This is a genomic window from Amycolatopsis sp. NPDC049159 (assembly GCF_040648295.1).
GTDB classification, from domain to species: Bacteria; Actinomycetota; Actinomycetes; order Mycobacteriales; family Pseudonocardiaceae; genus Amycolatopsis; species Amycolatopsis pretoriensis_A.
In genome coordinates, this window is record NZ_JBEZDL010000043.1 from 1 (window position 1) to 55241 (window position 55241).

Below are 55241 nucleotides of genomic sequence, written 5' to 3' on the forward strand. Positions count from 1 at the left end.
TGGTCGTGGTGGCCAGTGTCCGGGCGGCGGCGCGGCCGAGGCTCAGTGGTGTCTGTTCGGATTCCACCGGGTCGGTGACAGTCACAGCGAAAACCACCCAATCAGTTCGGAGATTGTCAAGACTGGTAACGGGGATTCGTGGCGTGCCAGGTGAAGCCGCCACCCATCCAGGAGCGGACTCCCACGAGGAAGCGCTGCAGCTCCGGGGACGGCACGGCCATCAGCTCGCGGTGGCCGTCCTCGAACTCGTGCACGATCCGGTTGTGCAGCGCGACGGTGGCTTCGACCGCCTCCTCGACCGGGCACCCCCGGTCCGCCGCGATCTGCAGGACCATGTTGCAGACCGGTTTTTCGTCGGCCGCGTCCTTGGCCACCGAGAAGAGATCGTTGACCAGCACCGAAGCCGTCCCGGCCCGCATCATCGCCTCCCGCACGCGCGGGTCGTAGTAGAACGGCGCGGCCAGCTCGTAGCCGCCGACGGCGTCGACGAGGGTCATCGACGTGTAGAAGCTGTCGTGCTGGCGCGCCGCGAGGTACTCCCACGCCGGTGGGTAGCGGCCGGTGTGGCGCCACGCCGCGTAGGCGTCCCAGCTGACGAACATCGAGAAGGTCGCGTAGCAGACCCGCTGCACGAGCACCGGCGAGCCGTGCCGGCCCAGGTGCTCGATCGCCGAGTGCAACCCGACCAGGATCGGGTCCGCCTGCAGAGCTTCCTCCAGCGGCGGCGTGAACTCCCCGGCCGGCGCGACCGGGTCCATCGCCGCCATCACGAGCGCCAGGCGCGGCGGGAGCTCGGTGGGCGCCGCGCCCAGCTCGCTGTCGTCGGCGTAGTAGTCGTCCGCCGCCCACCACACCGCGTTCAGCTGCGCCGCGACGAGCAGCCGGTCCGGGTCGTCGCAGTCGCTGTGGGCCAGCATCGCCAGCCTGCCGAACCCTGCCCCCGCGATCTGCTCCAGGCCCTTGCCGGTGAACCCGCAGTCCCCGGCCCACGCGACCAGCCGCCGGTCGACCTCCGCGGCGAGGGTGTCGTCGACGCGGCCCACCACCGGGCAGTACAGCGGCGACGCGCTGCCGTCACCCCACGGCAGGTACGCGTACGCCGGGTCCTGCCCGGGCGCCGGCGCGAACTGGGTCGCGATCCGGGCCGCCGACGTCCCGAGGCCGAACGGTCCCGCCAGCGCCGAGCCGGGATCGCCGATCGTCCACTGTGGACATGCGGTCATGGTGGTCTCCCTGGGCACCGGTCCGGCTCAGACGCGGTCGGCGGCGATGAGCAGGTAGTGGAAGCTGCCTTCGCGGTAGGCCGTCAGGAACGGGTCCTCGATCCCGGTCGCGACCGACGACTGCGCCCGCAGCTCCCAGTACGGGATCGTCGCCGCGGTCAGATCGACGACGTTGATCGGCACGAACCCGTTGGCGGACAACGCCTTGAAGTAGTCGCCGCGGGCGTGGATGTTGCAGATGTAGTGCTGGTCGATCTGGCTCACCGCGCGCGACCGGCCGCCGGTGACGTCGTTGTAGCACCCGGTGATGGTCACGTACCGCCCGCCGGGCTTGAGCTGCCGCGCGTGCTCGGCGAACAGGTCGTGCAGGTCCACGTACATCGTGCTCTCGTTGTTCCAGATGCCCTGGAACGCGCCGGTTTCGAAGCCGGTGTCGAGCATGTTGCGCAGGTGGTACCGCACCGAGCCGTCGATCCCACGCTCGCGCACGTGCTCGTTCGCGAACCCGACCTGCTGCTCCGAAATGGAGATCCCGTCGACCTGGCAGCCGAAGCGCAGGTGCGCCATCACGCTCGTGCCGCCGCGCCCGCAGCCGGCGTCCAGCAGCCGGTCGGACGGCGCGATCGGGCCGAGGTGGTCGAGCAGCACCTCCGCCTGCGCGGTCTCGAGCCGGTGCATCTCCGCGATGATCGCTTCGTCGCGCGTCGCCTCGGGCGTCTCGAGGACGGCCGGGTCGTAGTCGCCGATCCCGTAGTGGTGGTGGTACAGACCGTCGACGTCGCCCAGCCGGAGGTTCACCGGGTCCTTTTCCGCGTTCCAGTAGTCGGCGACCGACTGCTGGTAAGCGGTGCGGGCCACGGGCTGGTCGATAGCGGTCATCGAGTAACTCCTCGGTCGGTTTCCTTGGGGGACAGGGAATCGGCCGTCGCCGAGCCGGGCGCGCCGGCTTCGTCCCCTCGGAATCGACGCTAGTGCCGGGAGTTTCACGAGGACAAGGAGCTTCACTCCGGTCACGCGGGCGTTGCCCGTCTGGCCCAGCGATCACCCTGCACGGGGTTGCGCCTGCGCGGCCCCGGACACTCGATCGGGACCCCGTGCACCCCGTCAGAGGGACGGCACGCCACCGTCGGTGTCAGACGATTTCGAGGTTGGCCATCATGCCCATGTCTTCGTGTTCGGCGTTGTGGCAGTGGAAGAGGTACCGCCCGCGGTAGCCGTCGAACCGGGTGACGATCTCGGCCGCCTCGCCCGGCCGCAGCGCGATGGTGTCCTTGAGCCCGCCGTCGTGCGGCAGCGGCGCCCGCCCGCCGCGGGAGCGTACGCGGAACGCGGCGAGGTGGAGGTGGACCGGGTGGTGGACGTCCGCGACGAGCCGCCACACCTCGACGTCGCCGAGCCGCACGGTCACGTCGGTCCGGGCCGGGTCGAACGGCCGCCCGCCGATCACCCAGCCGTGCCCGCCGGGCAGCTGCCCGGCGCTGAAGGAGAATTCGCGCACGCGCGCCGGGGAACCCCACGACGGTGAGTCGGTCGACAGCACCGGCGGGACCCGGCTGTCGTCGGCCGCGCGGCGCGCGATCCGGAACGCCATGACGTCGGTGGTGCGCCCGGTACCCAGCCGGTCGAGCAGCCGGACGCGACCGCCCACCGGCACGCCGGCGAAGTCGACGACCACGTCGTAGCGCTCGGCGGGCGCGATCGGCAGCGACAGGTGGGTGACGGGCGCCGCGAGCAGGCCCTGGTCCGCGCCGATCTGCACCAGCGGGAGCCGGCGCCCGTCGTCGGTGACGGCTTCGAGTTCGTAGTGCCGGGCGTTCGACGCGTTGAGCAGGCGCAGCCGGTACCGGGCCGCGTCGGCTTCGTGCACCGGCCACGGCGCGCCGTTGACCAGGACGACGTCGCCGAGCACGCCGCCCAGGAAGCTCTCCCGCACGCCCGGGGTGTCCCGCAGGGTCGCGTCGACCGACGGGTAGTCGAGCGTGCCGTCCGCGGCGAACGCGCGATCGGTGAGCACCAGCGGGAGTTCGCGCGCCCCGGCGGGCAGGCCGAGCGCTTCTTCGGCGTCGTCGCGGACGATGTGGAGCCCGGCGAGGCCGCGCCAGAGCGCCGGCGCGGTGAAGTCCATCCGGTGGTCGTGGTACCAGAGCAGCGCCGGGCGCTGGTCCAGCGGGAACGTGTAGTCGCGCGTTCCCTCGCTGCGCACCGCCCGCGGGTCGGGCATCGCGTGGTGGTCGCGCCAGCCCGGCGGCAGCACGAGGTCGGTCGGGTAGCCGTCGGACGCCGCCGGCGTGCGCCCGCCGTGCAGGTGCACGACGGTCGGCACCGGGAGCTCGTTGCGGTGGGTCACGGTGACCGGCCGGCCGCGGCGGGATTCGATCGTCGGGCCGGGGAACGTGCCGCCGTAGGTCCACATCGGCGTCCGGATCCCGGGCAGGATCTCGAGGTCGGCCACGCGCTGGGTGATCTCGTAGCGGCCCGGCGCGACCGGCTCGAGCACCTCCGGCACGGGCAACGGGACTTCGTACGGCGGCGGGAGCGGGACGGCGCTGCGGAGTTCGGCGCCGGTCACCGGCGGGCGCCGGGCGAAGCTGGCCGCGGTGGCCAGGCCGGTCGCGGCCAGCAGGCCGAACGCGCCGCCGAGGACCCCGCGCCGGGACAGCTCACGCATCGGCGGCCGCCCGCGTCAAGGGCCGCCGCCACACGGCGGCGACCAGCACGACGAGCCCCGCGACGGTCAGCACGCCCAGCGGGAGGTGCAGCCACAAAGCCCCGTCCAGCCCGGCGAAGTACTGGACCGTCTCCGCGGCGGCCACCGCCGTCGTGGCGAGGAACGGCCAGGCCCGCCGCAGCCGGAACCACACCACGACCGCGACGACCACCTGCAGGTAGGCGAGCGACGTCACGACGTCCGCGCCGGTCGCGTGCAGGCGCAAGCCGTCGTAGTCGCCGCTGAGGTACACCCCGGCGAAGACCGGCTGGCCGGCGATCGCGACGACGTGCACGCTCGCCGCGGTCCGCAGCGCCCAGCCGACCGGCCGCGTTTTCCCTGTGCTTTCCACGGTTCGAAGCTATGACGGTGTGGTTATCGTGTCTAAGATCAATATCGCTATGCCGTTATGACGGGGGAGGCATGACGTGGACCTGGGGACACTGCGGCAGTTCCTCGTGGTGGCCCGGCTGGAGCACCTCAGCCGCGCGGCGGAGGAGCTGCGCGTCGCCCAGCCGTCGCTGAGCCGCACGATCGCGCGCCTGGAGGCGGAGCTGGGCACGCCGCTGTTCGACCGGGCGGGCCGGCTCCGGCTGAACGACGCCGGGAAGCTCTTCCGCGGCTACGTCGAGCGCTCGCTGGGTGAGCTGGAGGCGGGCCGCCGCGCGGTCGCGGAGACGACCGGCGAGGGCTACGGGACGGTGCGGCTGGCGTCGGAGTCGTTCCTCACCCTGACCGGTTCGCTCGCGGCGTTCAAGCGGGCCCACCCGGCGGTCGAGGTCGTGCTGCACCAGCTGCCCGCCGACGAGATGGCGCGCGCGTTGCGGGCCAGGGAGATCGACCTTTGCGTTGCGTCGCAACCGATCCTGGCCGACGGGCTGGCCGGCGTCGAGCTGCTCGACGAGCCGGTGTGGGTGGCCACGCCGGTCGGGCACCGCTTGGCCGGGCGTGCGTCGGTCCGCGTCGAAGACCTCGCGGACGAGCAGTTCATCACCGCCCGCCGCGGCCACTGGCACCGCCGGCTCCTCGACCGGCTCTTCGCCGCGCGCGACCTCACCCCGAAGATCGTCTTCGAGGGCGACGAACCGGGCGCGATCCAGGAGCTCATCAGCGCGGGCCTGGGCATCGGCCTCAACCCGGCGATGGCCCGGCGCGTCGCACCGCAGGTGCCGGTCGTGTGGATCCCGGTGGACAGCCCCGACTGCCGCCGCACGATCACCCTGTGCTGGGCGGCGGGCACCCGCCTCCCGGCGGCGGCCCGCCTGATGCGGACCGCGCTCACCGAGTGGGAGTGGGACCCGCCCGTCACATGACCCAGGGATTGGGCCGGCAGACGGCGCCGTCCGAGCGGACGGCCGTGGCGTTTCCCGGCTCGGCGCGGTTGAGCTGCTCGAGGTAGGTGTTCGACAGCCCGAAGGTCTGCTGCATCATGACCGGCGCGGGTGCCCCGTCGACCGGGCAGCCGACGTGCCCGAGCCCCAGCGCGTGCCCCATTTCGTGGGTGATGGCGTAACGGCGGTACCCGGCGAGGTCGCCGTCGTAGGAGTGCGCGCCCCGCAGCCACCGGGCGAGGTTGACGACGATCCGGTGCCGGCGCCCCAGGTGGCACGAAGAGTCGTAGGGGATGGCGAACCCGCAGAGGCGCCGGGTGGTTTCGGGGCTGGTGAGGCTGATCCGGACGTCGGGCCGGGCCTCGGGGTCGGTGAGCCGCCGGAAGGAGACCTCACCGAGCCCGACCCAGCCGCGCCGATCGGTGAGGACGGTGTCGACGTCGGTGCCGAAGGTGGGGACGTCGACACCGCCTTCGGTTTCGACGGTGTAGGTCATGAGGCGGGCTCCGGTACCGGCGGCGGTGGCCGGGCCGGGGAGGACCTGCCAGTCGCCAGAGCCGGTGGGGGTGATCGGCACCCCCTCGGGCAGCGCGGCGGGTTCGGGCGCCGGCCGAGCGGTGGTGGCGGTCGTCTGCCGCGGCCAGGCAACGCCGGCGACACGACGGGGTTCGACGGCACGCGGGGTGAGGAGCAAGGCGGCGGAGAGCGCGATGGCGAACACGAGAACCGCGGGCGGCCACCACGCCACGGGGGTTTGCGGTTCTCGGGGTTCCGCCGGCGGGGTTTCGGTTGTGAGCCCGAGGAGTTGGGCCGTGGTCGGGGGAGCGGTGGCCGGCTGCGGAGTCCGTTGGGATTCGGGGAGGCCGGCCGGGGAAGGTTCGGCGAGATGCCAGCCCGCCGGGTGTGCGCCGGCACGTGTCGGTGCTGGGGAGTCAATCGTGCGGAGTTCGGCAGGCAGCCAACTGGCCGGGCGTGTGTCGGTCTGGGTGGGCAGCGCTGCTGGCTCGGTCGTGTGGAGTTGGGCGGGAGGCTGGCTAGTTGGGCGTGTGTCGCTGTGGGTGGGCGGTGTTGCTGGCTCGGTCGTGTGGAGTTGGGCGGGAGGCTGGCTAGTTGGGCGTGTGTCGCCGTGGGTGGGCAGCGCTACTGGCTCGGCCGTGGGGAGCCGGGCGGGAGACTGGTTGGTCGGGCACGTGTCGCTGAGGGCAGGCAGTACCGTCGGCCCGGGGAGGTCGGCCGTGCGGAGTTGGGCAGGCGGCTGGTTGGCCGGGCGTGTGTCGGTCTGGGTGGGTAGCGCTGCTGGCTCGGTCGTGTGGGGTTGGGCAGGCGGCTGGTCGGCCGGGCGTGTTTCGCTATGGGTGGGCAGTGTCGCCGTCCCGGGGAGGTCGGTCGTCTGGAGTTCTCCAGAAGTCCGGTCGGCCGGGTGTGTGCCGCCTCGGGCAAGTGCTGGCTCGGCGAAGTCGGCCGTGCGGAGTTCGGCGGGAGGTCGGTCGGTGGGGTGTGTGCCGCCGCGTTTGGGTGCCGGGTCGGCGAAGTCGGCCGGCCAGAGTTCCGCAGGAGGCAAGCCGGACGAGTGAGTGCCGCCTCGGGTGGGCGCCGGTGTCGGCTCGGGAAGGTCCGCTTGGTCGCGTTGAGGTGCCGGGCGGTGCCCGGCAGGCGGCTGGTTGGCCGGGCGTGTGCCGCTGCGGGTGGGCTCGGGCCGCTCACCTCGCCCGCGTTGAGGCGCCGATTGTCCAGTAACGTCGCCGAGCGGACCGGCCAAGTTCCGGCCGCCGCTGGGGGCTGCCGGAGTCGCCTTGGGAGCGTGCGTCGCGCGGATGGATTCCGTGGTCGGTGCCTCGGTGGTGCGCCGCCGGCGGGGCGGAACCTCCGCGGAGCGCCGAGGCCATCGCGCCCGCCGTTGACGCGGCAGCTCCTCCTCCACCCGTGGCGGCTCGGCAGCCGGCCGGGGACGGGGCTGCGGCAGCCAATCGACCCGGGCCTTCGGTTCAGTAGGCAAGGCCCACGCTCGCACAAGCCGGCGCCGGAGCACCTTCGGACCTTGGGTACGACACCGTCGCCGGGTCGCCATCGGAGGTGTAGCGGTGGCCCTCCGGTGCGGCGAGCTCGTCGAGCCAGTGCTTCGAGCCGTATTCCGCGTCGCGCCCCTCCGACTGCGAGCGGATCCGGGGGATCGAGCCGGGGACGAACCGCGGCGAACAAGGCGACGGTGCCGGCCCGGCCCCGACGAGCAGTGCCCCGCCGTACGAATAGCCGGGACCTTGCAATGCCAGTTCCTCGCGCCGCGGGTGGCTCCCGTACGGGAGCGCCAACGTCGTCGGCCGGTAGCCGGGGACCGCCTCGCGGATCGCCGCGTCCTCCGTCGAGATCGCCGCCGTCACCTCGTTTTCGGAGGCGGAGCGCAGGTTCGTGTGCTGCCGGGTGTGGTTGCCCAGCTCGAAGCCGTGGTCCGCCAGCCAGCGCAGGGCGCGCCCATCGGTGTCGCCGAACGGGTGCTCGTTGACGTACAAACTGGCGACCGGCCGGAACCTCGGGTGCGCCGCGGCGACGTCCAGCAGGATCCGGACCGCCGTGCCCGGCGCCGGTTGTCCCTGCGGGGTCAGGGTGAACGCGCTCGGGTCGCCGTCGTCGAAGGTCAAGACCACCGGGTGGGCGCCGGCCGGGAGGTCGATGCGGCGCGAAACCAGCTCAGCGGTCGTGATCGGGACGTAGTCCTCGGCCGCGAGCCGCTCGAGTTCCGCGGTGAAGTCGGCGGGCGTGCGGTCGTACACCGACCGCGGGTGCTCGGCGATCCGGTGGTACATGAGCACGGGGATCCGGCCGAGCTCGTCCGCACCCACCTGGCGCGCCGAGGCGGCGGTGACGCGGACGGGCGCGGCGGCGGGCGACGGCCGGGGTGGCGGGGCCGGTGCCGGTGCCGCGGGAGCACCGCAGGCCGCCGCGGCGAGCAGGACGGCGAACCCGGCACCGAACCGGAAAAGGCAACGCATGCCCGAAGTGTGCGGCCGGCCCCTGACGGGCGCGGGCCGGCCCACCGGGTCGGGTGAGCGCGACTTTCCGCCGCACAGTCCCGAAAACGACGTTTCCGCAGGCAGCGGACACAGTCCCGGAACCGGCCCCGGCACGATGCGGTGATCATCGGCGATCGGGTTTCCCGGAGATCGCGGGCGGGTATTTCCCCGCGATGGTCCCGAAAACGGCGTCCGCCGCCGAACGAACCTTCGACCGACGTCTGGTGCTCACCGCCGCTCTCGCGGGTTTGGTGACGAGCGCGTGCGGGGCACCGCGGCGGGAACAGGCACTCGCTGTTCCGGTCACGGCGAGTCCCGCGCCACCCCCGTCGCCGCCCCCGAGCCCGGTGGAGAACAGCCTTCTCGTCGGGTTCTGCGGCGCGCCGGGCGCCAAAGCGCTCGGCCGGATGACCGGCGACCTCACCGAGGCGAGCCGGCGGCTGCGGCAGCAGATCGAGGCGTTCCCGGCCGGGCGTCCGATCACCCCCGTCGTCGAGCTGATCGCGACCACCGTGCACCGCTCGCCCGGCGAAGACGGCATGTACCGCAGCCGCGGTGACGACGCGACCGTGCGGGACTACCTCGACGCCGCGCGGGCGCTGAACGGCTTGCTGCTGTTGAACATCCAGCCCGGGCGCGCCGACTTCCTCCCCGAAGTGCGGGCCTACGAACACTGGCTGACCGAGCCCGACGTCGGGGTCGCGCTCGATCCCGAGTGGGCCGTGGAACCGGGGGTGGTGCCGGGCCGGAAGTTCGGCCGCACGACCGGCGCCGAGCTCGACGAGGTCGCCCGGTACCTCGGGGAGCTGGCCGAAGCGCACCGCCTGCCCGCGAAGGTCATGGTGTACCACCAGGTCGCTTCCTCGGTGGTGCGTGAAGAGGAGCTTTTGCTGGCGCACAAGGGAGTTTCGCCGGTGAAGGTGGTCGACGGCATCGGCTCGGCCGCGGCCAAGAAGGCGACGTGGAAGACGCTGATGACGACGAAGCCCGACCACGTCCGGCCGGGCTTCAAGCTGTTCTTCGAGGAGGACACCCGCCGCGGCGCGGACCTGATGACGCCGGCGGAGGTGCTGGCGCTGACCCCGGCGCCCGCTTACGTCGTCTACGAATGATTCCGTAACCACGACGAAAGCCCGGTGCGGATTCCGCACCGGGCTTTCGCCGGCTTGTCCGTCCGGGGGTCCGGCCGGGTTAACCGACCGGGACGGGCAGCCCGCCGAGAAGGTCGTTCACCAGCGAGGACAAGCTGATCAGCAGCCGCTGCACCAGCGCGTTGAGCAGGGCCGACACGGGCGGCAGCGACTGGCGCGGCTCCGCGTTCCGCGCCAGCTCGCTGACCCCCTTGCGTGCTTCGGTGTTCTGCTGCTGCGCCGTGGCCGCGGTGTCGCGCGCCTCGGTCTGGATCGTGTACCGCTTGCCCTGGGCCAGATCCGTGAGCAGCGGGTCGAGGTCGCCGAGCGTGGCTTGCGTGCCGGGGACGTCCCCGCGGTCCGCGCGGGCCGAGAGCTGGTCGCGCAGCTGCTGGACCTCCGCCGCCGCGCTGGTCGTGCTCGAAGAGCCGCTTCCGCCGGGGCCGCCGGCGGTCGCGACGCCGACCCCGGTGAGGGTCACCGCCGCCGCGGTGGCGAAAACCGTGATCGCGCGGGCCAATGCACTTTTCATGTCCTACTCCTCCGGAATTCCGATGCCGACTCCGATCATGGTGATCGCCGATCCGCATTGACGCGAGCGCATCTCCGGGCCAGGTGTCGACTGTCGATTTCGGACGGTGCCCGCCGGGTCCGGGATTCGCGGAACAAACATCGAGTTCGCGTGAAGCCATTGTGAAGCGGTTCTCCCGATCAATTACCGTGGGTGATGGCGTCACTCGTTCGAGGTTCAAGATTACGATGGATGGTGGAATCGTGGGTGGTCGCCTCACGGAAGGTAGGAGAAGAGTGGTTCTCGGGGGGCACGCGACTTCCACCCGATGGTGAAGTTTAAGTGAGAAATCAATGGGTAATCATGCGCATTTGCCCGCTGGCCGGAATACCACTCTTAAGAAGGGTACGTCGCAAGACCACTTCTTGCGCGGCGAGTGCGTCGCTAATCTGGGTGCCGGTCGCGGTGCCGGGTTTCCCGGCGGGATCCGCGGCCGTCACGGTGCCGGGAACCTGACACGAAGGCGCCCGTTGGAGAAAACGCGGAACGTCCCGGCGTGACTGGCGCCGGGGCGTTCCGCGCGGGTGGAGGGGAAACGGGGTGCGGGGCATCGAGGGCAGACGGCCGCCTGCGCAATCGCCGAACGCTCGGCTTTCCGGGGATGAGCCGGCGGGGGTGGGGCCGTTCGACGCCTGGCAAACTTGGCCGCCAGGCGCTGACGCGGCTCGATCACCGGTGCTCACGGCAGTTTCGACGCGGGTTTCGATGGAGGATGCGGCTCGACCCCCGGTCGCCCGACAGAAACGAGACCGGCTCCCGTTGGGGGCGCGGGTTGTGGCGGCCACCGTCGCGGTCCGGCCGCCTGTGGCGGGTACGGGCTCGCGGGAGATGGGGGCACGGCTCACTGTGGAGGACCGGGCCGGAAGCAGCACCGCGCCCCGGCAATCCGCGATCGTGCCGGTCCCGCGGCAAGACCGACTTCGGTTGCCGGTGGGGGATGCGGCTCGGCGGATGTCGATGGTGCCGGTCCTGCGACGGAAGCAGGCCTGGTTGCCGGTGGGGAGTGTGGTTCTGCTACCTGCGATCGTTCCGGTTCCGCGACGGAAGCAAGTCCGGTTGCCGGTGGGGAGCGTGGCTCGGCCACCTGCGATCGTTCCGTCCCTTCGGCAGAAGCAAGTCCGGTTGCCGGTGGGGAGTGTGGTTCTGCTACCTGCGATCGTTCCGGTTCTTCGCCAGAAGCAAGTCCGGTTGCCGGTGGGGAGCGTGGCTCGGCCACCCGCGGTCGTTCCGTCTCTTCGGCAGAAGCAAGCCTGGTTGCGGCTGGGGAACACGGTTCGACCACTCGCCATCGTTCCGGTCCCGCGACGGAAACAAGTCCAGCTGCAGGTGAGAAACGTGGCTCGGCCACCTGCCATCGTCCCGGTCCCGCGACGGAAACAAGCCCGGCGGCCGGTGGGGAACGCGGCTCGGCCACCCGCCATCGTTTCGTCCGCCCGACAGAAACCGGCCCGATCCCCCGAGGGGAACCGGGCCGGGAATAGCGCAGCCAAGAGACGCGAACCAACGGCTCAAGCCCCCGGCGGATTCCGCCGCGGCTCCGCCGGCGGGTACGCGTTGGCCGGCGGAGCCGCCGGGTATCCCGCCATCGCGTCGGCCTTCGGCCCGCGCCTCACCAGCCCCGCCAGGCCGAGCAGCCCCACGAGTCCCAGCAGGCCCCACAACCCGTTGTCGCCGTTGTCGTCCTGCGTGGTCACGTGGTCGTCGGCCCGCGCGAGATCCGCCGACGCGGGCGAAGTCCCCGCCAGCGCGATCGCGCCCGCCGCCGCGAGGCCGCACAGCCACTTCCTGGCCATTCCGTTCATCGCCGGTCGTCCTTTCCGTCGTGAGGTCGTTCTCCGGCGGCGTACCCTCGCCGTTCCCGTTCACACCCGTCGTCACGGGAACGGGGGACGGTTTCGTTTCCCCGACCCCGTTTCGGGCCCCGGTCGCGCTTTTGTAAGATGGGGCCCGGTTCAAGCCGGAGCCGTGGAAGGACGTGCCGTGCGCGCGCGTCCACCGCCGGCGTCCTTCCCTTTTCCACGCAGCTGCGTATCCGCACTGGGAAACACCGTCCACTGTTGTGGGCTCGGGGGAGGAATGAACAGTAATCTCGTGGTCGCCCCGCTCGGCGCGACCTATACACCACGTCTCATCTGCACCACCGGCGACCGCCTGATCCATCCGGCGGACGGCCGCAACGACCTCGCCAGGATCGTCGTGCGGTGGGCTCGTGCCTGGGTTCCCGAAACCTGGCCCGCGCGCCAGTACTTCGCCGCGCTGGGCATCGGGGACGACGAAAACCCTTGCTACACCGATGAAGAAGTCACCGGCTGGCACCTCGTGCAGCCGCGGCCGGGCTCGCTCGCGTGGCGGGTGCGGTCCGGCGAAATCGACGTGACCACCGCGCTGACCGCCGAAGCCGAGGCCTGGCCCGGCTAGCGACCCTTCGCACCGAAGAGCCCTGCACCCACGGCGGTGCGGGGCTCTTCGGCGTGCCCGGAATCTCCTTGCCGCGCAAGCTTTCCGCCCGCACCATGGGAAAGGAAAGATGCGGGAAAATGAATCCCCGCTAACCCGATCGGACCACTCGTCGCGTGGTCAGGGACTTGCGACACCCACACGATGGTGGCGCGAAGTGGAAACGACGCCGGCGCGTCAGTACGTTTCCCTCACACGGGCCGGAGAACACACCTTCACTGCCGTCCCGTCCGACGCAATCGCTTATCGAGGAGCAAATCCATGCTGAAGAAGATCGGGTTCGTCACGGCAGCCGCGGCGGCCGGCGCGTTCCTGGCCGGCGGCATCGCCTCGGCCGACACCCCGGACGGCCACCACCACGGGCACCACCACGGCAGCTACGACCACACCGGCCAGGTCGGTCTGGTGAACCTGAACAACACCGACGTGCTGCACAACGTCAACGGCACCCTCGGCCTCTGCGGCAACGACGTCAACGTCCTCGGCGTCCAGGTGCCGATCCGCGACTCGCTCAACGGCATCGGCGTGCCGATCCTGTCGCCGGGCGAGTCCGAGGCCAGCGGCGAGTCGCCGTACAACTGCGCCTCGGGCGGCGTCGTCGACGGCGGCACGAGCCAGGGCAACTGAGTTTCCGCGCCGGAGCCGCTCGCTGTGTGTGCGAATGCCGGCTCCCAGCGCGGAAATCCGGCGGTTGCGTCGATGTCGCACCGCGTGCCCGGAACACGGAGCGAGCTGCACACTCCTGTTCCGCGTCCCGGGCACGCCGCGACGTCGGACGACGCCGGCACGGGTGGGACCGGCCATGACGCTGGAGACGTGCGCCGGTCCCACCCGGCGTGACCGCACCTTAACCGACAACCCCGGGCCCGGCGAACCGAAGCCGGCCCGGGGTGTCCCCCCGAGCTCCCACCGGACCGTCCGGTGGGTGGTGATAAGGAGTTCTCTTCCCGTGATCAAGCAACTCGGCTTCGTCGCCACCGCACTCGCCGCCGGGATGGCGGTGCTCGGCGGATCCGCGTCCGCGACCGGCATCACCGTCGCCGGCCACCCGGTCGACCACAGCGACCAGATCGGCCTCGGCAACGTGCAGAACCTCGACGCCGTGCACAACCTCAACGTCGTCGGCGGGGTCTGCGACGACAACGTGAACGTGCTCGGCGTCCAGGTGCCGGTCCGCGACGTCGCCGAAGGCATCGACGTCCCGGTGCTCTCCCCGGGCGAGCACGACGCCGAAGGCGCGACCCCGAACAACTGCTCGGCGGGCGAAATCGCCGACGGCGGGACCGCCCAGGGCAACTGACCGGTCCGGTCGGAGCCGCCGCGCGGAGTCTTCGCGCGGCGGCTTTTCACGTCCGGTCGAGCCGATGGACCGCCACTTCCCGCACGACCAGCAGGACGGCGGCCGCGACCGGGACCGCGACGAACGCGCCGACCACGCCGAGCAGTTCGAAGCCGAGCAGCACCGCGACGACGGTGACCAGCGCCGGCACCCGGACGGCGCGGCCGACGATCTTCGGCAGCAGCACGTAGTCCTCCAAAAGCCGGTAGCCGGCGAAGAAACCGGCAGTGGCCAGCCCGACCGGCGTGGACACCGTCAGCGCGACCAGGCTGGTCCCGGCCCCCGCCGCCACCGAGCCCGCCACCGGGACGAGGTCGAGCACGGCGACGAGCGCGGCCAGCACCAGCGGGTACGGCACGCCGAAGGCCCAGAGCCAGGCGAACGTCGCCACGCCCGCGATCAGCGACACGACGACGTTGCCGACGAGGTACGCGCCGACCTTCCGGAAGACCGCGTCGCCGATCAGGATCACCCGCGGCCGCCGGGTTCGCGGGGCCAGCCGGTACAGCGCCGTGCGGACCCGCGGGAAGTCGGCGGCGAAGTACGTCGCCAGCACCACGACGATCAGGGTGTCGCCGAGCACCGCAGCAAGTGGCTTCGCGACGTCCGCCACGTGGATCGACCGGATGGCGGCTTCGAGACCGAACGCCTCATTGGCTTGTGCCAGCAGCGATCCCGGCTCGCGCAGCAGGGCCAGGTCGCGCAGCCGGGTGGCTTGATCGGTGAGCGGGACGGCCGCCGCGGCGACGGCGCCACCGAGGACCGCCAGCCCGGTCACGACGACCACGGCGGCGGCGAGCGCCCGAGGCATGCGGCGCGTGAGCCGGGCGGTCAGCGGTTCGAGGCCGACCGCGAGGAAGAACGCGATCCCGATCAGCAGCAGCACATCCGAGGCGGCGAGGACGACCTCGACGACGGCGATCGTGACCGCCACCCCGGCCGCCGCCAGGAGACCGGTGAAGAACGGCGACCGCCGGTCCACCGGTTTTCCCGGTGCACCCCAGGGTTCCCGCTGCCGGGACGCGGCGCCTTCGGCCTCTCCGACGGCGTGCCCGGCGCGGTGCGCACCCCGTCCGTTCCTCGCGTGCATGAGAGGGCGGCTACCCCGCGGCGGCCGGTCGAATCCACTCGATCCGGGCGCGCGGGCAAGTCCACGCTTCCCGGTGACGACCTCCGTCTGCCGTTGCCGAAACCGTTGCGCTCTCAAGAGAATCGTTCATGGGCTTCAAGAACTTCCTGCTCGCTCCCGTAGCCGTGCTCCTGGCCGCGTTCACGGTCGCCCCACCGGCGGCGGCGGCCTCCGCGCCGCGGCTGCTGATCAACCAGGACTTCCCCGACCCGGACGTCGTCAAGACCGCCGGGGGCTACTTCGCGTTCTCGACGAGCACAGGTTCCGGGCGCGTCCCGTTCGCGACCGCCGCGGCGCCGGAAGGGCCGTGGCGGGTGGTCGGCGACGCGCTCGGCGCGGTGCCCAAGTGGGCCAAACCGGACGGCGGGTTCTGGGCTCCGGACGTCACGCAGCTGGCGGACGGCACGTTCGTCCTCTATTTCTCGGCCGCGCAGACGGCGGGCGGCGAGATGTGCCTCGGCGTCGCGACGGCGGCGAAGGCGGACGGCCCGTACACCCCGGCCGGCGACCGGCCGCTGGTGTGCGTGCCCGAGGACCACGGCGACATCGACCCGCAGACGTTCGTCGACGCGGACGGAACCCGCTACCTCCTCTACAAGAGCGACGGCGCGGCGACCGGCGCCCCGGCGGCGATCTGGGCGCAGCGGCTGCAGGCCGACGGGCGCTCGCTGACCGGTCCGCGGACCGAGTTGCTGAGGGCCGACCTGACGGCCGAGAAGGCGGTCGTCGAGGCGCCTTCGGTGGTGAAGACGGCGAGCCGGTACCTGCTGTTCTACTCGGCGGACACGTTCCAGAGTTCGGGCTACCACACGTGTTACGCGTCGGCGCCGACCCTGGCCGGCCCGTTCGTGAAGGCCGACGCCCAGTTCCTGTCGGCCGAGCTCCTCGGCGGCAAAGTGGACGCCCCGGGCGGCGCCGACGTGGTGGACGGCCACATCTACTTCCACGGCTGGCTCGGCGGCGGCCGCACGGCGAGGGGGCTGTACGAGCTGCCGGTGACGTTCCCGGGCGACGTGCCGCAACTGGGCTGAGTGTCACCCACAGGGGTAGCGCCGGGGTTGGGGAGGCGGGGGCCGGATACCCGTCGCCGGGAGGAAGGGAGACCGTCATGACGGTGTGGTGGGGTCTGCTGGGCCTGCTCGGCTTGCTGGGGTGTTGCGGACTGCTGCGCGGCCACCGCGCCCGCGAAGCCGACCCGCTGGCCCGCTACCCGGTGGCCCGCGAGCCTGCGCGGCCGAACGCGGATGCCGCGCACACGCCGCTCATGACGCCGATGGTGACGCCGGAGATGCTCGCGCCGACGCCGCGAAACGAGCCGGCGGGGGTGCTGGAGCGGGAGCGGGTGGCGGATCCGCGGGGAGTTGGCGAAGTTTCGCCGGAGTGGGAGCGCGTGGCGGACCCGCGGGGAGTTGGCGAGGGGACAGCAAGGCGGCCGACCGTGATGGCGCAGGGGGCGGTGGATCCGCGGGGAGTTGGCGCGGTTTCGCCGGAGCGTCGGGATGCTGAGGTGGCTGAGCGGCAGGGGGCGTTGGATCCGCAGGTGGTCGGCGAGGGGACAGGGCGGCCGACCGCGGTGGCGCAGGAGCGGCCGGGGCCGGTGGATCCGCGAGGTGTGGTGCCAGCGCGGCAAGGTGCGGCGGAGTCGGGGCAACGGTCCACGACGGTGGATGAGCAGCGAGGTCCGGCGGATCTGTGGGGAGTTGGTGGAGTGGCACCGGAGTGGCGGGATGCGGCGGCGGGTGAGCAGCAGGGGACGGCTGACCCGCGGGTGGATCCGCCAGGTGTGGGGGCAGTGGTGCCCGCGCAGCAAGGGCCGGTGGAGTCGGGGCAATGGTCCGCGGTGGTGGATGAGCAGCGAGGTCCGGCGGTGGATGAGCGGCAGGGGGAGGCGGACCCGCCAGGTGTGGTGGCAGTGGTGCCCGCGCAGCAAGGGCCGGTGGAGCCGGGGCAACGGTCCACAGCGGTGGCTGAGCAGCGAGGTCCGGCGGATCTGCGGGGAGTAAGCGCAGTTGGGCCGGAGCGGCGGGATACGGCGGCTGGTGAGCGGCAGGCAGCGGTGGATCCGCGAGATGTGGCAGCAGCGGTGCCGGCGCAGCAAAGGCCGGCGGAGCCGGGGCAATGGTCCGCCGGGGCGGATGAGCAGCGAGGTCCGGCGGATCTGCGGGGAGTAAGCGGGGCTGCGCCCGAGTGGCAGGATGCTGCGGCGGGTGAGCGGCAGGGGGCGGTGGATCCGCGGGTTGGTGAGGGGACAGGGCGGCCGACCGCGGTGGCGCAAGAGCGGCGGGCGGCCGACACCGAAGCGCCAGAGCGGCAGTACGCGGGCGAACCGCAGCGACAGGCCGTGGCCGAGCGGCCCGAGGTGATGGTTCCGGATTCCGGAACCATCACCGGCGAGATCCCCTCGCCGCGCGCCGAAGCGGAAGCGGAGCCGCAGGCCCACCCCGAGCCGAAGCCGGAAATCCCCGCGCGGCCGGCCACCCACCGTCGCAAGGGTTCTGTCCTCAACGGACTCAACGGACTCATCGGACGGGCCCAGCGCCTCCTTCGCCGCTAAGGCAACGGCGCTCGCGCACCGATCAGCCCGGCGAGGAGATCACCCGCATCGGTGATGCGGTCGAGGACGTCCTCCGCGGTGAACGTCAGGTGGGTGACGTGCCGGCACGCGCGGACCTCCTCCCACGTCACCGGGGTCGAGGCCGTCGGGTGGTCGCGGCCGCGCAGGGAATACGGGGCCACCGTTGTCTTGGCCGGGTTGTTCTGGCTCCAGTCGATGAACACCCGGCCGCTGCGTTGCGCCTTCGCCATCACCGCGGTCACCGTCTCCGGCGTCTCCTTCGCGAGGCGCTGGGCAAGCCGCTTCGCGTAGGCGGACGGGGCTGCCGCGTCGGCGGTTTCGATGCCGCAGTAGAGCTGCATCCCCTTCGAGCCCGACGTCTTCGCGTACGGCGTGAGCCCGTCGGCCACCAGGACGTCGTGCAGGCGCTCGGCCACCCGGCAGCAGTCCACGATGGACGTGCCGGGGCCGGGATCCAGGTCGAACACCAGGCGGTCCGGCAGGCCTCGCGCGCCGTCGGTCACCGTCCACTGAGGAACGTGGAGTTCGAGCGCGGCCATGTTCGCCGCCCACACCAGGCCCGGGAGGTCGTCCAGGAGCGGGTAGTCGATGCTGTCGCCGCTGCCGCGTGAACCGGTGCTCGGCAGGCGCGCCGTGCGCAGCCAGGACGGGGCGCCGTTCGGGGCGTTCTTCTCGAACCACTTCTCGCCGTCGACGCCGTTCGGGTAGCGGATGAACGTCACCGGGCGGCCGGCCAGGTGCGGCAGCAGCACTGGCGCGACGCGGGAGTAGTAGTTGATCACCTCGCCCTTGGTGAAGCCGTCCGCGGGGTACAGCACCTTGTCCAAATTGGACAGTGTGAGCCGTCGATCTCCCGCCTGGACGGTGATCCGGTTCTCGGGTGGCGGGGGCGGTGGCTCGTGCGGCACCGCGCGCGGGGCGATGACGTCGGCCGGGTCCTTGTCGGCGCGCAGGCCGCGCCAGGCGGTGTGGCGGACGCGCCCCGCGCGGGTGAACTGCCGGTAGACGACCTCGCCGACCAGCCGCGGTTCGACCCAGCGGGCGCGCACCGTGTCTTCGCGCGGCGGCGCCGACACGAACGGGTGCGTGCGGCGCTCCAGACGCTCCAATTGAGCCTTCAGATCGGCGCGGGCGGCCTGGCTGAAGCCGGTGCCGACGTCGCCGATGTAGACGAGGGCGCCGGTCGCCGGGTCGTGCGCGCCGAGCAGCAGGCCGCCGAGCGTGCCCGTGAAGCTGCGCTGGCCCGGCCGCCAGCCGCAGACGACGACTTCCTGGGTCCGGATCAGCGGGTGCTTGAGCCAGGAGTCCGGCCGCTGCCCGGGCACGTAAGCGGAACTGCGCAGCTTCGCGACGACGCCTTCGTACCCGGCCGACGCGGCGTGGGCGAGGAAGTCGGCCGGCGTGCGGCGGTCGGCGGCGAGCTCGTCGAAGGTGACCGCGCGCACCACCGAGACGCGGTACGGGTCGGGCATCGGCAGGCTCGCCAGCAGGGCGCGGCGCTCGTCGTACGGCGTGGTGAGGAGGCTGCGGTCACCGAGCCGGAGCAGGTCGAAGGCCAGGAACCGGACGGGCACGTCCTCGAACGCGCGGCCCGGTGGCCCGCTCTGGTGCCGGACGTAGCGGCCGCGGCGTTCCTGCATCAGCTCGAAGTCGATCCGGCCGTCCTCGCCGTAGACGACGATTTCGCCGTCCAGGTAGGCGGCCCGGCCGTCGAGCGCCGGGGCGAGGACGCCGTCGAGATCGGCGAATTCGGCGGTGAAGTCGATGTTGTTGCGGCTGGTGAGGACGGTGGTGCCGTCGGGGGCGATGCGCATGGCCGCGCGGTAGCCGTCCAGCTTGTACTCGTACGCCCATTCGGGGCCGCTGCGCAACCGTCCGCCGTCGGCCTTGGCGAGCATCGGCTCGACCCAGGCCGGGGCGCGGGACGCGTCTTCTGCCGCCATGCCGGACCTCCGTCACCTTTCGCGTTCAAGGTAACCCGTTCGGCCTAGTTTTGCCGGGTTTACGCAGGTGACCGGAACGCCGGTGCCCAGCGTTCGCGGTCGACGTCCCCGGCCCAGCACGCCGCGAGGAGGTCGTAGCCGAGGTGGACGAGCGCGGCGTGGGCCGGCCAGTGCTCCCGGGTCCAGCGGACGTCGTTGTGCGCGGAGTCGACCGCGGCGCGGGTGGCGCCTTCGAGCTCGAACTGCAGGTCGCGCCGCGCCGCCCGGCCGGTGGTCTCGAGCACGGCCCGGGCCCCGGCGCGGATGCGGGCTTCGGTCCAGCGGAACGTCGTGCGGTGCGCGTTCGGGGCGAGCAGGTACTGCGCGAGGACGGCGAGCGCGACGCCGAGCACGGTCTCGACGAGGCGGTCGCGCAGCACCGGCCCGATCGGACCGCTCGCCGCGGCGCCCCCGGCGAGCAGCGCGACCGGCGTGATGAAGACGACGGCGACCGCGTAGTTGCGCGGCACGAACAGCTCGATGCAGAACTGCAGCACGGCGATCGTCGCGACCAGCGCGAGCCCGGCGGGCGAAACCGCGGACACGGCGGCGAACAACCCGAGGCCGACCGCGGTGCCGGCGAACCGCTGCAGTCCGCGGACGTTGGCGCGCATGCGGTCGGTGCCCTGCTGCAGGACGACGAGCGCGCTGAGGATCGCCCAGTGCGGGCGTGCGAGACCGAGGCTCGCGCTCAGGCTCCCGGCGGCGGCGCAGGTGACGCCGACGCGCAGCGCCGTCACCATGGCGTGCGAGCGGAGGGTCGCCGACCGGCGCAGCCGGTAGCCCACGCTGGGGCGGGGGAGCGGGAGGGTGGTTTCCTCCTGGCCGCCGGTGGCGTCGGCGAACCGGCGGTGGGCGGCGATCAGCGTGGCGGCGAGTTCGGAGCCGGGTCCGTGACCGGCGTCGTGGACGGCGTTCCAGGCCGCGGAAATCGCCGAGCCGGCGCTGTGGCGGGCTTCGGCGCCGGGGTTCTCGGCCGCCGCGTCGACGGCGGCGACGGCTCGTCGGACGGCGGCGCGCTCGGGTTTGGTCCTGTCGGTGAGCCTTCCGGCCATGGAGACGATCGCCGAGGCGAGGCCGCCCAGCGCGGTGCAGACGACGATGGCGACCGGGCCGGCGCCCGATTCCGCGGCGACGGTCGCGCCGCCGCAGACGAGGGCGAAGAAGAGGGCGCCGGGCGGCCCGAGCCGGAGCGCGTCCACGGCGTAGACGGCGAGCACGGCGACGGCGATGACCACGACGATGACGGCGGCTTCGTGGCCGCCGGAGCTCCCGACGACGGCACCGAGGGCGGCGGCGAGCACCAGCATCGCGGCGGCGGCGAGGACGACTCGGGCGCGTACGCGGTAGGGGCGGCCTTCGCCGTAGAGGACGGCGAAGGCGCCGAAGGTGACGAAGAGCGCTACGTCCGCGTGTCCGGTGAGGACGGTGAGCCCGCCGGGGACGGCCACCGCGGCGGCGGCCCGAAGCCCGGCGCCCCATCTCCGCCCGGCCGCCGGAAGGGCGAACAGCAGCGTGCGGGGACGCGCGATCCGGGGGAGGGGTTCGGGCGGCACATCCCATTCCACCACGCGACAGCGGCGGTGGTCGGGTGGGAAAGACCACGTGGCCGCCGCGAGCGGTGCTGCCGCGGGCGGCCGGCTCCGAGGGCCTCCGGGGGTGCGGGGTGCCCTCGTGGCGGGTCAGGCCGGGAAGAACTCCTCCACGGCCCGCCGCAAGGTCACCCGGACCGTCTCCGCGTCGTCCAGCTCGCCGCCGTGCAAGGCGCCGTCCCGCAACAGCACCAACACCCGCGCCGCGTGGCTGGGCTCCGGGTGCCCCAACGCCGCCGCCTCATCCCGGAGGACCTCGAAGAACCACCGCCGGTGGTCCTCGATCACCCGGCGGACCCGGGACTCCGCATCCGGGTACTCCGCCGCCGCGTTGAGGAACTGGCAGCCGCGGAAGTCTTCGCCGCACGTCGCGTCGCCCACCACCGACAACGCCGCCGCCAGGGCTTCGCGTGGGGGTTTGCCCGCTCGTGCGGCGTCCACCGCCGCGCGGATGCGGTGGCTCGTCTCCGTCAGGTACGCCGCCACCAGGTCGTCCTTCGTCGGGTAGTGGCGGTAGAACGTCGCCCGCGTCACCGAGGCCTCCGACACCAGGCGCTCGACGCCCACCGCGTGGATGCCCTCCGCGTAGAACAGCCGGGACGCGGTCGCGAGCAGCCGGTCCTTCGGGTGCACCGGGGCAGACGTCATCCGGCCAGCATAAAGAAAGACCGATCGTTCTGCCAGATCGGCTTCGTCACATTGCGCCCGCTCTCGGGACGAGGCAGAGTTCGGGGAGCAGAAAGACTGATCGTTCTCTCTCAAGGAGCCAGCCATGAGCAAGCCCACCATCGTCCTGGTCCACGGCGCCTTCGCCGACTCCTCCAGCTGGACCGGCGTCGTGTCGAAGCTGCAGGAGAACGGCTATCCGGTCGTCGCCGTGGCCAACCCGCTCCGCGGCCTCGAGTCCGACGCGGCCTACGTCGCGGACGTCGTCAACGGCGTCGAAGGCCCCGTCGTCCTGGCCGGCCACTCCTACGGCGGCGCCCTGATCACCCGCGCCGCCACCGAGACGCCGAACGTCCGCGCCCTCGTCTACATCGCCGCCTTCCAGCCCGACGCGGGGGAGAGCGTCTTCGAGCTGTCCGGCCGCTACCCGGGTGCCAAGCTCGGCCCGGAAACCACGAACGTCCTGGTGCACGACGGCAACCCCGAGCTGTCGATCAAGCCGGAAGACTTCGCCGAGGTCTTCGCCGGCGACGTACCCGCCGAGACCGCCGCGGTACTGGCCGTCACCCAGCGGGCCGTCGCGCAGCAGGCGCTCGCCGCGCCGTTCGAGGGCACCCCGGCCTGGTCGAAGCTGCCTTCGTGGACGCTGATCGCCAACCAGGACAACGCCATCCCGGCCGCCGCTCAGGAGTTCATGGCCGAGCGCGCGAAGTCGACGGTCCGGCGGATCGACGCCTCGCACGCCGTCGCGGTGTCGCAGCCCGGTGTCGTCGCCGAGGTCATCCTGGCGGCCGCCGCCGAGTGACGCTCAGGTGATCGGCGGGAGTCCGGCGCGCGCCGCCCGGTACTCCCGCACGATCCGGGCCACGATGTCGGCCGCGGGCAGCACGGAATCCACCAGCCCGGCCGACTGGCCCGCTTCGAGCTTCCCCTCGGCGACCTCGCCGTGCAACGCCGCATCGCGCAGCGTGGCCGCCTGGAAAGCCTTGCGCCGCAAGTCTTCCTCGGCGCCGGACTCCTCCAGGGCCAGCATCCGCGCCGTGAAGTCGTTGTCCAGGGCGCGGATCACGCCCAGCCCGTGCCCGACCGTGCGGGTGCCGTCCACCCCGGCCGCGACCACCGCCTCCTTGTACGCGGGGTGCACCGACGCCTCCGTGCTGGCCAGGAACCGCGTGCCGAACTGGGCGGCGCCGGCGCCGAGGGCGAGCACCGCGGCCAGCCCGGCACCGTCCGCGATCCCGCCGGACGCGATCACCGGCGTCGAGGGCACCGCCGCGGCGACCGCGCGGACCAGCACCGACGTCGTCACCATCGCGGGCGGCGGGTGGCCGCCGGCCTCGGCGCCGACGACGACCAGGCCGTCGACGCCGGCGGCGGCCGCCTTCAGCGCGTGCGGCACCCCGGCCACGACGTGCAGGCAGCGCGTCCCGATCCCGTGGAACCGTTCGAGGTACCGGCGCGGCCCGCCCTGCGACGCGATCAGCACCGGCGGCCGGTGCCGCAGCACCAGCTCGATGACCTCGTCGACGCCCGCGCGGTACAGCGGCAGGTTGACCGCCCACGGCCGCGACGTGCCCGCGGCCACCTCGGTCAGCACCCGGTCCAGGTCGGACAGCCGCATCGGCCCCGCCGCCACCACGCCGAGCCCGCCCGCGTTCGAAACCGCCACCGGGAGCGCCGAAGACGACGACGCCCACGACATCCCGGCCTGCACGATCGGCAGGTCGATCCCCAGCAGTCCGGTGACCGACGTCGAGATGCGGGTCATGCCCGCTCCAGCAGGGAACGCGCGTGCGCGGCGAGCCGGTTCTTCTGCACCTTCGAACTCGCGGTCATCCCGATCCCCTCGAAGCCCTCGACGATCCGCAGGTGCCGCGGCACCTTGAAGCCCGCCATCCGCGCCCGCGCCCACCCCAGCAGCTCCTCCTCGGAGACGCCGGGGCCGGTCAGCACGACGAACGCGAACGGCACCTCGACCAGCCGCGCGTCCGGCACGCCGACCACGGCCGCCTGGCGCACCATCGGGTGCCGGTGCAGGGTGTCTTCGATGTCGGCCGGGGCCACGTTCTCGCCGCCGACGCGGATGATGTCCTTGGTGCGGCCGGTGAAGTGGAACCGCCCGGTCTCGTCGAGCAGCCCGACGTCGCCGGTGGCGAGCCAGCCGTCGGCGTCGATCGTCTCGGCCGTCTTCACCGGGTCGTCCAGGTAGCCGACCATCACGTTCCAGCCGCGCACCAGCACCGCGCCGGGTTCGCCGGGCGCGCAGTCGCGGTCGCCGGCGAAGTCGCGGATCCGCACCTCGACGCCGGGTTCGACGGCCATCGCGCCGGACGCGCGGAGCTCTTCCGGCTCCCACCAGGCCGACTGGGCGACGTTCGGCGACGCCTCCGAAAGCCCATACCCCGCAACGCATTCGCGCGCGCCGAGCTCGTCGATGACCCGCCGGATCACGGTCGGCGACGCGGCCACCCACGCGCCGCGCAAGCACAACTCCCGCGATGGCCGCGAGGGGTGGTTGAGCAGCAGCAGCGCGATGGTGTCGTTGCCCGAGAAGTGCGTGCAGCGCTCGGCTTCCAGCAGCCGCAAGGCTTCTTCCGGCTCGAACTTCGGCATCGTCACCAGCGTCGTCGCGTGCTGGATCGACGCCAGCACGGACAGCGTGCTGCCGGCGACGTGGAAGAACGGCCGCGCGGAGTGGAACCGGTCGCCGGGGCGCAGGCCCATCCGCGCGCCGGAGAAGAACGCGTCCGCGCACATGCTGCGGTGGGTGAGCAGGACGCCCTTCGGCCGCGACGTCGTGCCGGACGTGTACTGCACCAGCAGGACGTCGTCGGGAGAGCCGACCGGTGCGGGAGCCGCCGAAGCCGCGGCCAGGAACTCGTCCCACGAAGAAGCGAAGGGAGGAACGTCGTCGCCGAGCACGACGACCTTCTCGAGCCCGGGGAGGGACTCGACGCCGATTTCCCGCAGCATCGCGGCGAAGTCCACGTTGAGCACCCGGGACGCCACGAACAGCATCCGGACACGGGCGTGCTCGAGCGTGTAGCGCACTTCGCCGGCGGTGAACCGGGTGTTGACCGGCACCGCGACCGCGCCCGCCGCCCCGATCGCCAGGAACAGCGCCACCCAGTCCGGGCCGTTGCCGAGGCAGATGCCGACGCGGTCGCCGCGGCCGATCCCGGCGGCGGCGAGCCCGGCGCGGACCCGCGTGACCCGCTCGGCCAGCTCGCCGTAGGTGATCCGCTCGGTGTCCGTGACGACGGCTTCGACGTCCGGCGCGAGCAGGGCCGCGCGCGCCAGCACCTCGTGCGTGGTCAGCGGGCAGGCGGTGCGCAGGTCGGTCATCGCGGTTCTCCGTTCCCGGCGGTGAAGCGGGCGACGCCGTCGCGCCAGCCGCCGTCGGCGAGGCACTGTTCGATCGCCGCCAGCTCGATGCGGATCCCGCGGTCGAGGTCGGTTTCCGAGCCGAGGTCGACCGCGCGCTTGGTGAGCGAGATGGCCAGCGGCGGCGCTTTCGCGATGCGCGCGGCCGTTTCGTCGCCGGTCTCGGCGAGCGCGTCCGCCGGGACGACGCGGGTGACGACGCCCAGGTCGGCGGCCTCTTCCGCACCGAGCGGGCGGTTGGTGAACAGCAGTTCCTTGGCCCGGCGCTTGCCGATGGCGCGCTGCAGGCGCTGGGTCGCGCCGACGGTACCCCAGTGCGGCTCCGGGAACCGGAAAACCGTCCCCGACGCGGCCAGCGCGAAGTCGGCGGCGAGCGTGATTTCGCCGCCCGAGCCGACGACCGCGCCCTGCACCAGGGCCACGACCGGCACCCGGCACTGCTCGATGGCGGCGTACGCGGCGAAGGAGGCGACGCGGCGCCGCCGCACCCAGGCGGCGTCCTTGCCGGTGCGTTCCTTGAGATCGGCTCCCGCGCAGAACACCGGCCCGCGCCCGCTCAGGAGCACCACCCGGACGTCGTCGTCGAGCGCCTCGAACGCCTCGCGCAGCTGGTGGCACATCGGCAGGTCCACGGCGTTGCGGGCCTCGGGCCGGGTCAGCTCGACCCGCGCGATCCCGTCTTCGACGGTGACGCGCACGCGCTCGGTCATCGGATCACCCCCGCGGCCCGCAGGCCCTCGATTTCGGCCGGGCCGAGCCCCAGGCCGGCCAGGACGTCGTCGGTGTCGGCGCCGAGCCGGGGCGGCGTGCCCACCGACGTCGGCTCACCGCCAGTCTCACGCAGGGGCGTCCGCAGCGCCGGGAACGTCCCCTCCGCCGGGTGGGTGAACTCGCCGACGACGCCCCGCGCGACGGCGTGCGGATCGGCGAGCGCTTCCCGCACCGAGCGGACCGCACCGGCCGGGACCTCGGCCGCGCGCAGCTCCTTCACGAGCGCGTCCCGGTCGTGCCGGGCGATCGCGCCACGCAACGCCTTCATCACGCGGGCACGCTGCTCGACGCGGCCGGAGTTGCCCCGCAGCACCGGATCCGCGGCCAGGTCGTCGAGCTCGAGGACCGCGCACAGTGGACCCCAGTGCTGGTCGCTGCCGCTGATGTGCAGCCATTCCCCGTCCCCGGCCTGGAACGCCGCCGACGGCACGCGGCCCGGGTGCTCGGTGCCGGTGCGCACCGGGTCCTCGCCGAGCGCGAAGAGCCGGGCGGCGTTGAGCGCGTGCAGGCTCAATTGGACGTCCATCATGGACACGTCGAGGTGCCGGCCCCGCCCGGTCGCCGCGCGCCCGGCCAGCCCGGACAGCACGGCGATGACCACCCAGAGCCCCGAAGTCAGGTCCGCCACCGGGATCCCGGTCTTCGACGGCGGCCCGTCGGGCTCGCCGGTCATCGCCATCACGCCGGACAGCGCCTGGAAGACGGTGTCGTAGCCCTTGCGGTCGCGGTCCGGGCCGGTCTGCCCGAACCCGGTCGCGGACACGTAGACCAGGTCCGGGCGCGCCAGGTCCGCGTACCCGAGGCCCATGCGGTCCATCGCGCCGGGCAGGAAGTTCTCGACGACGACGTCGGCTTCGGCCGCCAGCTTCCGCGCGACCTCCTGGCCGCGCGGGTCCTTGAGGTCGAGCGTCACGGACTTCTTGCCCCGGTTGAAGGCGAAGAAGTACGCGCTTTCACCGTGCGGCAGCCGGGGTTCGAAGCCGCGGGTCTCGTCGCCGGTGCCCGGGCGTTCGACCTTGACGACGGTCGCGCCGAGCTCGGCGAGGATCTGCGTCGCCAGCGGCGCGGCGAGGACGCGGGAGAAGTCGAGGACGGTGATCCCGGCCAGCGGGCCGGTCATCGGCGGAACCCCCGCATCAGCGCGTTGACGTCCTGCCCGGCCCGCATGGCGGCGTCGGCCGGCAGGTCGGCGACGCGGTAGAAGAGGTCCTTCGCGGCGGCGATCGCCCGCGGTTCGACCTTCGCCCAGTGCTCGGCGATCGCCAGCGCGGCGGGCAGCACTTCGGCGGGGTCGGCGACCCGGTTGACCAAGCCGTGCTCGAAGGCCTCGGCGGCGGTGAGCAGGCGCCCGGTGCTGACCAGCTCGAACGCGAGCTTGCGGCCGAGGTGGTGCACGAGCCCGGTCATCACCAGCGCCGGGACGATCGAGTGCCTCAGCTCGGGGTAGCCGAACTTGAGGTCGGTGCCGGCGACGACCATGTCGGCCCCGATGGCGAGCCCGGCGCCGCCGCCGACCGCGGCACCGCGCACGGCCGCGATCACCGGGATCCGCAGCTGCCGCGCCTGCACCTGCAGCTTCGCGGTGAGCGCGGCGCGGTCCAGGACGGCATCGGCGTGCTCGGGCGTCAGCTCCGAGAACTCGCCGAGGTCGGCGCCCGCGCAGAAGCCGCGGCCGGCGCCGGTGAGCACCAGTGCGCGGATGTCGCGGTCGGCGTCGGCCGCCGAGAAGGCTTCGCTCAGGTCTCGGGTGAGGGCCGTGTTCAGGGCGTTGAGCTTCTCGGGCCGGTTCAGCGTCAGGACGCGGACGGCGCCGTGGTCCTCGGCGATGACGGTCACGGGGTCTCCTGGTTCGGGGTCGGGGTGAAGCCGGCGCGGGCGACCATGCTGTGCAGGGGACGGCCGAGAGCTTCTTCGCAGGCGGCGGACGCCTTGGCGAGCTGGTCGAGGTCGATGCCGGTGTCGACGCCCATCGCGTCGAACAGGCTCACCAGGTCCTCGGTGCAGACGTTCCCGGTGAGGCCGGCGCCGTAGGAGATGGCCGACGGGTGGCCGCCGACGCCGCCCATCGCGGTGTCGAAGTTCCGGCAGCCGGCGTCGAGGGCCGCGACGGCGTTGGCGATGCCGGTGCCGCGCGTGTTGTGGAAGTGCGCGACCACCGGCACCGCGGGGTCCAGCCGGGCGAACAGCGCGCGGACCGACGGCGGGGTCGCGACGCCGGTCGTGTCGCCCAAGGTGACCAGGCCGGCGCCGAGGTCGGCGAACCGGGCGACGTCCTCGGCGACGCGGCCGGGGTCGACCGCGCCCTCGAACGGGCAGCCGAACGCCACCGACACCACACCGACCAGCTTGAAGCGGCCGCCGGCCAGTTCGACCATCTCGGTGACGCGCTCCCACTGCCCGGCTCTCGACGTGCGCAGGTTGCGTTCGGTGTGGCTTTCGCTGGCCGAGACCAGCAGGCTCAGCTCCTCGGCGCCGTGCCCGGCGTCGAGGTCGGCCAGCGCGCGCCGCACCGCGCGCGGGTTGGGGCAGGTCGCCTTGAACCGGACGCCGGGGCGGCGCCGGATCCGCGTCAGGATCTCGGAGGCGTCGGAGAAGCCGGGCACGCGCCCGGGATGGCTGTAGCTGGTCGCCTCGATGCGCCGGAACCCCGCGTCCGCGAAGGAATCGAGCAGCGCGACCTTCGTCGCGGTCGGCACGAACTCCGGCTCGTGCTGCAGCCCGTCGCGGGCGAAGCACTCGCAGAGCGTGACGGCGTCGGGCATCGGGCCACCTTTCGTTCGGTGGCTCCAGATCTACGCGGCCGTGTTGACAAAGTCAACAGTTGGTGTCGCCGGGGTGGGCGCGCTCACGCTCCTCGACGGCCAGTGCGAGGTCGGCGAGCTTGTCCAGCGCGCCGCTCAGCGTCGCCGCCTCTTCCGGGGTCAGCGCGGCCAGGAACTCGGCGTCGCGCTCGTTGGCCGCGGTGATCAGGCCGCGGTAGACGCGGGTGCCTTCGGTGGTCAGGGCCAGCTGCGACGTGCGGCCCGACCCGGCCGTCCGGTCCACCAGGCCGCGCTCGGTCAGGCGGCTGACCACCCGGCTCATCTGCGCTTTGTCGAGCCCGGCGCGGCGGGCGAGCCGGTTGAGTGTGAGGGTGGGGTCGGCGGCGATGAGTGAGATCGCCCGCCATTCGCCGAGGCTGACGTCGAACTCCCGCCGGTAGCGCAGCGCGGCGCTGCGCGACATCGCCGACGACGTGCGGGAGAGCCGGTAGGAAAGGAGTCCCGAAATGGGCACGAGGTCTCGGCCGTCCGCGCGTTCCGCCATGCCGGTCATCGTAGCCGTTGTCGACCAGGTGTTGACAAACTCAACACTGGATGCCGACACTGCTGCCGCACGCCCCGCCTGACGAAGGAGTCGAGTAGCGATGGCCGAACAACCCGCCGTCACCGGACGGCCCCCCGCGGTGGGTGACGCCGAACGCGCGTCGACCTACCGGACCATCGCCCTGCGGGTCATGCCGCTGCTCGTGGTCTGCTACGTGGTCAGCTTCATCGACCGGACGAACATCGGCATCGCGCAGCAGGGCCTCAAGCGCGACCTCGGCTTCGGCTCGGCGGTCTACGGGCTCGGCGTCACGCTGTTCTTCGTCGGGTTCATCCTCTTCGAGGTCCCCAGCAACGCGCTGCTGGCGAAGATCGGCGCCCGCAAGACGCTGGTCCGGATCATGGCCACCTGGGGCGTGGTCACGATCGCGACCCTGTTCGTCCAGGACGAGCTGACGTTCTACCTCGCGCGGTTCCTGCTCGGCGTGGCCGAAGCGGGCTTCTTCCCGGGCGCGCTCTACCTGCTGTCGCGGTGGTTCCCGTCCGCGCGCCGGACCCGGATGACCGCTGTGTTCTTCATCGGCGTCCCGGTTTCCGGGGTGCTCGGCTCGCTCGTCTCCGGCTGGATCATGCACTCGCTCGGCGGCGTCGGCGGCCTGGCCGACTGGCAGTGGCTGTTCCTGATCGAGGGCATCCCGCCGATCCTGCTGGCCGTCGCGGTCGCGTTCTTCCTCGCCGACGGGCCCGAGCGGGCGAAGTGGCTGACGCCGGCGCAGAAGGCGCTCGTGCAGGCCGACCTGGAAGCCGAGCGGACCGCGAAGGCGGACACGGCGGAACGGCACGGCGGCATGCTCTCGGCGTTGCGCGACCCGAAGGTCTGGATCCTCGGGCTGTGCGCCTGCGGGGCCTACACGCTGGCCAACGCCGTCTCGTACTGGACGCCGCGGATCATCGCCGAGGCCGGCGTCGGCGACGTGCTGAACCTCGGCTTCTTCTCGGCGATCCCGCCGCTGCTCGGCATCGCGGTGATGCTGCTGGTCGGCCGCCACTCCGACCGGACACTGGAACGCCGCTGGCACGCGGCGGTGAGCTGGCTGGTGGCGGCGGTGGCGATGCTGGCGCTCGCGTTCTCCGGCGGCAGCGTCCTGGTGGTGGTCATCCTGCTCGCGGTGATGGCGGCGGCCCACTACTCGGGCCTGACGGTGTTCTACTCGATCCCGTCGATCTACCTGACCGACCGCGCGGCCGCGACGGGCATCGCGGTGGTGACGTCGATGGGCTCGTTCGCGGCCGCGGCTTCGCCGTCGTTGCTGGGCTTCATCCAGTCGGCGACGGGGAGCCTGTCGCTGGGGCTGGTGATCAGCTCGGGGATCGTGCTGCTGGCGGTCGGGGTGCTGCTGGCCGGGGTGAAGGCCGCGGACCTCAAGGAGAAGCACCGCTAGCGGCGCAACGTGGTCTCTTCGTCCAAACGGGACAGTTTCGCCGGGTTGCGCACCGCGTACAGGCCCGTGATCAGGCCGTCGTCGACACGCAGGGCCAGGACCGTGTCGACTTCGCCGGCGCGGCGCAGGACCAGGGCCGGGTGGCCGTTGACCTGCGCCGCGCTCAGCGTTCCCGTCGCGAAGTTGCCGATCCCCGCCGTGAGCAGGCTGGCCACCGCGGCCGCACCCGTCACCGGGGCCGGGACGGCCTGGACGACGCCGCCGCCGTCGCCGAGGAAGACCACGTCCGGGGCCAGGATCTCCAGCAGCCGCCGGAGGTCGCCCGTCTCGACCGCGTGCCGGAACGCGTCGAGCGCGTCGCGGGACGTCGTGGGGGAGACCGGGCCGCGCGGCCGGCGGGCGGCGACGTGCGCGCGGGCGCGGTGCGCGATCTGGCGGACCGCCGGCGCGGTCTTGCCGACGGCTTCGGCGATCTCCTCGTAGCCCAGGTCGAACACCTCGCGCAAGACGAACACCGCGCGCTCGGCCGGCGTCAGCGTCTCCAGGACCAGCAGCATCGCCATCGAGACGCTGTCGGCGAGTTCGACGTCTTCGGCGACGTCGGGCGCGGTCAGCAGCGGCTCCGGCAGCCACGGGCCGACGTAGGACTCCTTGCGCCGGCCGAGCGTCCGCAGCCGCATCAGGGCCTGGCGGGTGGTGACGCGCACCAGGTACGCGCGCCGGTCGCGCACCCCGGCCAGGTCCACGCCCGCCCAGCGCAGCCACGTCTCCTGCAGCACGTCTTCGGCGTCGGCCGCCGACCCCAGCAGCTGGTAGGCGACGGTGAACAGCAGGTTCCGGTGGGCGAGGAACGCCTCGGTGGCGGCGTCGGCCATGCGGCTCCTCCTTTCGCTCGCTTTCCCACCGGATGCTCGCGGGGGCCGCGGTGTGACCGTGACGGTCGTCACTGTCACGGGACCGGGGTGGCCCGGCATCTCCCGGTCGTCCGGTTCCGACGGAAGGACGAGACCATGGAACCCCGCTTCAGCCTGACCGACAACGAGATCGGCGCCGAGTTCGCCCGGCGGTTCGGCGCCGCGAGCCAGGCGATCCTCCGGTCGCCGCTGCCGAAGACCACCCAGGAGCTGGTGTCGCTGCGCGTCAGCCAGATCAACGGCTGCGGGTGGTGCGTCGACGTCCACACCAAGGAGCTCGCCGCCGCCGGCGAGGAGGCGGTCCGGGTCAACCTGGTCGCCGCCTGGCGCGAAGCCACCGTGTTCACCGAGGCCGAGCAGGCGGCACTGGCGCTGGCCGAGGAGGGCACCCGGATCGCCGACGGCGCGCCCGGCGTCTCCGACGACACCTGGGAACGGGTGCGCAAGCACTACGACGACGACCGGACCGCCGCGCTGGTCGCCCTTATCGCGCAGATGAACTCGGCCAACCGGCTCGCCGTGATCGTGCACCGGAAGGGCGGCTCGTACGAGCCCGGCATGTTCGGCTGACCGGTTCGTGCTTCGCTGAGGGGCATGGCGAAGACGCAGCGGTGGCGGCGGTACTGGGACCGGAAGTCCGCGACGTACGACGCGGAGATGGCCGGCTGGGACCGCCGCCTCTTCGGCGACTCGCGCGAGTGGGCCTGCGGCCAGGCGGGCGGCGACGTGCTGGAGGTCGCCGTCGGCACCGGCCTCAACCTCCCGCACTACCCGGCGGGGGTGCGGCTCACCGGCCTCGACCTCAGCGAGGGCATGCTCGCGGTGGCCCGCGCCCGCGAACCGGCCCGCCCGGTGACGCTGCGCCAGGGTGACGCCCACCGGCTGCCGTTCGCCGAGGCGTCTTTCGACACGGTGGTCTGCACGTTCGGCCTCTGCGCGATCCCCGACCCCGCGGCGGCGGTGGCGGAGATGACGCGGGTCCTGCGCCCGGGAGGCCGGCTGATCCTGGCCGACCACGTGGTGTCGACGTCGTGGCCGGTCCGGGTGGTGCAGTGGCTCCTGGAGCTGGCGAGCATCCCGTTGGCAGGCGAGCACTTCCGGCGGCGGCCGCTGGTGCTGGTGGCGGCGGCCGGGCTGACGGTGGAGCGGCAGGAGCGGTTCAAGCTCGGCTTGGTGGAGCGGCTGGTGGCGAGGAAGGTCAGCTGATCGCCTTCCGCAGGCGGTACGAGGCCTGGCGGCACGCGTTGGAGCAGTAGTGGCGCGGCCGGCCGAGGTCGGACGTCGCTGAACGTGGCGGCGTGACGGGGCACGGGCACATCGAGCAGAGGATCGATCCCGGGGCCAGCTCGAAGTAGCCGTGACGCGCACAGTGACCGAGCTTCACGGCTTCGGTCCCTCCCATGATCTCCCCTCGCACCCGGTCCGGAACGACAGCTTGATCCGAGTCGAGGTAGTCGCGAAGAACGCCGGAACGCGACGGGTGGCGCAGTTGCCGGAGGGCTGCTGTTTCAAGGCGCGACACGTCGGCCAGGCGCAGGGAAAGGATCGCCGCTGCCTCGGCACGGGAACGGGGAATGTTGTCGCGCAGGCCGAACCGCAGAACGATGATTTCGGCCTGCCTTGCCGACAACGTGGCCAGGGCGGACTTGAGCTGCTCCAGGGCGAGGACCGCGGCGAGGCGACGGCTCCCGTCAACCACAGTCGCCCGTCGGCGCGTCATGGCTGGGCCTCCTCTTCGTCGTTTTCAGCATCGCTTCTGAGCCGAGGCGCACGGCGGCTGTTCAGCCTGCGGAAAACCTGGGTCGCCTCGGTGAAGATCTTCGGCACGTCTTCAGATCGTGCCTGGCACAGGGCCACGATCGACACCACGCCGAAGCTCGCGATGAGCAGCAGCATCGGTGACAGGTAGATGAGCAGCGTCAGCATGGCGACCTCCGGGCACGACGAAATCGCCGGACTCACCCGGCGGAAATGGGCAGAAAAAAAGCCCCGGCCGGATCGGCGGGGCTGGTGGGCACACCAATGCCCGAACTGCGACCAGATTAGCACAGCGAAAACGGCTGAGTCGTGCAGGTTCTGCCCTGGTCGGGAAGCCGAGGGGGTAGGACGTGGTGTCCTACCCCACTTTCGTAACGCGCCGCCCGCAAGCTCAGCTGAGCAGCACGCTCTCCTCCAGCCCCGCCAACAGCGCAGCAGCGTCGTCGTAAACCGCGACCGCGCCGGCCTCCGTCAGTTCCGCCGCGCTCACCCCGCCCGAGCGGACCGAGACCGTGCGCACGCCCGCCTTCGTGGCCGCGTGGACGTCCCACACCGCGTCGCCGACGAACACCGTCTCCTCCGGGCGGGTTCCGGCGCGCTCGAGGGCCGCGAACACCGGCTCCGGGTCGGGTTTCGTCGCGTCGACGTCCGCGCCGGAGACGATGCCCGTGACCACGTCGTCGACGTCGAGGACCTTGCGCAGCACCGACAGCTCGTCCGCGCCCGCCGACGTCGCCAGCACCACGCGCACGCCGCGGCCGGCCAGGGTGCGGAGCAGCTCGGGGGCACGGTCGAACGGGCGCAGCAGTTCCGCCGTCTCCAGGTAGAAGCGGCTGTGGAGCTCCTTCGCCCGGTCGCCGATGCGGTCGGCGTCCGCCTCGCCCAGCAGCGTGCTCAGCAGCTTGCCGGACCCCTTGCCGATGGCCCGGTGCACGCGCCACGAGTCGACGGCGCGGTCGAGCTCGGCGAACGCGCGGTGCCAGGCGTGGACGTGCAGGTAATTGGAGTCGACGAGCGTGCCGTCGACGTCGAACAGGACCGCGGTGGCGATGGCAGGCTCCTCACGTCGATGAGTTCCTCCGGGTACCCCCGCCCGGTTCGATCTACACGCCGGGTGGAACGGGATCGTCGCGTTTGATCGGTTCCGCAGCGGTTACCCGATCAGTCGAGACGATGGCGAGGAGGTGGTCCGCGATGCTCGCCCGCCACTCATCGGTGTGGCTCATCCCGCGGCACGGCACGGTCGCCACGGCTTCGGTCGGCGGGGTGCTCGACCGCACGACCTATTCGAGGTTGCGCGACCGGCTGCTGGAGTTCGCGGCCGACGCCCGCGACGGCGTGGTGATCGACATCGACCGCCTCGAACTGCGTGACCCGGCGCTGGTGCGCGTGTTCGCGCTCGTCGCCCTCCGGGCCGGTGACTGGCCGGCGGTTCCCTTCGCGCTGGTGACCGACCGGCCGGAGCAGCGCGCGGTGCTGACCGCGCGAGCCGACCGGAACGTGCCCGTGTACCGCGATCACGCCGCCGCCGAAGCCGCGCTGGCACGACCGTCGCGGCGGCGGGCGGGGAAGGCGCTCGACCGGTCGCCGCGCACTTCGGTGCGGGCGCGCGGGTTCGTGGAAGGCGTGTGCGCGGAGTGGCTGGTGCCCGAACTGGCCGAGGACGCCGCCCTGGTCGCCACGGAATTCGTGGAGAACGCGCTCCGGCACACCGATTCCGAGCTCCGGCTGCGGATCGAGCTGCGCCGCGACGGGCTGGGTGTCTCGGTCTCCGACGGGAGCGAGCGGCCCGCCGTGCTGCGCGAGGGACTGGACGTCCTCGAGACCGGGCTCGGCCTGCGGCTGGTGTCCAAAGTCGCGAAGCGGTGGGGGAGCAGCCGGCTGCGCTCCGGCGGCAAGGTCGTCTGGGCGGTGCTGGCCCGACGCTGATCAGTCCGTTGTGGACGGTCAGGGCCGGCGCCGGTAGTCGCGTTCGGTCTCGACTTCACCCTGTGGTGTGTGCACGACGTGGCCGACGCGGCGCTTCTTCGCGATCTGCCGTCCGGCCAGCACGGCGTCGACCCGGCGGGGGGACGTGTTGGACGCCCGCGCACCCCCTTCGATCCGGTTCTTCCACAGGCCGTCCTCGAAGTAGGTGTGCACGTCCCCGACCGCCACGACGCCCTCCGATCGAAAGAGTCCGGACGGAACGGGTGCCCCGGTGCGGCGCCGGCAAACGTCAGGCCAGGCCGAGCACCCTGATCGCGTTGTCCTTGAGGATCAGCGGCCGGACTTCGTCCTTGAGGTCGAGGGCGGCGAAGTCGTCGAGCCAGCGGTCCGGGGTGAGCACCGGGAAGTCCGAGCCGAACAGGACCTTCCGCTTCAGCAGCGAATTCGCCGCGCGCACCAGCTGCGGCGGGAAGTACTTCGGCGACCAGCCCGACAGGTCGATGTACACGTTCGCCTTGTGCGTCGCGATCGAGATCGCCTCGTCCTGCCACGGCACCGACGGGTGGGCCAGGATGATCGTCAGGTCCGGGAAGTCCGCGGCGACGTCGTCGAGCAGCATCGGGTTCGAGTAGCGCAGCTTGATGCCGTGCCCGCCGGGCAGTCCCGCGCCGATCCCCGTCTGGCCGGTGTGGAACAGCGCCGGCACGCCCAGCTCCCGGATCGCCTCGTACAGCGGGTAGAACCGCACGTCGTTCGGCTCGAACGCCTGCAGGCTCGGGTGGAACTTGAACCCGCGCACCCCGTGCTCGCCGACCAGCCGCCGCGCGCGGGTGACCGCGGCCTTGCCGGCGTGCGGGTCGACCGAGCCGAACGGGATGAGCACGTCCGGGTGTTCGCGGGCCGCGTCGGCGATCTCCTCGCTCGAGAGCGCCGGGTGCCCGGTGGCGGAGGGCGCCTCGACCGTGAAGACGACGGCGGCCATGTTCCGCGCCCGGTAGTGCTCGGCGATCGCGGTCACCGTCGGGGTGCGGTCCTGGCCGGCCCGGAAGTACTTCGCGGACGCGTCCAGGAGCTCCTGGTCGAGGGCGAAACAGCCGTGGCCGTCTTGTTCGACGTGGGTGTGCACGTCGATGGCGGTCAGTGCGGAAAGATCCACGGAAAACTCCACTCAGGGCAGGTCGGGCTGGGCGGCCTTGGCGGCCAGCAGGCGCTCGAGGACGGCGTCGCGCGCGGCGACGAGGGACTGCCGATCGGTGCCGGCCAGCTCGGCGTCCACGCCGGCGACCAGCGTCTCGGCGAGCTCGGGTGTGAGGTGGACGCGGCCGAGGTCGCGCCACCACTGCTCAGTGGGCGGGCCGAGGTGTTCGAGGACGTGGGCCAGGCCGCCCGCGCCGCCGGAGAGGTGCTGGTTGAGGAACGGCCCGAGCACGGCCCAGCGCAGGCCGGGGCCGTACGCGATGGCGGTGTCGATGTCGGCGACGGTCGCGATGCCGCGCTCCACCAGCGAATACGCCTCCTGCCACAGCGCGGCCTGCAGCCGGTTCGCGAGGTGGCCGGGCACTTCCCGCGTCAGCCGGATCGGCCGCTTCCCGACCGAGGCGTAGAACGCCACGGCCCGGTCGACGACCTCGGGCGCGGTGTCCTGCCCGGGCACGACCTCGACCAGCGGGATCAGGTGCGGCGGGTTGAAGGGGTGCCCGACGACGACGCGCTCCGGGTGCTGCGGGCAGCCGCGCGCGATGACGCTCGGCAGCAGCCCGGACGAGCTGCTGGCCAGGATCACGTCCGGGCGCGCGGCCTCGTCGAGGACGGCGAACAGGGTGTGCTTCACGTCTTCGCGCTCGGGGCCGTTCTCCTGCACGAAGTCCGCGGCGGCCGCGGCTTCGCCGGCGTCGGTGACGAACCGCAGCCGGTCCGTCGGCGTGCCTTCGAGGACGCTCCGCAGCCGCTCTTCGGCGCCGGGCGCCGGATCGGTGGCGACGACGTCGAGGCCGTTGGCGAGGAAGAGGGCGGCCCAGCTCGCGCCGATCACGCCGGTGCCGACGACCGCGACGGTACTCATGCGCACACCTCGCTGGCGCTCGGTGCCGCCTGAGCCGGAAACGCAGTGTCGGATGATTCGCTCGCGAGCTCGCTCATGCGAGCGCCCCGAAGTGGTCCAGCGCGGTGGGATCGGCCAGGACGTCCCGGCCGACGACGTCTTCGGCGCGGGCGCCGAGCAGGAGCTTCTTCACGGGCACCTCCAGTTTCTTCCCGGTGCGGTTGCGGGGGATCGCCGGCACGGCGGTGATCGCGTCCGGCACGTGCCGCGGCGACAGCGCGCTCTTCAACGCCGTCGCGATCTTCGTGCGCAGCGGGGCGTCCAGGACGCCGTCACGGAGGACGACGTAGAGCCGGAGGTCGCCGTTGCCGCCCGCGGGGTCTTCGAGGTGCACGACGAGCGAGTCCTCGACCTCCGGCAGTTCCTCGACGACGGCGTAGAACTCCGCCGTGCCGAGCCGGACGCCGCCGCGGTTGAGGGTGGCGTCCGAGCGGCCGGCGATCACGCAGCTGCCCCCGGGCGAGAACCGGATCCAGTCGCCGTGGCGCCAGACGCCGGGGTAGGTGCCGAAGTACGTCTCGCGGTAGCGCTCGCCGGTGTCGTCGCCCCAGAACCCGACCGGCATGGACGGCATCGGCGCGGTGATGACCAGCTCGCCCAGCTCGCCGACCACCGGCTTCCCGTGCTCGTCGAACGCCTGCGCGTCGACGCCGAGGCAGGGCCCGGAGATCTCGCCGGCGATGACGGGCTGCAGCGGGCCGCCCTGGACGATCCCGCTGCAGACGTCGGTGCCGCCGCTGCCGACGTTGAGCAGCACGTCCGGCCCGAAGACGTCCCGCACCCAGTGGTAGCCCTCGGCCGGCAACGGACTGCCCGCCGCGCCGAGCTGCCGCAACGCCGACAGGTCGTACTCCGCTGCCGGGTTCAGGCCCGCTTTCCGGCACGCCATCAGGAAACCCGGGCTCGCGCCCATCAGCGTCGCGCGGGTTTCGGCGGCCAGCCGCCACTGCCACGCGAGGTCCGGGTGCAGCGGGTTGCCGTCGACGAGCACGATCGACGTGCCGGTGAGCAGCCCGGAGACGAGCGCGTTCCACATCATCCACGCGGTGGTGGAGAACCACAGCATCCGGTCGCCGGGGCGCAGGTCCCAGCTGAGGCCGTGGTTCTTGAGGTGCTCCAGCAGGAGCCCGCCGTGGCCGTGCACGATCGCCTTCGGCTTCCCGGTGGTGCCGGAGGAGAACAGCACGCACAGCGGGTGCGCGAACCCGACGGGCTCGAACCCGGGCTCGGGCTCGGCGAGCAGCTCGCTCCAGGCGGTCGTGCCGGGGAGGCCGTGCTCGCCGTAGGGGACGTGCACGACGTGCTCCACGGTCGGCAGGCCGGCGCGGATTTCGGCGACTTCGCCGCGGCGGTCGACGTCCTTGGCGCCGTAGCGGTAGCCGGACACGGTGAGCAGCACCCGCGGCTCGATCTGGCCGAACCGGTCGACCACCGAGCGGGCACCGAACTCCGGGGCGCAGGACGCCCAGACCGCGCCGAGGCTCGCGACGGCGAGGTAGGCGACCACGGTCTCCGGGGTGTTGGGCAGGTACGCGACGACCCGGTCACCGCGCCGGACCCCGAGCCGGCGCAGCCCGGCGCGGGCCCGGGCGACCTGGTCGCGCAGCTCGTCCCAGGTCAGCTCGGCGCGTTCGCGCGTCTGGGAGTACGCGATGACGGCGATCTCGTCCGCCGGGCCGCCGAGCGCGTGCTCGGCGTAGTTCAGGGTCGCGCCGGGGAACCACGCGGTGCCGGGCATCCGCCGGTCGGGCACGACGGCCGTCGCGGGGGAGTGGAAGCGGACGCCGAAGAAGTCCTTGATCGACGACCAGAAGCCGTCGAGGTCGGTGACGGACCAGCGGTGCAGTGCGGCGTAGTCGTCGAACGCGTGGCCGCGGCCGGCCAGCCACGCCAGGTACCGGCCGATCTCGGTCATCGGCCGACCTTCCCCGCGCGCTTCTCGAGGAACGCCTGCATCCGCTCCTTCGCCTCGGCGCTGCCGCTCGCGACCGCCGCCATCAGCGCTTCCATCAGGTAGCCCTCCGCCGGGTTGGCCTCGGCGATGCGCGGCAGCGCCTGGAGGACGGCGAAGTTCGTGATCGGCGAGTTCGCGGCGATCTTGCGGGCCAGGTCCATGGCGTGCTCGAAGCCGTTTTCGGCGCGGTAGTGCGAAAGCCCGGCGGCGTGGCCTTCGTCGGCGTCGAGCACGCGGCCGGTGAGCATCATGTCGGCCATCCGGTGCGCGCCGATCAGCCGCGGCACCCGCACCGACGCGCCACCGCCGACGAACAGGCCGCGCTGGCCCTCCGGCAGCGCGTAGAACGCGGAGGGCTCGGCGACGCGGATGTGCGCGGCGGCCGCCAGTTCCAGGCCGCCGCCGACGACCGCGCCCTTGAGCACGGCGACCACCGGCACGCGCCCGCGTTCGAGCCGCTCGAACGCGCGGTGCCACATCATCGAGTGCTCCAGGCCCTCGAACGCGTCGCGCTCGGTGAGCTCGGCCAGGTCCAGCCCGGCCGAGAAGTGGTCGCCCGCGGCGTCGAGCACGACCGCCTTGACCCCGGACGGCGGCGCGCCGAAGAAGGCTTCCAGGCCGAGCACGGTGGCGTCGTCGAGGGCGTTGCGCTTCTCCGGGCGGCACAGCCGCAGCACGGCGACCTCGTCGTGCCGGTCGACGCGCAGGGAAGGGGGCAGCAGGGCGGTGGTCATGCGGGTCCGTTCGGGAAGGCGCCGGCGGCTCGCGCGCGCAGTTCGACGCGGCGGATCTTGCCGGTGGCGTTGCGGGGCAGGGCTTCGGTGAACTCGACGTGCTTGGGGATCTTGTAGCGGGCGAGGTGCTGTTCGAGGTGGGCGCGGAAGGCCGCTTCGTCGAGCCGGGACCCGGGGCGCGGGACGACGAAGGCGGCGCCGACCTCGCCCCAGCGCGCGTCGGGCACGCCGACCACGGCGCACGCCTCGACGTCGACCAGCTGCGTGGCGACCGCCTCGACCTCGGCGGGGTAGACGTTCTCGCCGCCGGAGATGATCACGTCCTTGACCCGGTCGACGACGTGGGCCCAGCCGTCGTCGTCGACGCGGACGACGTCGCCGGTCCGGAACCAGTCATCCTCGACGAAGCTCGCCTTCGACTCTTCGGGCCGGTTCCAGTAGCCGGCGAAGACGTGCGGGCCGCGCACCAGCAGCTCGGCGGGCTCGGCCCCCAGCGGCGCCGGGGCGAGGTCCGGGCCGAGCGCGGCGACGTCGGTGAAGAAGTGCGGCACCCCGGCGGCGACCGGGTGGGCGGGGGTGCCCTCGTGGGTGGCCATCGAGACCCCCGGCGCGGCTTCGGTCATGCCGTAGCCCTGCAGGAGCTGCACGCCGCGGTCGAGCCACGCGCGGGCCACCCGCTCGGCCACCGGCGAGCCGCCGTAGAGGACGCAGGTGAGGGAGCTGAGGTCGGTGCTCGCCCAGCTTTCGTGGCGGCAGAGCATTTCCAGCATCGTGGGGACGGCGGAGAAGCTCGTGATGCCGGCCGCGCCGATCCGGCCGAGGATCGCGCCCGCGTCGAACTTCGCGACCGGTTCCACGCTGCCGCCCTTGAACAGCGTCGGCAGCGTGATCTGGCCCAGCCCGACGCAGTGGAACAGCGGCGCGATGCACAGCGCCTTGTCGGTGCCCAGGACGTCGAGGTGGGCCAGCTGGTTGACGGTGTTCCAGGTGAGGTTGCCGTGGGTGAGGACGGCGGCCTTCGGGCGGCCGGTGGTGCCGGAGGTGTAGAGCAGCAGGCACGGGTCGTCGAGCGCGATCCCGGTGCCCGGCGGGGGACCGCCCGCGGCGAGCTCGGCCTCGAAGTCCAGCCCGCCCGCCGGGCACGACGCCGGGTCCGTCGCCAGCACGTGCCGCACCGGCAGCGGGCCGGCCGCGGCGACGAGCGCGTCGGTGTCGGGGCTGTGCACCAGGACCGAAGCGCCGCTGTCGTCGAGCATGTACCGGATTTCCGTGCCGGAGAGCCGGTAGTTGAGGGGGACGAAGAGCGCGCCGCAGCGGGCGGTGGCGAAGAGCGCCTCGAAGACGGTGGTGGCGTTGACGCCGAGGTAGGCCACCCGGTCGCCGGGGCGCACCCCCAGCCGGGTCAGCGCGCCGGCCAGCCGCTCGACGCGCTCGGCGAGGCCGGCGTACGTCAGCGTGCGGTCTTGCCCGCCGCCGTCGAGCGCGGTGCGGTCCGGCGAGATCCGCGCCCGCCGCGCGGGCCAGCTGCCCAGGCCGAAATCGGCCGGGCCGGGGGATCGGGTCACGGGGTCGTCTCCTTGTCACCGGTGACAGGGTTCCTGCTGCGGACGGTGGCGAAGCGTGGTGCGCTGCGCGGATGCCTCGGCGTTAGATGTAAGGAAACCTGATATGCACCTAGGATGCGGAGTACACGCACCGCTGTCAAGAGTGCGGCGGCACGACGAAAACTTCACCCGGATGGGTGGTTTGAGCTGTGAAGACGGCCTTCGCATGCGGGGGTGCCCGGTTCGGCCGTTGGCGGGGTTGCGCCGTTTGGATCAAGGGCTACGCTGCGAAGTGCGGTTCAGAAAGCACAGCCGCCCCCCGATTTGCCAGCCGTTCGAGCGGGCCGGTGAGACCCGTTCGTCACGTCATCTTCGAATGAGGCGTGGAGAAATGTTAGTCGTCCAGCCCCCCGCGACGGCGATCCCCGTGGTGCCGTCGGCGCGCCAGGCGCGCAGCCCCTTCGACATCCAGGTCGTCCGCCCGTACTTCGGCGCGGTCATGGTGAAGATCCGCGGCGCCCTCGACGAAGACAGCGCCGCTCAGCTCCGCTCGGCGCTGAGCACGTGGGCGCACCGCCGCTTCCCGATCCTGGTGCTCGACCTCTCCGAGGTCGACCTCCTCGACTCGGCCGGCCTCGCCGCCCTCGGCGGCATCCAGGCCAGGACGGTCCGCGAGAACGCGACCCTGCGCATCGTCACCGGCGACAACCGGGTGGTCCGCCGCGCCTTGTCGGCCAGCGGCCTCGACCACGCCCTGAACGTCAGCCGCCTGCCGTCGGGCTGGGAACGGGCCACGGAGATCCCCAGCCAGAGCTGAGGCCCGCCTTCGCCCGAGCACGACGAACCCCGGTCCCGCGCGGCGGGACCGGGGCGCACAGCTGATGCCCTCGTGGAATTCCGGGATCACTGCATCGCCGGCCGGGTCACCGGCTCCCCGGCAGGAACTCCTGGAGCTTCGTCTTGACCCCCTGCACCACGAGGTGGAACGCGTCCGGGTCGCCCTTGAGCACCGACTGGGCGGCGGACTTCATCTGCTCGAAGGTGGCGTGCGGCGGGATCGGCGGCACCTCCGGGTCGCAGCGGACGTCGAGCACCGCGGGCTTGCCGGCGGTCAGCACCGTGTCCCAGGCCGTGGCCAGCTGGTCCGGCTTGTCGACCGTGACCGCGGTGAGCCCGAGCGACAGCGCGAACCCGGCGTAGTCGACGTCGGGCAGGCTCTGGGACTCCTCGAACTTCGGTGCGCCGCCCATCGCGCGCAGCTCCCAGGTGACCTGGTTCAGGTCGTTGTTGTGGAACACGCAGATCACGCAGGTCGGGTCGCTCCACAGGCTCTGGTACCGCGCGATCGTGATCAGCTCGGCCAGGCCGTTCATCTGCATGGCGCCGTCGCCGACCAGTGCGATCACCGGCCGGTCGGGGTGGGCGAACTTCGCGCCGATCGCGTACGGGACGCCGGGGCCCATCGTGGCGAGCGTGCCGGACAGCGACCCGCGGATGTCCCCGCGGATGCGGAGGTTGCGCGCGTACCAGTTGGTCGAGGACCCGGAGTCCGCGGTGACGATCGCGTTCTCCGGGATCCGCCGCGACAGCTCGGACACGATGGCCATCGGGTTCACCGGGTCCGCTTCGACCGCGGCTTCCTTTTCGACGGTGTCCCACCAGGAAGCGACGTTCTTCTCGATCGTCTCGCGCCACGCCCGGTCCGGCTTGCTCGCCAGCTTGGGCAGCAGCGCCCGCAACGTCGCCGCGCTGTCGCCGACGAGGTTGACCTCGGTCGGGTAGCGCATCCCGATGAACCGGCCGTCCAGGTCGATCTGCACCGCGCGCGCCTGGCCGAAGTCCGGCAGGAACTGGCTGTACGGGAAGTTCGAGCCGACGATCAGCAGCGTGTCGCAGTCGCGCATCAGCTCGTAGCTCGGCCGGGTGCCGAGCAGCCCGATCGCGCCGGTCACCCACGGCAGGTCGTCGGGCAGGACGTCCTTGCCCAGCAACGCCTTCGCGACCCCGGCGCCGGTGACCTCGGCGAGCTGACGGACCTCTTCGGCGGCGCCGCGCGCGCCCTGCCCGACGAGGACGGCGACCTTCTCGCCGGCGTTGAGCACCTCGGCCGCGGCGTCGAGGTCGGCCTCGGGCGGCACCGGGCGCGGCCACGACGTGCTCGGCGGGCTGGAGGGCACCTGCTTGAACGCGTGCTGGGGCGGCGAGTACGGCTCTTCCTGCAGGTCCGCGGGAATGATCAGGGCGGTCGGGCAGCGGGACGACTGCGCCGTCCGGATCGCGCGGTCGAGGGCGTTCGGCAGCTGCTCGGCGACGTTGACCTCGACGAGGTACTCGCTCGCGACGTCCTTGAACAGCGCCTGCAGGTCGACTTCCTGCTGGTAGCTGCCGCCCATCGCGCTGCGCGCGGTCTGCCCGACGATCGCCACCACGGGCACGTGGTCGAGCTTCGCGTCGTACAGCCCGTTCAGCAGGTGGATCGCGCCCGGGCCGGACGTCGCCAGGCACACGCCCGGCCGGCCGCTGAACTTCGCGTAGCCGACGGCCGCGAACGCGGCCATCTCCTCGTGCCGGGTCTGGACGAACCGCGGCTGGTTGTCCGCTTTCCCGAACGAGGCGACGATGCCGTTGATGCCGTCACCCGGGTAGGCGAAAACCTGCTCCACGCCCCATTCGCGCAGGCGCTGGAGCAGGTAGTCGCCGACTGTCTGGCTCATGAGCACTCCCTTGCTTCGCTTCGGTGAGCGCGTACCCGCTTTCGGCGGCTATCATGCTTGCGTGACGCAAACGTGGCAGGCAGACGATGGCACTGAAGCGGCACTGGCGGTGCTGCGGGCGATGGTGACCATCGCGGATTCGACCGTCGAGCGGAACACTGAGCAGCTGACGCTCACCCAGTTCCGCGCACTGAGGGTGGTGGTGGACCGGACGCCGGTGACGATGGGCAAGGTCGCCCGCGAACTGGCGCTCAACCCCTCGTCGGTCACCCGGGCGTGTGATCGGCTGGGCACGCTCGCGCTGCTGGAAAAGGCCCCGAACCCGCTGAACCGCCGCGAGACGCTGCTGGCGCCGACCGGCGCGGGCCGCCAGCTCGTGGACCGCGTCGACGGCGACCGCCGCCGCGTGCTGGCGGGCGTCCTGCACCGCCTCGGCCCGGGCGCCCGCGATGCGGCGATCGAGGCTTTCGAGAGGTTCGCCGCGGCGGTCGAAGCGGAGGAATCGGATGCGCGGTCACCATTGCGCCGCGCAACTTAAAACGGCGCCGACGGCGTTTGCCCGATCCCGTGGCGGGTACCCGGCGCCGGATCAAGTGCCCTGGGTGACTGGGACGCCGTACGGGCCGGGGGTGCCGTGGCCGGTTCGGGCGGGCAGCCGCCTCGCCGACGACTGCGTCACCACGGGCGCCCCCGGCCCGAAGGAGCTCTTCGCCGGTCAGGCCACCTCTTCGCGAGCCGGGACGAGGCGATGGAGCTGATCGTCCGGCGCGGTAAGGAGTTCCTGGCCGAGCGGGGCCCGGGCGCAACCACCTCGACGGCAACCCGCGGCTGTGCACGGCGACCGCGCTGAAGGAGTCCTTCGGCTGCGGCGGCCGGCCGCGCACGTCCGCGAGGTGGCCCGCGCGGGTCGTGACCACGGCTTGGGCCTGGCCGGGGACGGCGTTGTCCGGCCCGGGTTCGCCGCTGCTGGCCACCCGCGGACGCTGCGGCAGCTCAAGTGGGCGAACGCGATGCTGAAGGTGCTCTCACCGCAGATCCTGACCAGCTGAGCCCGCGCTACCCGTCGTCGCCACCCCGCCGGGCCCGCTCACGCAGGAAGGTCAGCGGGTCGTCGCCCATGCGGTCCAGGGCCCGGTGCCGGATCGTCGACGCGATCGCCGCCGCTCCGACGCCCCACACCGCGATCGCCACCACCACCGCCGGGGCCGGGAGGAGCCGGTCCAGGAAGGCCAGGTTCACCGTGGCCACCAGTGCTGCCGTGCGGGCCAGGCCGAAGTACCAGCGGTGGGAGCCGGCCGCGAAGACCCGGGTGCCGAGCAGGTAGATCGTCAGGCCCGCCGTCGTGAACCACGCCGCCGCGTGCGGTGGGGACTCGTGCAGCGACAGGTTCACCCCCGCCGCGATGAGCACCAGCGCGAACGCCGGGGGCAGGTGGCCCCCCGCGTACAGCGAATACGCGAGCGCCGGGTTGCCGCCCGACAGGTCGAGCATCCGCTCGTAGATCCGCGCCGCCGACGTGAAGTACAGCCACCACAGCGCACCGGCCAGCACCAGGCCGCCGACCATCGCCAGCCAGTACGCGAAGTCGTCGGCCGGGCGGTCGAGCGCCGCCGTGCCGACCGTGAACACCAGCTCGCCCAGCAGCAGGATCATGAAGAGCCCGAAGCGTTCGGCGAGGTGCGCCGAGTCGACCGCGAGGTTGGGGTCGTGCGGGGACGAGATCAGCTCACGCCAGCGGGTCGCGCGCGAGGGCCGTTCGCCGCGCCGGCGGCGGGGCCGGTCGCCGAGCAGCAGGAACCCCGCCTCCTGGAGCAGGGCGAACACCCAGAACGCCCACGTGTGGGGCGCGAACGCCGAAACCGCGAACAGCACCGCCGAAGCCGTGTAGCCCCAGGTGATCCGGCGCTGGTCGAGCCCCTCTCGCGCGGGCCAGCGGTGCGCGGCCGCCAGGATCACCCGGACCCCGGCCATGGCCAGCGCGAAGATCGCCGGGTGCCCCTCGAAGACGTGGTGCGCCTGCGTGGCCGCGATCGCGCACGGGATGGTGCCGGCGAGCACGAAGAGCCGGTCGGCGGCGCGCCCGTCGTCGCCACGGCGGTTGTAGAGCACGGCGAAGCCGATCCACGTCCACCATAGCGTCGCGAACAGGCCGAGCGCGGTGGCGACCCGCGACCAGTGCGGCTCGGCCACGATGCCGTGCGCCACCTGGCCCACCGCGAACACGAAGACCAGGTCGAAGTACAGCTCGACCCAGCCGACCCGCTTGCCGTGCCCCGCCGCGGCCCCGGCGCTGTCGTCCACATCGGTCACGGCGGCGATTCTGCCGGGTCCGGTGCGGGGCGCCCCACCCGGAGGGGGTGAGAATGAATAACAAACCATTGGAACAATGACCGAGTTCGCCACGAACGACATTGACCGGCCGTGCGTGGGTAAATCTGCCGACATCAGTTCGCGTAGCTCAGCAACGGCTGGAGCTGCGCGAATACAGCTTGTACGATGTACAAGCAGCGACCGGTGAAACACCAAGCGTTAGCCGGGAAATAATTCGACACCGTCCCTCGCGAAACGCCGTGCGCGGGGTTGACACGGGTGCCGGACGTGATGTTCCCTGCTGGTCGGCTCGATCATCGTCACGTCCTCGCCCGGCCGGGAGAGAGGCATTTCCACCGTTGGCCCGGGACGTCGGTGACCGGCCCTGGGGTCCTCTCCTGTCCGAGTTCGACGTCGGCCGCGCGCGGCTGGGAATCGAGCGGTTCCGCCATGCACGAAAGAACACCCACGCCCCGCCGGCTGGCGGACGCCGCGTGGTGGCCGGCGCACTGGAGCGTGCGCACCAAGATCAGCGTCGTGCTGCTGCTGCCGGTGCTGGTCGCGGTGGCGCTGGCGGAAATCCGGATCCAGGGCGAGCTCGATCGCGCCACGCAGCTGAGCGCGGCCCGCGACCGGCTGCCGGTGCTGCACGACACGATCGGCCTCACCGAGTCGCTGGGCCAGGAGATGGTCGCCGCGGTGGCCGTCCCGGCCGGGGCGCCGAGCGCGATCACCGCCGCGGTGGACGCGAAGGTGGCCGCGATCCAGCGAGACACCGGCTTCGCGCCGCTGCCCGGCGACAGCGGCCGCGCGCTGAACACCGCGCTGGGCAAGCTCGCCGGCATCCGCGCGGCCGGCGCCGCGAACGGCGACACCCGCACGAAAGCCGCCGGCTACAACGACATCATCGCCACGCTCGGCGACCTCGTGCCCGAGACCGTCCCGGACGACGTCGCCGGCACCGCGGAGGTCGCCCGGGTGCTGGTGCACCTGCGCGCCGAGCTGGCGACCGAGGAGACGTACGTGCGGGCGGCGCTGAACAGCCCCGCCGACGCGTCGCTGCGCCCGGCCGCCATCCAGACCGCCGCGGAGCAGGAAGTGCTCGCGGAACAGGCCGAACACCAGCTCACCGGCACGCTGCTGGCGCGGTTCAAGACCGCGACGGAGGGCGCCGAAGACCGGCTCGACCCCACCGCGGCGTCGCTCTCGTCGATCGCCAAGGAGACGACCGGCGTGACGGCCGTGCTGAACGACGTCACGGCGAAGCTGGCTTCGGATGTTTCGGCGGCCGCCGACGACGCCCGGTCGGACTCGCTGCGCGACACCGCGCTCGTGCTCGGCGCACTGCTCGGCGCACTCGCCATCGCGTTGCTGGTGGTGCGTTCGCTGGTCACGCCGGTGCGCCGGCTGCGGGCGGCGGCGCTGCACGCGGCGAACGAGGCGCTCCCGGAAACCGTCCGGCAGGTCCGCGAGGGCACGGAGGTCGACTGGCGCGCGGTACCCGAGGTCGGCGTCCGGACGAACGAGGAGATCGGCCAGCTGGCCAGCGCGTTCGACGACATGCATCGCGAGGCCGTGCGGCTGGCGGTCGAGCAGGCCGACCTCCGCAAGCAGGTCAGCGAAATGTTCATGACGCTGTCGCGGCGGAGCCAGTCGCTGGTGGAGCAGCAGCTGACGATCATCGAGGACCTCGAGTCCGGCGAGCAGGACCCGCGCCGGCTCGACGAGCTGTTCCGCATCGACCACATCGCGACCCGGCTGCGCCGCAACGGCGAGAACCTGCACGTCCTGGCCGGCGGCCGCCCGGTGCGCCACGGCCGCGAGCCGGTGCCGACGCGCGACCTGCTGCGCGCGGCGACCTCGGAGGTCAAGGACTACCGCCGCGTCGCGCTGGGCAACGCCCCGCGTGGTTCGGTCCAGCCGGAGGCGGCCGCGGACGTCGTCCACATCCTGGCCGAGCTGCTGGAAAACGCGACCCGCTTCTCCCCGCCGGAGCACAAGGTCGCCCTGACCGCGGACCGCGGCGCCGACGGCGGCCTCCTCATCGAGGTGGTCGACCAGGGCCTCGGCATGAGCCCGGAAGAACTGACGACGGCCAACGCCCGCCTCGCCGCGGCGGCCACGGTCGGCCCGGAAACGACCCGGCGGATGGGCCTGTTCGTGGTCGGCCGCCTGGCGGCCCTCCACGGCGTGACGGTCCGCTTGCGCGCGACGGCCCCGGGCGTCCGCCACGCGGGTGTGACGGCGAGCGTCCACGTCCCGGGCGCACTGGTGATCGCGGACCTGGCCCGCCCGATCGGCGCGGGCCGCACGGGGGCATCGAGGCAGAACGGCCACGCCCGCCCGGTGGCGGTGGTGCCGGCACAGGCGTCGACGCCGATCTTCGAGCAGGTGGTGACGAGCTGGTTCACCGAGCCGGTGGCGAAACCGGTGAACCGCCGCACGCCGCGCACGGAACCCCCGGCGGTCCCGGCCGGCTGGCCCACCGAGGCGGACGCGGCCACGAACGGCACCGCCGGCACCGGCGAGTGGCCGGTGGTCCCGGACGCGGAGACCGGAGCACGGGCCGATCGCTCCGGAACCGGCGAGTGGCCGGTGGTCCCGGCGGCCGACGTGCCCGGCTCGGGCGAGCGGCAGGCGGCCCGGGCCGCGGACCGCGCCGGTTCGGCGGACCGGCCCGGTCCGGGTGCGGGGCCGGTGGTCCCGGCCGCGGGCCGCGCCGGTTCGGCGGACCGTCCCGGTTCGGGCGAGCAGGGTGGCGCCGATCGGTCCGGAAGTGGCCAGTGGCCCGCGAGCGCGGCCGCGGAAACGGCCGCGCGGGCGGATCGCGCCGGCGAGGCAGGCGGGGCCCGGCACGCGGACCACTCCGGTCCGGGCAAGCGCCCCGCCGAGACCGCGGGACGGGCCGACCGCACCGGCTCCGGCGAATGGCCCGCGGCCGCTTCAGCGGACCGCTCCGGCGACCGGTCCGCGACTCCGGCCGCGGGAACCGCGGCGCGAGCGGACCGCTTCGGCGCGGAACCGGCCACCCCGGCCGACCGCTTCGGCGACCGGTCCGCGACTCCGGCCGCGGGAACCGCGGCGCGAACGGACCACTCGGGCGCGGAACCGGCCATCCCGGCCGACCGCTCCGGCGAACGGCCCACGATCGCGGCCACCCCAACCGACCGCTCCGGCGAGCGGTCCCCGGCCGCCCAACCCCTGCCGGACTGGTCCAGCCCCGCCGACGAAGCGCGGCACGCTGCGGAAAGCGCTCTCCAGCCCGCCGCCGTGCAGAACCTCAGCTCCGCCGGCCTGCCGACCCGGCGGCCCGGTGCGCAGCTCGCCCCCGGGGCGGCCCTGCCGCGGGTGCGGGAGCCGGACGGGGCGGCGTTCCGGGACGCCACCGCCGTCCGCAACAGCTTGTCCCGGCACTACCAGGGCATGCGCGCGGCCCGGCGGCAGACCGCCGCGAGCGCGGACGAATCCGGAAAGGACGGAGTGGAACCCCGATGACCGAACTCCCCGACGTGCACCAGCGGCGCGTGCCCGGCGCCGAACCGTCGGCGCGGACCTTGGCAGCTTTTCCCGGCACCGTGACGGCGCCCGAACGGACCGCCACGTTGAACTGGCTCGTCCACGGCTTCGTCCAGGACGTCTCGGGGGTCGCGCACGCGGTGCTCGTCTCCGCCGACGGGCTGCTCGTCGCGGCCGACGAGTCGCTGCCCCGGGAGCGCGCCGACCAGCTCGCGGCCATCGCCGCCGGGTTGTCGAGCCTTTCGCTCGGGACCGCGGAGCTGTTCACCGCGGGGCGGGTCGTCCAGTCGGTCATCGAGATGGAGCAGGGGTTCCTGCTGCTGATGAGCGTCGGCGACGGCTCGAACCTCGTCGTCCTCGCGTCCACCGGCTGCGACATCGGGCTCGTCGGCTACGAGATGACGATGCTGGTCGAGCGGGTGGGGCGACAGGTCGACGTGCCCGCGCGCGAGATGCCGGTGGGCCAGGACCGGCGGTGACCGGCTACGCAGGCGAAGGGGAGCCACGCCGGAGCCCGGCGCTGGCCCGCCCCTACGCCTGGACCGAGGGCCGGACGGCGCCGTCGGTCGACTTCGCGGTGGAAGCGCTCGTCGAGACGACGGCGGCGGGTCGCGCGGCGGCCGGCTACCAGTCGAGCAGCGCGTTCGACCAGGTCACCGAGCTGTGCCTGCGGCCGCGGTCGCTGATGGAGGTCGCCGCGCTGCTGCGGCTGCCGCTGGGGGTGGTCCGGGTGCTCGTCTCGGACCTGGTGGAAGACGGCATGGTGATCGTCCGCGACACCCTCGGCGAGCACGCCGGCTGGGACGAGCGCCACGACTTGATGGAACGCGTGCTGCACGGTCTGCGTGACCTGTAGAGAGGAACCGACCATGGAACACTTCGCGCTCGGGCACTGGCTGCTCGTGCTCGCCTACCTGACCTCGGTGGTCGGCTGCGCGCTCGGCCTCGCCTGTGCGGTGCAGGCCCGCCACGCGGTGAGCAGCAGGCACCGCCTGCGGTGGCTCGTGCTGGCGGCGATCTCGATCGGCGGCGTCGGCATCTGGCTCATGCACTTCGTGGCCATGCTGGGCTTCAGCACGCCGGGGATGCCGGTGCGCTACGACGTCTTCCGCACGGTGCTGTCGGCGCTGCTGTCGATCGCCGCGGTGTTCGCCGGGCTGGTGGTCGTCGGCGGCCGCGCGAAGTTCGGCTGGTGGCGGCTCGCGCTCGGCGGCGTGATCACCGGCCTCGCCGTCAACGTCATGCACTACACCGGGATGTCGGCCCTGCGCGTGAAGGGCGACTTCGGCTACGACGGCCTCCTCGTCGCGCTGTCGGTGGTGATCGCGATCGTCGCGGCGACGGCGGCGCTGTGGTTCGCCGTCTTCCTCGACCGGCTGTCCCTGCGCCTGCTCGCCGGGTTCGTGATGGGCGCGGCGGTCACCGGCATGCACTACACGGGCATGGCCGCGGTGCGGATGAACATGGACATGTCCGCCCCGGACCCGGCGGGTGTCGAGGTGTTCTCCTTCCTGTTCCCGGTGTTCGTGCTCGCCGCGATCGCGATGGCGGTCCCGCTCTGCGCGGTCCTGATGGCCCCCGCGGTCGCGCCGGAAGGCCCGCGGGAGACGCCGGAACGCCTCCCGCGGGCGGTCATCCTAGAGAACGCACAGCAGTGAACAGGCCTTCGCCGACGACCAGTTCGTGTGCGAAGGCGGCGTCCCCGGCGGAACGTTCACCGGCACGTAGCTCACCTTCGCCTGGTTGGTGATCGGGAACAGGTTCAGCAGCGCGTACGTCGAGCAGTGGACCTGCTGCGACTGCCCGGCGGCGAGGGTGAACGGACCCGTCTGGCACGACGGTTCCACGCTGTCCACCACCTGCGCCGACGTGATGCCGACCGGACCTTCGTTCGTCACCGTGATCCGCCAGTACGCGGTCGCGAACAGCAGGCCCAGCAGACCGACGCCGGCCTGTTTCGCCCACGGGCCGGAGCCGCCCGGCCCGCACTTGGCCGCCGTGGCCGAGGTGCAGATCTCCTTCTCCACCTTGACCTTCGGCGTGCACGACGCGCCCGGCGCGACCGGCAGCGTCACGGTGTTCGACGTGAACGAGCCCGTCGAGTCGGTGCCGGTGGCCGTGTTCGCCACCGACGACACCGCGCAGTCCGCCGCGATCGTCGTGCGGAAGCACAGCTGCGGCGCGTCGCCGGCGTAGTCGACCACCAGCGAGCCGGTGAAGCCCGCCGCGCTGTGCAGCACGAGCGTCGTCGTCACCGTGATCGACGGGTGCGCCGCCACGGAGACGCCGGTGAGGTCGACCGAACCGTCCGGGGCGAAGCCGGGCGTCGGCACGACCGCGTTGTCCTGATCGGTCACCGTCACCCGGGACGCGGCGAAGTCGACGTTCGCCGGGTCGACGCCGGTCAGCCGCGCCGCCGTGTAGCCCTGGACGTGACTTCCGCCGTCGCAGTAGAAGTCTCCCGGTTTCAGCGTGACCTGCCCGCCGGACCGGACGCACGGCGTGGCGCCGGTGGCCGGGTCCATCGAGAACAGCACGCCCGCGTCGCCGAGGCCGATCAGGCAGCCCGACGGCGCGTCGTAGGAGTAGCCGTAGTCCCGCGTGGCCCCGCCGTTCGCCGAGGGGTGCGTGATCAGGGCCGGCAGCCCCGCGCACGCCGCCCCCGTCGTCCAGTCGTGGCAGACCGCCGCGCCCGCGATGCCGCCGTTCCAGACCGGGAGGTAGCTGCGCACGTGACCGTTCGGATCGGTGACGACCTCCGGCGGGAAGGCGTAGACACCACCGCCCAGCGCGGCCGGTCCCGGCGGGGCCGCGAGCGCGGAACCGTCGAGGGCGTAGCACGTCGTGCCGCCGGTACCGCCGGTCGTCGTCGCGCACGCGCCCACCGGGGCACCGTTCGTGCCGAACGCCGTGTAGGAGTTGTAGTTGTAGCTGCCCGCCGGTCCGGTGGGCCGCGACGACGCCCAGTTCGCGCACGCCGTGGCCGTCGCCGGGTCGAAGCAGCCCAGCGAAGGCTGCTGCGCGGTGCCGGGGTTCGAGGTCGACGCGAAGATCTTGTTCCCCACCAGGGTCAGCGCGCCGTAGACGTAGGGCTGGTTGGCGGCCGGGACGATCGGCGCGTACGGCTGGCCGCCGCAGGCGCTCTGCGTGGCGATGGTCCAGCAGACCACCGCGCCGGAGCTGATCAGGCCGTAGACGTTGCCGCCGCTCTCGACGAGCCCGGTGATGCTGCTGACCGGCGGCGAGCCACCCACGCTGGCCAAAGCCGAGTAGCCGCAGTTGGCCGCGGCGGCCAGGTCGAGGCAGCCGACGCCGACCGACGACGCCGTCACCGCGGGGTAGTAGACCTTCGCGGGCGCGGCGGGGTCGCGCACGTACTGCTCGACCATGGTGCTGGCGATGTCGCCGGCGCCCAGGCTGCCGAGCGGGCCGGGTGCGGTGTTGAGCACCTTCGGCCACGGGCCGCCCGGGCAGCGCTGCCCGGTGGCGAGGTCGGTGCAGACCACCTTCGGGGAAGTGGCGCCCAGGTGGTGGTAGATGTTCCACGCCTGCAGCACGCCACCCGGCGTGCGGTACAGGATCGGCGAGAAGCCGTCGCCGCCGGTCGCCGTCGTGACCGCCTGCACGGGCGGGGTGAGAGCGCCGGACAGCTGGGTCGCGTCGGGCCCGGCGTCCGGGTTCGTGGCGCGCACGGCCGTCACCCCGGACGCGGGTTCGGTGCCGGTGAAGGTGCTGCCGTCGGTGGACCACTGCGGGGTCCAGCCGGGCGGGACGTGCAGGGAACCGGACTGGAACGCCTGGCCCGCCCCGACGGCGTCGGTGACGGTCGCGGCGCCCGTCGTCGTCGCGTGGTCGTCGTACCCGATGACCCAGTTCGCCGTCGCGCCGTGGTCGGCGGGGGAACCGGTGCCCTGCACGGACTTCGTCAGCGCGGAAACCGCGGCGGGCGCGGGATCGGCGGCCGCGGGCAGCGGGGCGGCGGTCGCCGCCACGAGCACCAGCGGCAGGAACGCTCCCAGCATGCGTCTTCGCATGAACTGTCCTCGATTCTTTCGCGGTGGAGGTTCCAGGAATCGTTTTCCTGGCCGAAGGAAAAGCCTATGCCGCGGCCACGGTGCGTTGAAGCGCTCTCACCCGGGCGCCGAAAAGGCGATGCCAACAGCGCAATTCGTGGCCACGGCGCACTCGTGCGTACCTGGTGTGACAAGGTGCTTCACGAAGCGTGCTCACCCGGATGTCGGCACGGCGTCACTCGTTCGGGTAACGAGGGAACGCTAAGAAAAGCGGTTTCCGTCAAGTGGTGAAGATTTATTTTCCGGATGCGCGATCAACCGGATTCGGCGTCGAAGCGGAGTTTCGACGTGATGCGGTACCGGTCGCCGCGGTAGACCGAGCGGGTCAGTTCGACCACGTGGCCGGTCGTGTCGCGGGTCAGCCGTTCGATGTGCAGGATCGGGGCGTACACCGCGATTTCCAGCAGCTCGGCCTGGTCCGGGTTGGTCACGGCCGGCTCGATCGTCTGCACCGCGTCCTGCACGGCGATCCCGAAGCGCTCCCGCAGCAGCCGGTAGAAGTTTCCGGTCTCGAGGTCGGCGGGCAGCAGACCGGGCACGAGATCGGCGGGCAGCGCCAGGCTTTCGATCGCGATCGGCTCGTCGTCGACGTACCGGACCCGGGTGACGCGCAGGACCGGCGTGCCCGGCTCGCACGCCAGTTCGGCGGCGAGCGAGCGGGCCGCCGGTGCCGTGGTGAACGCGACGACCCGGCTGGTCCAGTGCCCTTCCGCGGGCGGGACGGCGAGCCCGGTGGCCAGTTCCTGGGTGACCTTCTGCGGGCTGGTGAACGTGCCGCGGCCGCGCTGGCGCACCAGCAGCCCGGTGCGGGTCAGCTCGTCGATCGCCGCCCGGACGGTCGGGCGCGAGACGCCCAGCTCCGCGGCGAGATCCCGCTCGGAGGCCAGGCCGGTACCGGGGCCCACGTTCTCGATCACCTTCAGCAGGTGCCGTCGGACGCGGTCGCGCTTCACGGTGGGCGGCCGGTCCGCCGGCTCGCCACCATCGTTTCGGGGGCCCCGGGTGGCGGAGCCCCCGGCCTGGGGTGCAGCCCCGGATGGCTCAGCGGTCAAGGCACCGTCTTTTCGGGTACGGGGACCGCG

The 55241-nt window shown here is 72.6% G+C and carries 53 protein-coding genes (1 of these 53 running past the window's edge); 19 read left to right on the plus strand and 34 right to left on the minus strand.

The genetic code is table 11. The features are described 5' to 3' along the window. Nucleotides 1-116: 116 nt before the first annotated feature. From AB0B33_RS45245 to AB0B33_RS45260, 4 genes are all read right to left on the minus strand, one after another. Complete coding sequence (locus tag AB0B33_RS45245) at nucleotides 117-1223, minus strand: family 2 encapsulin nanocompartment cargo protein terpene cyclase (RefSeq protein ID WP_360783973.1); 1107 nt, start codon at nucleotides 1221-1223, stop codon at nucleotides 117-119. A gap of 27 nt (nucleotides 1224-1250) precedes the next feature. Next, nucleotides 1251-2102, minus strand: coding sequence for a geranyl diphosphate 2-C-methyltransferase (locus AB0B33_RS45250; protein WP_360783976.1), 852 nt, complete (start codon nucleotides 2100-2102; stop codon nucleotides 1251-1253). A gap of 253 nt (nucleotides 2103-2355) precedes the next feature. After that, entirely contained in the window at nucleotides 2356-3891 is a 1536-nt protein-coding gene (locus AB0B33_RS45255; protein ID WP_360783979.1) for a multicopper oxidase family protein, read from the minus strand. After that, entirely contained in the window at nucleotides 3884-4282 is a 399-nt protein-coding gene (locus AB0B33_RS45260) for a hypothetical protein (protein WP_360783982.1), read from the minus strand. Before AB0B33_RS45260 ends, AB0B33_RS45255 begins: the two co-directional genes overlap by 8 nt. Nucleotides 4283-4358: 76 nt before the next feature. Between AB0B33_RS45260 and AB0B33_RS45265 the strand changes: the two genes are divergently transcribed. Next, nucleotides 4359-5243 (plus strand): LysR family transcriptional regulator, encoded by an 885-nt coding sequence (locus AB0B33_RS45265; protein ID WP_360783985.1) that lies wholly within the window; start codon nucleotides 4359-4361, stop codon nucleotides 5241-5243. On the opposite strand, the gene AB0B33_RS45270 is transcribed toward AB0B33_RS45265, so the two are convergent. Continuing rightward, nucleotides 5236-6009, minus strand: a complete 774-nt coding sequence (locus AB0B33_RS45270; RefSeq protein WP_360783988.1) for a DUF3152 domain-containing protein — start codon at nucleotides 6007-6009, stop codon at nucleotides 5236-5238. The genes AB0B33_RS45265 and AB0B33_RS45270 overlap by 8 nt on opposite strands. Nucleotides 6010-7246: 1237 nt before the next feature. Then, on the minus strand, nucleotides 7247-8248 hold the full coding sequence (locus tag AB0B33_RS45275; protein ID WP_360783991.1) for a polysaccharide deacetylase family protein: 1002 nt from the start codon (nucleotides 8246-8248) through the stop codon (nucleotides 7247-7249). Nucleotides 8249-8616: 368 nt separating this feature from the next. On the opposite strand from AB0B33_RS45275, the gene AB0B33_RS45280 reads away from it, so the two are divergent. Then, nucleotides 8617-9381, plus strand: a complete 765-nt coding sequence (locus tag AB0B33_RS45280) for a hypothetical protein (protein WP_360783994.1) — start codon at nucleotides 8617-8619, stop codon at nucleotides 9379-9381. A gap of 79 nt (nucleotides 9382-9460) precedes the next feature. On the opposite strand, the gene AB0B33_RS45285 is transcribed toward AB0B33_RS45280, so the two are convergent. Both AB0B33_RS45285 and AB0B33_RS45290 read right to left on the minus strand, forming a co-directional pair. Further along, the gene (locus AB0B33_RS45285; protein ID WP_360783997.1) at nucleotides 9461-9931 is read right to left on the minus strand and encodes a hypothetical protein; all 471 of its coding nucleotides are present in this window, start codon (nucleotides 9929-9931) and stop codon (nucleotides 9461-9463) included. A gap of 1547 nt (nucleotides 9932-11478) precedes the next feature. Then, the gene (locus AB0B33_RS45290) at nucleotides 11479-11772 is read right to left on the minus strand and encodes a WGxxGxxG family protein (protein WP_360784000.1); all 294 of its coding nucleotides are present in this window, start codon (nucleotides 11770-11772) and stop codon (nucleotides 11479-11481) included. A 274-nt stretch (nucleotides 11773-12046) separates the two neighbouring features. On the opposite strand from AB0B33_RS45290, the gene AB0B33_RS45295 reads away from it, so the two are divergent. The 3 genes from AB0B33_RS45295 to AB0B33_RS45305 all read left to right on the plus strand — a co-directional run bounded on the left by AB0B33_RS45295 (nucleotide 12047) and on the right by AB0B33_RS45305 (nucleotide 13727). Continuing rightward, entirely contained in the window at nucleotides 12047-12388 is a 342-nt protein-coding gene (locus tag AB0B33_RS45295; RefSeq protein WP_247024378.1) for a hypothetical protein, read from the plus strand. Nucleotides 12389-12688: 300 nt separating this feature from the next. After that, on the plus strand, nucleotides 12689-13054 hold the full coding sequence (locus AB0B33_RS45300; protein ID WP_247024377.1) for a hypothetical protein: 366 nt from the start codon (nucleotides 12689-12691) through the stop codon (nucleotides 13052-13054). Between the two features lie 322 nt (nucleotides 13055-13376). Beyond that, on the plus strand, nucleotides 13377-13727 hold the full coding sequence (locus AB0B33_RS45305) for a hypothetical protein (RefSeq protein WP_247024376.1): 351 nt from the start codon (nucleotides 13377-13379) through the stop codon (nucleotides 13725-13727). 46 nt (nucleotides 13728-13773) lie between these two features. Here AB0B33_RS45305 and AB0B33_RS45310 read toward each other — a convergent pair whose 3' ends face one another. Beyond that, nucleotides 13774-14856: an AI-2E family transporter gene (locus AB0B33_RS45310; protein WP_360784004.1), complete on the minus strand. Its 1083-nt coding sequence runs from the start codon at nucleotides 14854-14856 to the stop codon at nucleotides 13774-13776. A gap of 128 nt (nucleotides 14857-14984) precedes the next feature. Between AB0B33_RS45310 and AB0B33_RS45315 the strand changes: the two genes are divergently transcribed. After that, nucleotides 14985-15926 carry a glycoside hydrolase family 43 protein gene (locus tag AB0B33_RS45315; RefSeq protein ID WP_360784008.1) on the plus strand — a complete coding sequence of 314 codons (942 nt, stop codon included), beginning with the start codon at nucleotides 14985-14987 and terminating at the stop codon, nucleotides 15924-15926. Nucleotides 15927-16003: 77 nt separating this feature from the next. Then, nucleotides 16004-17449: a hypothetical protein gene (locus AB0B33_RS45320; RefSeq protein ID WP_360784011.1), complete on the plus strand. Its 1446-nt coding sequence runs from the start codon at nucleotides 16004-16006 to the stop codon at nucleotides 17447-17449. Here the strand turns inward: AB0B33_RS45320 and ligD are convergent. The 3 genes from ligD to AB0B33_RS45335 form a co-directional block, all read right to left on the minus strand. Next, complete coding sequence (gene ligD / locus AB0B33_RS45325) at nucleotides 17446-19413, minus strand: DNA ligase D (protein WP_360784014.1); 1968 nt, start codon at nucleotides 19411-19413, stop codon at nucleotides 17446-17448. The genes AB0B33_RS45320 and ligD overlap by 4 nt on opposite strands. A gap of 59 nt (nucleotides 19414-19472) precedes the next feature. Next, the gene (locus AB0B33_RS45330) at nucleotides 19473-21008 is read right to left on the minus strand and encodes an FUSC family protein (RefSeq protein WP_360784018.1); all 1536 of its coding nucleotides are present in this window, start codon (nucleotides 21006-21008) and stop codon (nucleotides 19473-19475) included. A gap of 126 nt (nucleotides 21009-21134) precedes the next feature. Next, the gene (locus tag AB0B33_RS45335) at nucleotides 21135-21692 is read right to left on the minus strand and encodes a TetR/AcrR family transcriptional regulator (RefSeq protein ID WP_247024369.1); all 558 of its coding nucleotides are present in this window, start codon (nucleotides 21690-21692) and stop codon (nucleotides 21135-21137) included. A gap of 124 nt (nucleotides 21693-21816) precedes the next feature. Between AB0B33_RS45335 and AB0B33_RS45340 the strand changes: the two genes are divergently transcribed. After that, on the plus strand, nucleotides 21817-22515 hold the full coding sequence (locus AB0B33_RS45340) for an alpha/beta hydrolase (RefSeq protein WP_086864918.1): 699 nt from the start codon (nucleotides 21817-21819) through the stop codon (nucleotides 22513-22515). 3 nt (nucleotides 22516-22518) lie between these two features. Here AB0B33_RS45340 and AB0B33_RS45345 read toward each other — a convergent pair whose 3' ends face one another. The 7 genes from AB0B33_RS45345 to AB0B33_RS45375 are packed head-to-tail and all read right to left on the minus strand — an operon-like array spanning nucleotide 22519 to nucleotide 29171. Continuing rightward, nucleotides 22519-23478, minus strand: coding sequence for a nitronate monooxygenase (locus tag AB0B33_RS45345; protein WP_360784022.1), 960 nt, complete (start codon nucleotides 23476-23478; stop codon nucleotides 22519-22521). Continuing rightward, nucleotides 23475-25055: an AMP-binding protein gene (locus AB0B33_RS45350; protein WP_360784025.1), complete on the minus strand. Its 1581-nt coding sequence runs from the start codon at nucleotides 25053-25055 to the stop codon at nucleotides 23475-23477. The genes AB0B33_RS45345 and AB0B33_RS45350 overlap by 4 nt, the downstream gene beginning before the upstream one ends. Next, a complete protein-coding gene (locus AB0B33_RS45355; protein ID WP_360784028.1) occupies nucleotides 25052-25804 on the minus strand; it encodes an enoyl-CoA hydratase/isomerase family protein in 753 nt (250 codons plus the stop codon). Before AB0B33_RS45355 ends, AB0B33_RS45350 begins: the two co-directional genes overlap by 4 nt. Next, nucleotides 25801-26985, minus strand: coding sequence for a CoA transferase (locus AB0B33_RS45360; protein ID WP_360784031.1), 1185 nt, complete (start codon nucleotides 26983-26985; stop codon nucleotides 25801-25803). The genes AB0B33_RS45355 and AB0B33_RS45360 overlap by 4 nt, the downstream gene beginning before the upstream one ends. Continuing rightward, a complete protein-coding gene (locus tag AB0B33_RS45365; protein ID WP_360784034.1) occupies nucleotides 26982-27701 on the minus strand; it encodes an enoyl-CoA hydratase/isomerase family protein in 720 nt (239 codons plus the stop codon). The genes AB0B33_RS45360 and AB0B33_RS45365 overlap by 4 nt, the downstream gene beginning before the upstream one ends. Next, entirely contained in the window at nucleotides 27698-28627 is a 930-nt protein-coding gene (locus AB0B33_RS45370) for a hydroxymethylglutaryl-CoA lyase (RefSeq protein WP_360784037.1), read from the minus strand. The genes AB0B33_RS45365 and AB0B33_RS45370 overlap by 4 nt, the downstream gene beginning before the upstream one ends. A 52-nt stretch (nucleotides 28628-28679) precedes the next feature. Further along, on the minus strand, nucleotides 28680-29171 hold the full coding sequence (locus AB0B33_RS45375) for a MarR family transcriptional regulator (RefSeq protein WP_360784040.1): 492 nt from the start codon (nucleotides 29169-29171) through the stop codon (nucleotides 28680-28682). 100 nt (nucleotides 29172-29271) lie between these two features. On the opposite strand from AB0B33_RS45375, the gene AB0B33_RS45380 reads away from it, so the two are divergent. Then, nucleotides 29272-30612 carry an MFS transporter gene (locus AB0B33_RS45380; protein WP_360784043.1) on the plus strand — a complete coding sequence of 447 codons (1341 nt, stop codon included), beginning with the start codon at nucleotides 29272-29274 and terminating at the stop codon, nucleotides 30610-30612. Here AB0B33_RS45380 and AB0B33_RS45385 read toward each other — a convergent pair. Then, entirely contained in the window at nucleotides 30609-31487 is an 879-nt protein-coding gene (locus AB0B33_RS45385) for an RNA polymerase sigma-70 factor (RefSeq protein WP_360784046.1), read from the minus strand. The two genes, AB0B33_RS45380 and AB0B33_RS45385, sit on opposite strands and share 4 nt — an antisense overlap. Before the next feature lie 135 nt (nucleotides 31488-31622). Here AB0B33_RS45385 and AB0B33_RS45390 point away from each other — a divergent pair, with 135 nt between their 5' ends. Together AB0B33_RS45390 and AB0B33_RS45395 are read left to right on the plus strand one after the other, a co-directional pair. Beyond that, the gene (locus AB0B33_RS45390; RefSeq protein ID WP_360784049.1) at nucleotides 31623-32096 is read left to right on the plus strand and encodes a carboxymuconolactone decarboxylase family protein; all 474 of its coding nucleotides are present in this window, start codon (nucleotides 31623-31625) and stop codon (nucleotides 32094-32096) included. Between the two features lie 24 nt (nucleotides 32097-32120). Further along, on the plus strand, nucleotides 32121-32732 hold the full coding sequence (locus AB0B33_RS45395; RefSeq protein ID WP_360784051.1) for a class I SAM-dependent methyltransferase: 612 nt from the start codon (nucleotides 32121-32123) through the stop codon (nucleotides 32730-32732). On the opposite strand, the gene AB0B33_RS45400 is transcribed toward AB0B33_RS45395, so the two are convergent. The 3 genes from AB0B33_RS45400 to AB0B33_RS45410 all read right to left on the minus strand — a co-directional run bounded on the left by AB0B33_RS45400 (nucleotide 32725) and on the right by AB0B33_RS45410 (nucleotide 34434). Further along, nucleotides 32725-33246, minus strand: a complete 522-nt coding sequence (locus tag AB0B33_RS45400) for a sigma factor-like helix-turn-helix DNA-binding protein (RefSeq protein ID WP_360784054.1) — start codon at nucleotides 33244-33246, stop codon at nucleotides 32725-32727. The two genes, AB0B33_RS45395 and AB0B33_RS45400, sit on opposite strands and share 8 nt — an antisense overlap. Then, nucleotides 33243-33452 carry a hypothetical protein gene (locus AB0B33_RS45405; protein WP_360784057.1) on the minus strand — a complete coding sequence of 70 codons (210 nt, stop codon included), beginning with the start codon at nucleotides 33450-33452 and terminating at the stop codon, nucleotides 33243-33245. The genes AB0B33_RS45400 and AB0B33_RS45405 overlap by 4 nt, the downstream gene beginning before the upstream one ends. 223 nt (nucleotides 33453-33675) lie before the next feature. After that, a complete protein-coding gene (locus AB0B33_RS45410) occupies nucleotides 33676-34434 on the minus strand; it encodes an HAD family hydrolase (protein ID WP_360784113.1) in 759 nt (252 codons plus the stop codon). Between the two features lie 44 nt (nucleotides 34435-34478). On the opposite strand from AB0B33_RS45410, the gene AB0B33_RS45415 reads away from it, so the two are divergent. Then, complete coding sequence (locus AB0B33_RS45415) at nucleotides 34479-35213, plus strand: ATP-binding protein (protein WP_360784059.1); 735 nt, start codon at nucleotides 34479-34481, stop codon at nucleotides 35211-35213. Nucleotides 35214-35231: 18 nt separating this feature from the next. Here AB0B33_RS45415 and AB0B33_RS45420 read toward each other — a convergent pair whose 3' ends face one another. The 6 genes from AB0B33_RS45420 to AB0B33_RS45445 form a co-directional block, all read right to left on the minus strand. Next, nucleotides 35232-35441 carry a DUF2188 domain-containing protein gene (locus AB0B33_RS45420; protein WP_360784061.1) on the minus strand — a complete coding sequence of 70 codons (210 nt, stop codon included), beginning with the start codon at nucleotides 35439-35441 and terminating at the stop codon, nucleotides 35232-35234. Between the two features lie 61 nt (nucleotides 35442-35502). After that, entirely contained in the window at nucleotides 35503-36381 is an 879-nt protein-coding gene (couO, locus tag AB0B33_RS45425; protein WP_360784064.1) for a 4-hydroxyphenyl-beta-ketoacyl-CoA hydrolase, read from the minus strand. Continuing rightward, a complete protein-coding gene (locus AB0B33_RS45430; protein WP_360784067.1) occupies nucleotides 36382-37275 on the minus strand; it encodes a 3-hydroxyacyl-CoA dehydrogenase NAD-binding domain-containing protein in 894 nt (297 codons plus the stop codon). A gap of 73 nt (nucleotides 37276-37348) precedes the next feature. Next, nucleotides 37349-39229 (minus strand): acetoacetate--CoA ligase, encoded by a 1881-nt coding sequence (locus AB0B33_RS45435; RefSeq protein WP_360784070.1) that lies wholly within the window; start codon nucleotides 39227-39229, stop codon nucleotides 37349-37351. Beyond that, on the minus strand, nucleotides 39226-40002 hold the full coding sequence (locus AB0B33_RS45440) for a crotonase/enoyl-CoA hydratase family protein (RefSeq protein ID WP_247024352.1): 777 nt from the start codon (nucleotides 40000-40002) through the stop codon (nucleotides 39226-39228). Before AB0B33_RS45440 ends, AB0B33_RS45435 begins: the two co-directional genes overlap by 4 nt. Further along, nucleotides 39999-41567, minus strand: a complete 1569-nt coding sequence (locus AB0B33_RS45445; protein ID WP_360784073.1) for a long-chain fatty acid--CoA ligase — start codon at nucleotides 41565-41567, stop codon at nucleotides 39999-40001. The genes AB0B33_RS45440 and AB0B33_RS45445 overlap by 4 nt, the downstream gene beginning before the upstream one ends. Before the next feature lie 370 nt (nucleotides 41568-41937). Between AB0B33_RS45445 and AB0B33_RS45450 the strand changes: the two genes are divergently transcribed. Beyond that, nucleotides 41938-42363 carry an STAS domain-containing protein gene (locus tag AB0B33_RS45450; RefSeq protein WP_360784076.1) on the plus strand — a complete coding sequence of 142 codons (426 nt, stop codon included), beginning with the start codon at nucleotides 41938-41940 and terminating at the stop codon, nucleotides 42361-42363. Nucleotides 42364-42469: 106 nt separating this feature from the next. On the opposite strand, the gene AB0B33_RS45455 is transcribed toward AB0B33_RS45450, so the two are convergent. Beyond that, nucleotides 42470-44260, minus strand: coding sequence for a thiamine pyrophosphate-requiring protein (locus tag AB0B33_RS45455; RefSeq protein WP_360784079.1), 1791 nt, complete (start codon nucleotides 44258-44260; stop codon nucleotides 42470-42472). Here AB0B33_RS45455 and AB0B33_RS45460 point away from each other — a divergent pair. Continuing rightward, complete coding sequence (locus AB0B33_RS45460) at nucleotides 44259-44798, plus strand: MarR family transcriptional regulator (RefSeq protein ID WP_360784082.1); 540 nt, start codon at nucleotides 44259-44261, stop codon at nucleotides 44796-44798. The two genes, AB0B33_RS45455 and AB0B33_RS45460, sit on opposite strands and share 2 nt — an antisense overlap. Nucleotides 44799-45090: 292 nt before the next feature. Further along, complete coding sequence (locus AB0B33_RS45465; RefSeq protein ID WP_360784085.1) at nucleotides 45091-45309, plus strand: hypothetical protein; 219 nt, start codon at nucleotides 45091-45093, stop codon at nucleotides 45307-45309. Nucleotides 45310-45316: 7 nt separating this feature from the next. On the opposite strand, the gene AB0B33_RS45470 is transcribed toward AB0B33_RS45465, so the two are convergent. Next, nucleotides 45317-46570, minus strand: coding sequence for a low temperature requirement protein A (locus AB0B33_RS45470; protein ID WP_360784088.1), 1254 nt, complete (start codon nucleotides 46568-46570; stop codon nucleotides 45317-45319). 450 nt (nucleotides 46571-47020) lie between these two features. Between AB0B33_RS45470 and AB0B33_RS45475 the strand changes: the two genes are divergently transcribed. The 4 genes from AB0B33_RS45475 to AB0B33_RS45490 are packed head-to-tail and all read left to right on the plus strand — an operon-like array spanning nucleotide 47021 to nucleotide 51744. After that, entirely contained in the window at nucleotides 47021-50065 is a 3045-nt protein-coding gene (locus AB0B33_RS45475) for an ATP-binding protein (RefSeq protein WP_360784091.1), read from the plus strand. Then, complete coding sequence (locus tag AB0B33_RS45480; protein ID WP_360784094.1) at nucleotides 50062-50565, plus strand: roadblock/LC7 domain-containing protein; 504 nt, start codon at nucleotides 50062-50064, stop codon at nucleotides 50563-50565. Before AB0B33_RS45475 ends, AB0B33_RS45480 begins: the two co-directional genes overlap by 4 nt. Continuing rightward, on the plus strand, nucleotides 50562-50942 hold the full coding sequence (locus AB0B33_RS45485; protein ID WP_247024346.1) for a DUF742 domain-containing protein: 381 nt from the start codon (nucleotides 50562-50564) through the stop codon (nucleotides 50940-50942). Before AB0B33_RS45480 ends, AB0B33_RS45485 begins: the two co-directional genes overlap by 4 nt. 13 nt (nucleotides 50943-50955) lie before the next feature. After that, nucleotides 50956-51744 (plus strand): MHYT domain-containing protein, encoded by a 789-nt coding sequence (locus AB0B33_RS45490; RefSeq protein ID WP_360784097.1) that lies wholly within the window; start codon nucleotides 50956-50958, stop codon nucleotides 51742-51744. Here AB0B33_RS45490 and AB0B33_RS45495 read toward each other — a convergent pair. From AB0B33_RS45495 to AB0B33_RS45505, 3 genes are all read right to left on the minus strand, one after another. Next, nucleotides 51724-54120 carry a hypothetical protein gene (locus tag AB0B33_RS45495; RefSeq protein ID WP_360784100.1) on the minus strand — a complete coding sequence of 799 codons (2397 nt, stop codon included), beginning with the start codon at nucleotides 54118-54120 and terminating at the stop codon, nucleotides 51724-51726. The genes AB0B33_RS45490 and AB0B33_RS45495 overlap by 21 nt on opposite strands. A 293-nt stretch (nucleotides 54121-54413) precedes the next feature. Continuing rightward, the gene (locus tag AB0B33_RS45500) at nucleotides 54414-55112 is read right to left on the minus strand and encodes a GntR family transcriptional regulator (RefSeq protein WP_360784102.1); all 699 of its coding nucleotides are present in this window, start codon (nucleotides 55110-55112) and stop codon (nucleotides 54414-54416) included. Between the two features lie 95 nt (nucleotides 55113-55207). Next, on the minus strand, nucleotides 55208-55241 hold the 3' portion of the coding sequence (locus AB0B33_RS45505) for a beta-N-acetylhexosaminidase (RefSeq protein ID WP_360784105.1). Its footprint extends 1460 nt past the window's final position; the window shows 34 of its 1494 coding nt (coding positions 1461-1494); its start codon lies off the right edge, out of view; it ends in the stop codon at nucleotides 55208-55210.

What these genes read in the sequence shown, in the direction of transcription:
- AB0B33_RS45380 (WP_360784043.1), top strand. Translation starts at nt 29,272, where the DNA reads ATGGCCGAACAACCCGCCGTCACCGGACGGCCCCCCGCGGTGGGTGAC.
- AB0B33_RS45275 (WP_360783991.1), bottom strand. Translation starts at nt 8,248, where the DNA reads ATGCGTTGCCTTTTCCGGTTCGGTGCCGGGTTCGCCGTCCTGCTCGCC.
- AB0B33_RS45245 (WP_360783973.1), bottom strand. Translation starts at nt 1,223, where the DNA reads ATGACCGCATGTCCACAGTGGACGATCGGCGATCCCGGCTCGGCGCTG.
- AB0B33_RS45285 (WP_360783997.1), bottom strand. Translation starts at nt 9,931, where the DNA reads ATGAAAAGTGCATTGGCCCGCGCGATCACGGTTTTCGCCACCGCGGCG.
- AB0B33_RS45430 (WP_360784067.1), bottom strand. Translation starts at nt 37,275, where the DNA reads ATGAGTACCGTCGCGGTCGTCGGCACCGGCGTGATCGGCGCGAGCTGG.
- AB0B33_RS45495 (WP_360784100.1), bottom strand. Translation starts at nt 54,120, where the DNA reads ATGCGAAGACGCATGCTGGGAGCGTTCCTGCCGCTGGTGCTCGTGGCG.
- AB0B33_RS45340 (WP_086864918.1), top strand. Translation starts at nt 21,817, where the DNA reads ATGAGCAAGCCCACCATCGTCCTGGTCCACGGCGCCTTCGCCGACTCC.
- AB0B33_RS45345 (WP_360784022.1), bottom strand. Translation starts at nt 23,478, where the DNA reads ATGACCCGCATCTCGACGTCGGTCACCGGACTGCTGGGGATCGACCTG.
- AB0B33_RS45255 (WP_360783979.1), bottom strand. Translation starts at nt 3,891, where the DNA reads ATGCGTGAGCTGTCCCGGCGCGGGGTCCTCGGCGGCGCGTTCGGCCTG.
- AB0B33_RS45490 (WP_360784097.1), top strand. Translation starts at nt 50,956, where the DNA reads ATGGAACACTTCGCGCTCGGGCACTGGCTGCTCGTGCTCGCCTACCTG.
- AB0B33_RS45450 (WP_360784076.1), top strand. Translation starts at nt 41,938, where the DNA reads ATGTTAGTCGTCCAGCCCCCCGCGACGGCGATCCCCGTGGTGCCGTCG.
- AB0B33_RS45440 (WP_247024352.1), bottom strand. Translation starts at nt 40,002, where the DNA reads ATGACCACCGCCCTGCTGCCCCCTTCCCTGCGCGTCGACCGGCACGAC.
- AB0B33_RS45370 (WP_360784037.1), bottom strand. Translation starts at nt 28,627, where the DNA reads ATGCCCGACGCCGTCACGCTCTGCGAGTGCTTCGCCCGCGACGGGCTG.
- AB0B33_RS45475 (WP_360784091.1), top strand. Translation starts at nt 47,021, where the DNA reads ATGCACGAAAGAACACCCACGCCCCGCCGGCTGGCGGACGCCGCGTGG.
- ligD (WP_360784014.1), bottom strand. Translation starts at nt 19,413, where the DNA reads ATGGCGGCAGAAGACGCGTCCCGCGCCCCGGCCTGGGTCGAGCCGATG.
- AB0B33_RS45350 (WP_360784025.1), bottom strand. Translation starts at nt 25,055, where the DNA reads ATGACCGACCTGCGCACCGCCTGCCCGCTGACCACGCACGAGGTGCTG.
- AB0B33_RS45385 (WP_360784046.1), bottom strand. Translation starts at nt 31,487, where the DNA reads ATGGCCGACGCCGCCACCGAGGCGTTCCTCGCCCACCGGAACCTGCTG.
- AB0B33_RS45460 (WP_360784082.1), top strand. Translation starts at nt 44,259, where the DNA reads ATGAGCACTCCCTTGCTTCGCTTCGGTGAGCGCGTACCCGCTTTCGGC.
- AB0B33_RS45435 (WP_360784070.1), bottom strand. Translation starts at nt 39,229, where the DNA reads ATGACCGAGATCGGCCGGTACCTGGCGTGGCTGGCCGGCCGCGGCCAC.
- AB0B33_RS45310 (WP_360784004.1), bottom strand. Translation starts at nt 14,856, where the DNA reads ATGCACGCGAGGAACGGACGGGGTGCGCACCGCGCCGGGCACGCCGTC.
- AB0B33_RS45295 (WP_247024378.1), top strand. Translation starts at nt 12,047, where the DNA reads ATGAACAGTAATCTCGTGGTCGCCCCGCTCGGCGCGACCTATACACCA.
- AB0B33_RS45405 (WP_360784057.1), bottom strand. Translation starts at nt 33,452, where the DNA reads ATGCTGACGCTGCTCATCTACCTGTCACCGATGCTGCTGCTCATCGCG.
- AB0B33_RS45415 (WP_360784059.1), top strand. Translation starts at nt 34,479, where the DNA reads ATGCTCGCCCGCCACTCATCGGTGTGGCTCATCCCGCGGCACGGCACG.
- AB0B33_RS45480 (WP_360784094.1), top strand. Translation starts at nt 50,062, where the DNA reads ATGACCGAACTCCCCGACGTGCACCAGCGGCGCGTGCCCGGCGCCGAA.
- AB0B33_RS45335 (WP_247024369.1), bottom strand. Translation starts at nt 21,692, where the DNA reads ATGACGTCTGCCCCGGTGCACCCGAAGGACCGGCTGCTCGCGACCGCG.
- AB0B33_RS45290 (WP_360784000.1), bottom strand. Translation starts at nt 11,772, where the DNA reads ATGAACGGAATGGCCAGGAAGTGGCTGTGCGGCCTCGCGGCGGCGGGC.
- AB0B33_RS45250 (WP_360783976.1), bottom strand. Translation starts at nt 2,102, where the DNA reads ATGACCGCTATCGACCAGCCCGTGGCCCGCACCGCTTACCAGCAGTCG.
- AB0B33_RS45320 (WP_360784011.1), top strand. Translation starts at nt 16,004, where the DNA reads ATGACGGTGTGGTGGGGTCTGCTGGGCCTGCTCGGCTTGCTGGGGTGT.
- AB0B33_RS45355 (WP_360784028.1), bottom strand. Translation starts at nt 25,804, where the DNA reads ATGACCGAGCGCGTGCGCGTCACCGTCGAAGACGGGATCGCGCGGGTC.
- AB0B33_RS45455 (WP_360784079.1), bottom strand. Translation starts at nt 44,260, where the DNA reads ATGAGCCAGACAGTCGGCGACTACCTGCTCCAGCGCCTGCGCGAATGG.
- AB0B33_RS45300 (WP_247024377.1), top strand. Translation starts at nt 12,689, where the DNA reads ATGCTGAAGAAGATCGGGTTCGTCACGGCAGCCGCGGCGGCCGGCGCG.
- AB0B33_RS45395 (WP_360784051.1), top strand. Translation starts at nt 32,121, where the DNA reads ATGGCGAAGACGCAGCGGTGGCGGCGGTACTGGGACCGGAAGTCCGCG.
- AB0B33_RS45390 (WP_360784049.1), top strand. Translation starts at nt 31,623, where the DNA reads ATGGAACCCCGCTTCAGCCTGACCGACAACGAGATCGGCGCCGAGTTC.
- AB0B33_RS45375 (WP_360784040.1), bottom strand. Translation starts at nt 29,171, where the DNA reads ATGGCGGAACGCGCGGACGGCCGAGACCTCGTGCCCATTTCGGGACTC.
- AB0B33_RS45400 (WP_360784054.1), bottom strand. Translation starts at nt 33,246, where the DNA reads ATGACGCGCCGACGGGCGACTGTGGTTGACGGGAGCCGTCGCCTCGCC.
- AB0B33_RS45360 (WP_360784031.1), bottom strand. Translation starts at nt 26,985, where the DNA reads ATGACCGGCCCGCTGGCCGGGATCACCGTCCTCGACTTCTCCCGCGTC.
- AB0B33_RS45315 (WP_360784008.1), top strand. Translation starts at nt 14,985, where the DNA reads ATGGGCTTCAAGAACTTCCTGCTCGCTCCCGTAGCCGTGCTCCTGGCC.